General features: G+C 60.0%; 46 protein-coding genes and 4 pseudogenes (2 of these 50 cut by a window edge). 28 read left to right on the top strand and 22 right to left on the bottom strand.

The features are described from left to right. The 7 genes from pip to ACZZ0D_RS22285 form a co-directional block, all read left to right on the top strand. On the top strand, window positions 1-339 hold the 3' portion of the coding sequence (gene pip, locus ACZZ0D_RS22315) for a prolyl aminopeptidase (RefSeq protein ID WP_053116622.1). It extends 633 nt beyond the left edge of the window; the window shows 339 of its 972 coding nt (coding positions 634-972); its start codon lies beyond the left edge, outside the window; it ends in the stop codon at window positions 337-339. Then, entirely contained in the window at window positions 336-773 is a 438-nt protein-coding gene (gene dtd, locus ACZZ0D_RS22310) for a D-aminoacyl-tRNA deacylase (RefSeq protein ID WP_400755657.1), read from the top strand. The genes pip and dtd overlap by 4 nt, the downstream gene beginning before the upstream one ends. 366 nt (window positions 774-1,139) lie before the next feature. After that, window positions 1,140-2,918 carry a glucan biosynthesis protein G gene (locus tag ACZZ0D_RS22305; protein ID WP_178124148.1) on the top strand — a complete coding sequence of 593 codons (1,779 nt, stop codon included), beginning with the start codon at window positions 1,140-1,142 and terminating at the stop codon, window positions 2,916-2,918. Continuing rightward, window positions 2,911-5,481 carry a glucans biosynthesis glucosyltransferase MdoH gene (gene mdoH, locus ACZZ0D_RS22300; protein ID WP_463554310.1) on the top strand — a complete coding sequence of 857 codons (2,571 nt, stop codon included), beginning with the start codon at window positions 2,911-2,913 and terminating at the stop codon, window positions 5,479-5,481. Before ACZZ0D_RS22305 ends, mdoH begins: the two co-directional genes overlap by 8 nt. 520 nt (window positions 5,482-6,001) lie before the next feature. Beyond that, window positions 6,002-6,799 (top strand): transporter substrate-binding domain-containing protein, encoded by a 798-nt coding sequence (locus tag ACZZ0D_RS22295; protein WP_007909335.1) that lies wholly within the window; start codon window positions 6,002-6,004, stop codon window positions 6,797-6,799. Window positions 6,800-6,937: 138 nt separating this feature from the next. Then, the gene (locus tag ACZZ0D_RS22290) at window positions 6,938-7,897 is read left to right on the top strand and encodes an amino acid ABC transporter permease (protein WP_053116625.1); all 960 of its coding nucleotides are present in this window, start codon (window positions 6,938-6,940) and stop codon (window positions 7,895-7,897) included. Beyond that, on the top strand, window positions 7,890-8,624 hold the full coding sequence (locus tag ACZZ0D_RS22285; RefSeq protein ID WP_463554309.1) for an amino acid ABC transporter ATP-binding protein: 735 nt from the start codon (window positions 7,890-7,892) through the stop codon (window positions 8,622-8,624). Before ACZZ0D_RS22290 ends, ACZZ0D_RS22285 begins: the two co-directional genes overlap by 8 nt. 147 nt (window positions 8,625-8,771) lie before the next feature. Here ACZZ0D_RS22285 and ACZZ0D_RS22280 read toward each other — a convergent pair whose 3' ends face one another. The 11 genes and pseudogenes from ACZZ0D_RS22280 to ubiE form a co-directional block, all read right to left on the bottom strand. Further along, window positions 8,772-9,485, bottom strand: coding sequence for a methyl-accepting chemotaxis protein (locus tag ACZZ0D_RS22280; RefSeq protein ID WP_463554832.1), 714 nt, complete (start codon window positions 9,483-9,485; stop codon window positions 8,772-8,774). Between the two features lie 141 nt (window positions 9,486-9,626). After that, window positions 9,627-10,571: pseudogene (locus tag ACZZ0D_RS22275) on the bottom strand (methyl-accepting chemotaxis protein); the annotation flags it as partial. A gap of 410 nt (window positions 10,572-10,981) precedes the next feature. Next, a complete protein-coding gene (locus tag ACZZ0D_RS22270; protein WP_463554308.1) occupies window positions 10,982-11,689 on the bottom strand; it encodes a 16S rRNA (uracil(1498)-N(3))-methyltransferase in 708 nt (235 codons plus the stop codon). Next, window positions 11,686-12,477: a twin-arginine translocase subunit TatC gene (gene tatC / locus ACZZ0D_RS22265; RefSeq protein ID WP_463554307.1), complete on the bottom strand. Its 792-nt coding sequence runs from the start codon at window positions 12,475-12,477 to the stop codon at window positions 11,686-11,688. Before tatC ends, ACZZ0D_RS22270 begins: the two co-directional genes overlap by 4 nt. Next, window positions 12,474-12,941, bottom strand: a complete 468-nt coding sequence (gene tatB, locus ACZZ0D_RS22260) for a Sec-independent protein translocase protein TatB (protein ID WP_463554306.1) — start codon at window positions 12,939-12,941, stop codon at window positions 12,474-12,476. The genes tatC and tatB overlap by 4 nt, the downstream gene beginning before the upstream one ends. A gap of 10 nt (window positions 12,942-12,951) precedes the next feature. Continuing rightward, window positions 12,952-13,233: a twin-arginine translocase TatA/TatE family subunit gene (locus tag ACZZ0D_RS22255; protein ID WP_003220847.1), complete on the bottom strand. Its 282-nt coding sequence runs from the start codon at window positions 13,231-13,233 to the stop codon at window positions 12,952-12,954. Window positions 13,234-13,258: 25 nt separating this feature from the next. Continuing rightward, window positions 13,259-13,591 carry a phosphoribosyl-ATP diphosphatase gene (locus ACZZ0D_RS22250; protein ID WP_007909355.1) on the bottom strand — a complete coding sequence of 111 codons (333 nt, stop codon included), beginning with the start codon at window positions 13,589-13,591 and terminating at the stop codon, window positions 13,259-13,261. Beyond that, a complete protein-coding gene (gene hisI, locus ACZZ0D_RS22245; protein WP_007909357.1) occupies window positions 13,584-13,985 on the bottom strand; it encodes a phosphoribosyl-AMP cyclohydrolase in 402 nt (133 codons plus the stop codon). The genes ACZZ0D_RS22250 and hisI overlap by 8 nt, the downstream gene beginning before the upstream one ends. Before the next feature lie 121 nt (window positions 13,986-14,106). After that, window positions 14,107-15,711, bottom strand: coding sequence for a ubiquinone biosynthesis regulatory protein kinase UbiB (gene ubiB / locus ACZZ0D_RS22240; protein WP_159811612.1), 1,605 nt, complete (start codon window positions 15,709-15,711; stop codon window positions 14,107-14,109). Continuing rightward, complete coding sequence (locus ACZZ0D_RS22235) at window positions 15,708-16,331, bottom strand: ubiquinone biosynthesis accessory factor UbiJ (protein WP_064117077.1); 624 nt, start codon at window positions 16,329-16,331, stop codon at window positions 15,708-15,710. The genes ubiB and ACZZ0D_RS22235 overlap by 4 nt, the downstream gene beginning before the upstream one ends. Continuing rightward, window positions 16,331-17,101, bottom strand: coding sequence for a bifunctional demethylmenaquinone methyltransferase/2-methoxy-6-polyprenyl-1,4-benzoquinol methylase UbiE (gene ubiE / locus ACZZ0D_RS22230; protein WP_008080626.1), 771 nt, complete (start codon window positions 17,099-17,101; stop codon window positions 16,331-16,333). The genes ACZZ0D_RS22235 and ubiE overlap by 1 nt, the downstream gene beginning before the upstream one ends. Window positions 17,102-17,267: 166 nt before the next feature. On the opposite strand from ubiE, the gene ACZZ0D_RS22225 reads away from it, so the two are divergent. From ACZZ0D_RS22225 to ACZZ0D_RS22215, 3 genes are all read left to right on the top strand, one after another. After that, on the top strand, window positions 17,268-17,543 hold the full coding sequence (locus ACZZ0D_RS22225; RefSeq protein WP_038360037.1) for a polyhydroxyalkanoic acid system family protein: 276 nt from the start codon (window positions 17,268-17,270) through the stop codon (window positions 17,541-17,543). Between the two features lie 243 nt (window positions 17,544-17,786). Then, on the top strand, window positions 17,787-18,209 hold the full coding sequence (locus ACZZ0D_RS22220) for a phasin family protein (RefSeq protein ID WP_008080629.1): 423 nt from the start codon (window positions 17,787-17,789) through the stop codon (window positions 18,207-18,209). Window positions 18,210-18,219: 10 nt separating this feature from the next. Then, window positions 18,220-19,173, top strand: coding sequence for a phasin family protein (locus tag ACZZ0D_RS22215; protein ID WP_463554305.1), 954 nt, complete (start codon window positions 18,220-18,222; stop codon window positions 19,171-19,173). 207 nt (window positions 19,174-19,380) lie between these two features. Here ACZZ0D_RS22215 and ACZZ0D_RS22210 read toward each other — a convergent pair whose 3' ends face one another. From ACZZ0D_RS22210 to ACZZ0D_RS22165, 10 genes are all read right to left on the bottom strand, one after another. Continuing rightward, window positions 19,381-20,001: a TetR/AcrR family transcriptional regulator gene (locus tag ACZZ0D_RS22210; protein WP_038360043.1), complete on the bottom strand. Its 621-nt coding sequence runs from the start codon at window positions 19,999-20,001 to the stop codon at window positions 19,381-19,383. Between the two features lie 30 nt (window positions 20,002-20,031). Then, window positions 20,032-21,714: a class II poly(R)-hydroxyalkanoic acid synthase gene (gene phaC, locus ACZZ0D_RS22205; protein ID WP_053116635.1), complete on the bottom strand. Its 1,683-nt coding sequence runs from the start codon at window positions 21,712-21,714 to the stop codon at window positions 20,032-20,034. 138 nt (window positions 21,715-21,852) lie between these two features. Then, complete coding sequence (gene phaZ / locus ACZZ0D_RS22200; RefSeq protein ID WP_007909378.1) at window positions 21,853-22,707, bottom strand: poly(3-hydroxyalkanoate) depolymerase; 855 nt, start codon at window positions 22,705-22,707, stop codon at window positions 21,853-21,855. A gap of 94 nt (window positions 22,708-22,801) precedes the next feature. Continuing rightward, window positions 22,802-24,481: a class II poly(R)-hydroxyalkanoic acid synthase gene (gene phaC / locus ACZZ0D_RS22195; RefSeq protein ID WP_159811616.1), complete on the bottom strand. Its 1,680-nt coding sequence runs from the start codon at window positions 24,479-24,481 to the stop codon at window positions 22,802-22,804. 258 nt (window positions 24,482-24,739) lie between these two features. Next, entirely contained in the window at window positions 24,740-25,111 is a 372-nt protein-coding gene (locus ACZZ0D_RS22190) for a gamma-butyrobetaine hydroxylase family protein (RefSeq protein WP_282354893.1), read from the bottom strand. A 76-nt stretch (window positions 25,112-25,187) separates the two neighbouring features. Then, the gene (gene hslU, locus ACZZ0D_RS22185) at window positions 25,188-26,525 is read right to left on the bottom strand and encodes an ATP-dependent protease ATPase subunit HslU (RefSeq protein ID WP_463554304.1); all 1,338 of its coding nucleotides are present in this window, start codon (window positions 26,523-26,525) and stop codon (window positions 25,188-25,190) included. Window positions 26,526-26,579: 54 nt separating this feature from the next. Beyond that, a complete protein-coding gene (hslV, locus tag ACZZ0D_RS22180) occupies window positions 26,580-27,110 on the bottom strand; it encodes an ATP-dependent protease subunit HslV (RefSeq protein ID WP_016984593.1) in 531 nt (176 codons plus the stop codon). A gap of 232 nt (window positions 27,111-27,342) precedes the next feature. Next, window positions 27,343-28,047: an SPOR domain-containing protein gene (locus ACZZ0D_RS22175; protein ID WP_159811618.1), complete on the bottom strand. Its 705-nt coding sequence runs from the start codon at window positions 28,045-28,047 to the stop codon at window positions 27,343-27,345. Between the two features lies 1 nt (window position 28,048). Beyond that, on the bottom strand, window positions 28,049-29,785 hold the full coding sequence (gene argS, locus ACZZ0D_RS22170) for an arginine--tRNA ligase (protein WP_463554303.1): 1,737 nt from the start codon (window positions 29,783-29,785) through the stop codon (window positions 28,049-28,051). A 213-nt stretch (window positions 29,786-29,998) separates the two neighbouring features. After that, complete coding sequence (locus tag ACZZ0D_RS22165) at window positions 29,999-32,218, bottom strand: primosomal protein N' (protein WP_401243519.1); 2,220 nt, start codon at window positions 32,216-32,218, stop codon at window positions 29,999-30,001. 283 nt (window positions 32,219-32,501) lie between these two features. Between ACZZ0D_RS22165 and rpmE the strand changes: the two genes are divergently transcribed. The 3 genes from rpmE to ACZZ0D_RS22150 all read left to right on the top strand — a co-directional run bounded on the left by rpmE (window position 32,502) and on the right by ACZZ0D_RS22150 (window position 34,996). After that, the gene (rpmE, locus tag ACZZ0D_RS22160; protein WP_053116643.1) at window positions 32,502-32,729 is read left to right on the top strand and encodes a 50S ribosomal protein L31; all 228 of its coding nucleotides are present in this window, start codon (window positions 32,502-32,504) and stop codon (window positions 32,727-32,729) included. Between the two features lie 14 nt (window positions 32,730-32,743). Then, on the top strand, window positions 32,744-33,544 hold the full coding sequence (locus ACZZ0D_RS22155; protein WP_463554302.1) for a thermonuclease family protein: 801 nt from the start codon (window positions 32,744-32,746) through the stop codon (window positions 33,542-33,544). A gap of 183 nt (window positions 33,545-33,727) precedes the next feature. Beyond that, the gene (locus ACZZ0D_RS22150) at window positions 33,728-34,996 is read left to right on the top strand and encodes a malic enzyme-like NAD(P)-binding protein (RefSeq protein ID WP_159811621.1); all 1,269 of its coding nucleotides are present in this window, start codon (window positions 33,728-33,730) and stop codon (window positions 34,994-34,996) included. A gap of 320 nt (window positions 34,997-35,316) precedes the next feature. Here ACZZ0D_RS22150 and ACZZ0D_RS22145 read toward each other — a convergent pair. Further along, window positions 35,317-37,756 (bottom strand): annotated as a pseudogene (locus ACZZ0D_RS22145) (penicillin-binding protein 1A). Window positions 37,757-37,974: 218 nt separating this feature from the next. Between ACZZ0D_RS22145 and ACZZ0D_RS22140 the strand changes: the two are divergent. From ACZZ0D_RS22140 to gspD, 15 genes and pseudogenes are all read left to right on the top strand, one after another. Then, window positions 37,975-39,039 carry a pilus assembly protein PilM gene (locus ACZZ0D_RS22140; RefSeq protein WP_053116647.1) on the top strand — a complete coding sequence of 355 codons (1,065 nt, stop codon included), beginning with the start codon at window positions 37,975-37,977 and terminating at the stop codon, window positions 39,037-39,039. Further along, a complete protein-coding gene (locus tag ACZZ0D_RS22135; RefSeq protein WP_053116648.1) occupies window positions 39,039-39,605 on the top strand; it encodes a PilN domain-containing protein in 567 nt (188 codons plus the stop codon). Before ACZZ0D_RS22140 ends, ACZZ0D_RS22135 begins: the two co-directional genes overlap by 1 nt. After that, window positions 39,602-40,225, top strand: coding sequence for a type 4a pilus biogenesis protein PilO (gene pilO / locus ACZZ0D_RS22130; RefSeq protein ID WP_426618607.1), 624 nt, complete (start codon window positions 39,602-39,604; stop codon window positions 40,223-40,225). The genes ACZZ0D_RS22135 and pilO overlap by 4 nt, the downstream gene beginning before the upstream one ends. Continuing rightward, window positions 40,222-40,749, top strand: coding sequence for a pilus assembly protein PilP (locus ACZZ0D_RS22125; RefSeq protein WP_212549926.1), 528 nt, complete (start codon window positions 40,222-40,224; stop codon window positions 40,747-40,749). The genes pilO and ACZZ0D_RS22125 overlap by 4 nt, the downstream gene beginning before the upstream one ends. Before the next feature lie 13 nt (window positions 40,750-40,762). Then, window positions 40,763-42,835 (top strand): type IV pilus secretin PilQ, encoded by a 2,073-nt coding sequence (gene pilQ / locus ACZZ0D_RS22120; protein ID WP_463554301.1) that lies wholly within the window; start codon window positions 40,763-40,765, stop codon window positions 42,833-42,835. Window positions 42,836-42,839: 4 nt separating this feature from the next. Continuing rightward, window positions 42,840-43,358: a shikimate kinase AroK gene (gene aroK / locus ACZZ0D_RS22115; protein ID WP_053116652.1), complete on the top strand. Its 519-nt coding sequence runs from the start codon at window positions 42,840-42,842 to the stop codon at window positions 43,356-43,358. A 152-nt stretch (window positions 43,359-43,510) separates the two neighbouring features. After that, a complete protein-coding gene (gene aroB, locus ACZZ0D_RS22110; protein WP_463554300.1) occupies window positions 43,511-44,611 on the top strand; it encodes a 3-dehydroquinate synthase in 1,101 nt (366 codons plus the stop codon). 10 nt (window positions 44,612-44,621) lie between these two features. Continuing rightward, on the top strand, window positions 44,622-46,214 hold the full coding sequence (locus tag ACZZ0D_RS22105) for an AAA family ATPase (RefSeq protein WP_463554299.1): 1,593 nt from the start codon (window positions 44,622-44,624) through the stop codon (window positions 46,212-46,214). A gap of 349 nt (window positions 46,215-46,563) precedes the next feature. After that, the gene (gltB, locus tag ACZZ0D_RS22100; RefSeq protein WP_463554298.1) at window positions 46,564-51,009 is read left to right on the top strand and encodes a glutamate synthase large subunit; all 4,446 of its coding nucleotides are present in this window, start codon (window positions 46,564-46,566) and stop codon (window positions 51,007-51,009) included. A gap of 33 nt (window positions 51,010-51,042) precedes the next feature. After that, on the top strand, window positions 51,043-52,461 hold the full coding sequence (locus ACZZ0D_RS22095) for an FAD-dependent oxidoreductase (RefSeq protein ID WP_007909438.1): 1,419 nt from the start codon (window positions 51,043-51,045) through the stop codon (window positions 52,459-52,461). Between the two features lie 497 nt (window positions 52,462-52,958). Further along, a pseudogene (hemE, locus tag ACZZ0D_RS22090) lies at window positions 52,959-54,027 on the top strand (uroporphyrinogen decarboxylase). A 340-nt stretch (window positions 54,028-54,367) separates the two neighbouring features. After that, a complete protein-coding gene (gene gbpA, locus ACZZ0D_RS22085; protein WP_463554297.1) occupies window positions 54,368-55,834 on the top strand; it encodes an N-acetylglucosamine-binding protein GbpA in 1,467 nt (488 codons plus the stop codon). Between the two features lie 74 nt (window positions 55,835-55,908). Further along, window positions 55,909-56,457: a cytochrome b/b6 domain-containing protein gene (locus tag ACZZ0D_RS22080; protein ID WP_463554296.1), complete on the top strand. Its 549-nt coding sequence runs from the start codon at window positions 55,909-55,911 to the stop codon at window positions 56,455-56,457. Window positions 56,458-56,464: 7 nt separating this feature from the next. Beyond that, window positions 56,465-56,965, top strand: coding sequence for a type II secretion system protein N (locus ACZZ0D_RS22075; protein ID WP_256671808.1), 501 nt, complete (start codon window positions 56,465-56,467; stop codon window positions 56,963-56,965). Between the two features lie 8 nt (window positions 56,966-56,973). After that, window positions 56,974-57,671, top strand: a pseudogene (gspD, locus tag ACZZ0D_RS22070) (type II secretion system secretin GspD) (it continues 1,191 nt past the right edge of the window).

The following is a 57,671-nucleotide window of genomic DNA, read 5'->3' as shown; positions in this document are numbered from 1 at the left end:
CTGGTGGTTGATCGTTTCTCCGAGCCGCAGCGCGCGCTGTCGATTGCACGGATCGAATGCCACTATTTCACCAACAACGCGTTCCTTGAACCGAACCAGTTGATTCGCGACATGGGCAAGATCGCGCATTTGCCGGGCGTGATCATTCACGGTCGTTATGACGTGATCTGCCCGCTCGACAATGCCTGGGAACTGCATCAAGCCTGGCCGAACAGTGAATTGCAGGTGATCCGCGACGCCGGCCACGCCGCCTCCGAACCGGGCATCACCGATGCACTGGTGCGCGCGGCCGGCAACATGGCGCGACGCCTGCTCGACCTGCCCCCCGAGGAAGCATGAAGGGCCTTTTGCAGCGCGTCAGTAACGCGCGGGTGGAAGTGGCGGGCGAGGTGGTAGGCGCGGTCGATCAAGGTTTGCTGGTGCTGGTGGCGGTCGAACCCGACGACACGCGTGCCAGCGCCGACAAACTTCTGCATAAGCTGCTTAACTATCGGGTATTCAGCGACGCCGAGGGCAAGATGAACTTGTCCCTGGCGGATGTTGGCGGCGGGTTGCTGCTGGTCTCTCAGTTCACCCTCGCAGCCGACACCAAGAGCGGGTTGCGCCCGGGTTTTTCCAGCGCAGCGCCTCCGGCCCTGGGCGAGGAATTGTTCGACTATCTATTAGGCAAAGCGAAACAGATGCATGGCACTGTGGCATCAGGTAGATTCGGCGCGGATATGCAGGTGCACCTGGTCAATGATGGCCCGGTAACCTTCCTGTTACAGACCTGAAAGCGCTTGAAACATCTTTTTAAGGGCATTTCGACTGAAAACAGGCATTTTTCGCGATAAATACTTGGTTACCCCCGATGCTTTGTCATGCGGGCTACTAGATAATCGCGCGCTACGGGGATCAGCGTTCGTTGGTCCGTTTTGACTTAGGTAGAGACTTGTCCGGAGCCGATTGGGGAATCATTTTGCCCCAGCGGAGTCGGAACAATGCTCGCCAACTTGGCAAGAGTGTTCTGGAAGGTCGGTTTTTCACTGCCGAAAACCCTACAGGCACTTCATCTGGCCGTTGGTTTATTGATCTGTTTTCGGCGAGGGTTGCTCGTGATTGTTAGTCCCTGTAATGCAGCAAAATTGTCTGCCAAACGCATGCGAAGTGCTCTGGTAGCGGGCTCGGCGCTCCTGTGCCTGCTCAGCGCCGGTCAGCTTTGGGCGTTCAATCTTGACGATGTATCGGCCAAGGCAAAAGAGCTGGCCGGGCAGAAGTTCGAAGCCCCGCGCAGCAACCTGCCGAACGAGTTCCGCGACATGAAGTTCGCGGACTATCAAAAAATTCGCTTCCTCACCGAAAAGGCTGAGTGGGCTGATCAGAAGACCCCGTTCAAGTTGTCCTTCTATCACCAGGGCATGCACTTCGACACGCCGGTCAAAATCAACGAAATCACGGCGAACACCGTCGAAGAGATCAAATACGATCCGACCCGCTTCGATTTCGGCGACCTGAAATTCGATCCTAAGGCCACTGAGCAACTGGGTTATGCCGGTTTCCGTGTGCTGTACCCGATCAACAAGGCCGACAAGCAAGACGAAATCATGACCATGCTTGGCGCGAGCTACTTCCGCGTCGTTGGCAAGGGTCATACCTACGGTCTGTCGGCCCGTGGTCTGGCGATCGATACCGCGCTGCCGTCTGGCGAAGAATTCCCGCGTTTCCGCGAGTTCTGGATTCAGCAGCCGAAGCCGGGCGACAAGCATCTGGTGATCTTCGCCTTGCTCGATTCGCCACGCGCCACCGGTGCCTATCGTCTGATCCTGCGTCCGGGCAGCGACACCATTGTCGACGTCAAAGCGCAGATGTTCCTGCGTGACAAGGTCGGCAAACTGGGCATCGCACCGCTGACCAGCATGTTCCTGTTCGGCGCCAATCAGCCGTCGAAAGTCCTCAACTACCGTCGTGAACTGCACGACTCCAGCGGTCTGTCGATCCATGCCGGCAACGGCGAGTGGATCTGGCGTCCGCTGAACAATCCGAAACACCTGGCCGTGAGCAACTTCAGCGTCGAAAACCTGCGTGGTTTCGGTCTGCTGCAGCGTGGTCGCGACTTCAGCCACTACGAAGACCTCGACGATCGCTACGACAAGCGTCCAAGCGCCTGGATCGAGCCGAAGGGTGACTGGGGCAAAGGCACCGTTGATCTGGTAGAAATTCCGACCGCTGACGAAACCAACGACAACATCGTTGCGTTCTGGAGCCCGGAAAAAATGCCGGAGCCGGGCCAGCCGCTGGACTTCGCTTACCGCATGCACTGGACGATGGACGAAGCGGCGATTCACGCGCCGGACAGCGCCTGGGTTTCGCAGACTCTGCGTTCGACCGGTGACGTCAAGCAATCGAACCTGATCCGTCAGCCGGATGGCAGCGTTGCTTATCTGGTCGATTTCGAAGGTCCATCGCTGGCGGCCCTGGCCCCGGACGCTGACGTTCGCAGTCAGGTCAGCGTCGGCGACAACGCCGAACTGGTCGAGAACAGCGTGCGCTACAACCCGGAAACCAAGGGCTGGCGCTTGACCCTGCGGATGAAAATCAAAGACGCAGGCAAGTCGACCGAGATGCGTGCCGCACTGGTTCAGCCGGTGGTAACGGCTGATCTGGCCAAGTCGTCGGTACCGGCGTCCAACTCGTCCGTGGCCAAGGCCGACAAGGTTGCCGCCAAGCAACAAGAGAAAGAAGACAAGGAAGCCAAGGCAGCCGAGGCCAAACAGGCTCAACAGGCCGATGCCAAGCCCGCTGCAGATGCCAAGGACAAGGCCAACAAAGACGCCAAGCAGCCTGTAGCTGCGGACGCGGCCCCAGCCACACCGGAATCGGCGCCGACTGAAGAAGTCATCACCGAGACCTGGAGCTATCAGTTGCCTGCCGATGAGTAACTCTCAAGTACAGCCAGAGACTCTGTCCGAGTATCTGGCGCATCTGCCGATGACCGACGAGCAGCGCGCGGAACTCGCGGGCTGCTCGTCGTTCAGCGAGTTGCATGAACGCCTGTCGTCTTCGACGTTCGACGCCCCTGCCGAAGCCGCCCAGGCTTCGGTGGGCAAGCGCCTGACCCTGAGCACGGCTGAAGAGCTGGAAGAAGCGGAAATGCTGGTGCTCGACGCCAGCGGTCGGGTCAGCCTCAAGGCTACCCCGCCGATCCGCCGTACCAAGGTGGTTCCGGAGCCGTGGCGCACCAATATTCTGGTGCGTGGCTGGCGCCGTCTGACCGGTCGCACCAACCCGCCACAGCCGCCGAAGGACGAAAACGTTCTGCCGGCGGCGCGCTGGCGCACCGTTGGTTCGATCCGTCGTTACATTCTGTTGGTATTGATGCTCGGCCAGACCATTGTCGCTGGCTGGTACATGAAAGGCATCATGCCGTACCAGGGCTGGTCGTTCGTCGATCTCGACGAAGTCCTGCACCAGCCGCTGCTGCAAACCGCCACGCAAGTGCTGCCGTATGCGCTGCAAACCAGCATCCTGATTCTCTTCGGGATTCTGTTCTGCTGGGTGTCGGCCGGTTTCTGGACGGCGCTGATGGGCTTCCTCGAGTTGCTCACCGGTCACGATAAATACCGTATCTCCGGCAAAAGCGCCGGCAACGAGCCGATTGCCAAAGACGCGCGTACCGCGTTGGTAATGCCGATCTGCAACGAAGACGTACCGCGCGTATTCGCCGGTCTGCGTGCTACGTTCGAATCGGTCGCGGCTACCGGTGATCTGGATCGCTTCGACTTCTTCGTCCTCAGCGACAGTAACGACACCGATATCTGTGTTGCCGAGCAACAGGCCTGGCTGGACGTCTGCCGCGAGGCCAAAGGCTTCGGCAAGATCTTCTACCGTCGTCGTCGCCGTCGGGTGAAGCGCAAGAGCGGCAACCTCGACGACTTCTGCCGTCGTTGGGGCGGTGACTACAAGTACATGGTCGTGCTCGACGCCGACTCGGTGATGAGTGGCGAGTGCCTGACCAGTCTGGTGCGCTTGATGGAAGCCACGCCGGATGCCGGGATCATCCAGACCGCGCCGCGTGCGTCGGGCATGGACACCCTGTATGCGCGCATGCAGCAGTTCGCGACCCGTGTGTACGGCCCGCTGTTTACCGCTGGTCTGCACTTCTGGCAGTTGGGTGAATCCCACTACTGGGGTCACAACGCGATCATCCGCATGAAGCCGTTTATCGACCACTGCGCCTTGGCGCCGTTGCCAGGTAAAGGGGCGTTCTCCGGTGCGATCCTGTCTCACGACTTCGTTGAAGCGGCGCTGATGCGCCGTGCCGGTTGGGGCGTGTGGATTGCCTACGACTTGCCGGGCAGCTACGAAGAACTGCCGCCGAACCTGCTCGACGAACTCAAGCGTGACCGTCGCTGGTGCCACGGCAACCTGATGAACTTCCGTCTGTTCCTGGTCAAAGGCATGCACCCGGTGCACCGCGCGGTGTTCCTCACCGGCGTGATGTCGTACCTGTCGGCGCCGTTGTGGTTCTTCTTCCTCGTGTTGTCGACCGCACTGTTGGCGGTGAACACGCTGATGGAACCGCAGTACTTCCTCGAACCGCGTCAGCTCTATCCGCTGTGGCCACAATGGCACCCGGACAAGGCGATCGCGCTGTTCTCGACGACCATCGTGCTGCTGTTCCTGCCGAAACTGTTGAGCATCATCCTGATCTGGGCCAAAGGCGCGAAAGAGTTCGGCGGCAAGTTCAAGGTGACCCTGTCGATGCTGCTGGAGATGTTGTTCTCCATGCTGCTGGCGCCGGTGCGGATGATTTTCCACACGCGTTTCGTTCTGGCCGCGTTCCTCGGCTGGGCCGCGACCTGGAATTCACCGCAACGTGACGACGACTCGACGCCTTGGAGCGAGGCGGTCAAACGCCACGGCCCGCAAACCCTGCTGGGTTTCTGCTGGGCGCTGCTGGTGATCTGGCTGAACCCGAGCTTCCTCTGGTGGCTGGTGCCAATCGTCGGTTCGCTGATGCTGTCGATCCCGGTGTCGGTGATCTCCAGCCGTGTCGGTCTGGGCCTGAAGTCCCGTGACGAGAGCCTGTTCCTCATCCCTGAGGAATACAATCCGCCACAGGCGCTGCTGGCGACCGATCAGTACACCCACGAAAACCGTTACCACGCGCTCAACGACGGCTTCGTCCGCGCGGTGGTCGATCCGCAGCAGAACGCTTTGGCGTGCTCGCTGGCGACTTCCCGCCACGGTCAGGCCGAACCGATCGAATGGCTGCGTCAGGAGCGTGTGCGTCACGCGCTGAAGGTTGGCCCTGCGGGGTTGAACAACCATGATCGTCTGCAGCTGCTGAGCGACCCTGTTGCCTTGGCACGTTTGCATGAGCAGGTCTGGGCGGAAGGTCACGCTGAGTGGCTGGATGCATGGCGCGCTTCGGTGAAAGCCGATCCGCATGCGCCGTTGCTGCCGTTGCAACCGGTGGGCTTGCAGGCGCAACCGGCCTGATGAAGAAACCCCGCGATGTTGCGGGGTTTTTTTTGGCCTGCTGAAAAGCCCCTCACCCTAGCCCTCTCCCGGAGGGAGAGGAACCGACCGAGTTGAATATTCGAGATACGCCGACCTGATCTTTCTGCGTTGAATTCATAATCGACTCGGTTTTTCAGGTCGACGTATAGCTTGAGACACCTCGGTCGGCCCCCTCTCCCTCCGGGAGAGGGCTGGGGTGAGGGGACTGATTGGAAGATGCTTCAGAAGTACGCCGACCGATCTTGCTGTGCTGAATCCATAATCGACTCGATCTTTCAGGTCGGCGTATAGCTCGAGACACCTCGGTCGGCTCCCTCTCCCTCCGGGAGAGGGCTGGGGTGAGGGGGAGCGATCTTGATTGTTAAACAAATCGTCCATTAAACCTTGTGCAAAAAAACGAGTGCGTTAGCATCCGTCCCCGAATTGGCGCGCCCGGGCTTTTTTGCCCGTTTCTGTCGGTTTTTCGCGCCGCACACGCAATGGTTTTGGGGACTTGAAGATGAAGAAGTATCTGTCGATGCTGCTGGTCGGCGTCACGGCACTGGTTGCAGTCAATGCGGCGCAGGCTGGCGCAATCGATGACGCGGTCAAGCGCGGCACGTTGAAAGTCGGTATGGATCCGACCTACATGCCGTTCGAAATGACCAACAAGCGCGGCGAAATCATCGGCTTCGAAGTCGACATTCTCAAAGCCATGTCCAAAGCCATGGGCGTCAAACTGGAACTGGTTTCGACCGGCTACGACGGCATCATCCCGGCGCTGATGACCGACAAGTTCGACATGATCGGCAGCGGCATGACCCTGACCCAGGAACGCAACCTGCGCCTGAACTTCAGCGAACCGTTCATCGTCGTCGGCCAGACCCTGCTGATCCGCAAAGAGCTGGAAGGCACTATCAAGTCCTACAAAGACCTGAACACCGCTGACTACCGCATCACTTCCAAGCTCGGCACCACCGGCGAGATGGTTGCCAAGAAGCTGATCTCCAAAGCCAAGTACCACGGCTACGACAACGAGCAAGAAGCCGTGCTCGACGTGGTCAACGGCAAGGCTGACGCCTTCATCTACGACGCCCCGTACAACGTGGTCGCGGTGACCAAGGTCGGCGCCGGCAAACTGGTGTTCCTCGACAAGCCGTTCACCTACGAGCCATTGGCGTTTGGTCTGAAGAAGGGCGATTACGACAGCATCAACTTCATCAACAACTTCCTGCACCAGATCCACGAAGACGGCACTTACGATCGCATCCATGACAAGTGGTTCAAGAGCACCGAGTGGCTCAAGGACATGGAATAACGCGCATCCGCAGATCGTTCCCACGCTCTGCGTGGGAACGCATCCTGTGACGCTCCGCGTCACGATCAGGCAGGGACGCAGAGCGTCCCGAGCGGCATTCCCACGCAGAGCGTGGGAACGATCATCCGAGAACCTGCAATGAAACAGAAAAAAGCCCAATGGCCCTGGCACGTCCTCACCGTGCTGGTGCTGGTCGGCCTGGCCGGCGCGTTGTATTACGCGACGTCGCTGATGTCCTACGAATGGCGCTGGAACCGTGTGCCGCAGTACTTCGCCTATCAGGCTGAAGAAACCCAGCGCGCCGCTGACATTTCCACGGTCACCGAACTCGTGCGCAAGGGCAGCAGCGCGCAGGTCACCCTGCGCAACGACGCTGGTGACGAGCAACACCTGACTGTCGACGAGAACAGCCTGCAATTCGCTCAGGGCGACGATGTGGCTGAAGGTGACGTCGTGGGTGTCACTCGCCATTGGGCGGCAGGGCCGCTGTTGTGGGGGCTGTGGACGACGCTTTGGCTGTCGGTAGTGTCCGGGATTCTAGGGTTGCTCATTGGTCTGGTCACCGGCCTGTGCCGGCTGTCGAACAACCCGACCTTGCGCGACCTCTCGACCATCTACGTCGAACTGGTACGCGGCACGCCGCTGTTGGTGCAGATTTTCATTTTCTACTTCTTCATCGGCACGGTGATGAACCTGTCCCGCGAATTCGCCGGGATCGCTGCGCTGTCGCTGTTCACCGGCGCCTACGTGGCCGAGATCATTCGTTCTGGCGTGCAATCGATCGCCCGTGGCCAGAACGAAGCGGCGCGCTCCCTCGGTCTAAGTGCCGGTCAGTCGATGCGCCACGTGGTGCTGCCGCAAGCGCTGAAACGCGTGCTGCCACCGCTGGCCGGGCAGTTCATCAGTCTGGTCAAGGACACCTCGCTGGTGTCGGTGATCGCCATCACCGAACTGCTGAAAAGTGGCCGTGAAGTCATCACCACCTCGTTCTCGCCGTTCGAAATTCTGTTCTGCGTCGCCGGCCTGTACCTGTTGATCAACCTGCCGCTGTCGAAAATCGCCAGCCGGCTTGAGCGGAGGCTCGCGCAAAGTGATTGAAGTCCGCGAACTGGTAAAAGTCTTCGACACCCGTGGGCAAGTGGTGCGCGCGGTGGATAACGTCAGCACCACGGTCGCCAAGGGCGAAGTGCTGGTGGTGATCGGTCCGTCGGGTTCCGGCAAGTCGACCTTCCTGCGTTGCCTCAATGGCCTGGAGGAATTTAACTCGGGCTCGGTGAGCATCGACGGCCTGCAACTGGCCGACTCGAAAACCGACGTCAACGCCTACCGCCGCGAAGTCGGCATGGTCTTCCAGCATTTCAATCTGTTCCCGCACATGACCGTGCTGGAAAACCTTTGTCTGGCGCAGAAAGTCGTGCGCAAGCGCGGCAAGAAAGAGCGCGAAGCCAAGGCGATGGAGTTGCTGCAAAAGGTCGGCATCGCACAGAAGGCCAACGAGTTTCCGTCACGCCTGTCCGGCGGTCAGCAACAGCGCGTGGCGATTGCCCGGGCGCTGGCGATGGAGCCGAAGGTAATGTTGTTCGATGAACCGACTTCGGCGCTTGATCCGGAAATGGTTGGCGAAGTGCTGGATGTGATGAAGAACCTGGCCGTGGAAGGCATGACCATGGTCTGTGTGACCCACGAGATGGGTTTTGCTCGGGAAGTAGCGGATCGCGTGTTGTTCTTCGATCACGGCAAACTGCTGGAAGATGCAGCGCCGGCGGAGTTCTTTGATGCGCCGAAGGATCCGCGCGCCCAGGCCTTTCTGCGTCAGGTTTTGTAATTTCAGCGCCTCCCAGGACGCCTTCGCGAGCAGGCTCGCTCCCACAGTTGACCGCGTGGTCCAAGCGGACGCGATCCAATGTGGGAGCGAGCCTGCTCGCGAATGACATCACCTCGGTTTTGAGTGAACCGAGGTAGGCCAATCACCTCAAACCTTAAAGCGCCCCACCAGCATCTGTAGATGCGTCCCCAACCGCGCCAGCTCAACGCTGGACGCCGCGGTCTCTTCACTCGCCGCTGACGTCTGATCCGACACGTCCCGCACATTCAGCACGCTACGGTTGATCTCTTCCGCCACCGCGCTCTGCTGCTCGGCAGCCGCCGCAATCTGCTGGTTCATCGCCTGAATCGCCGACACCGTGCGCGTAATGCTTTCCAGCGAACCACCGGCACGACGGGTCAGCTCGACGCTGCTGTCGGTCAGGGTGCGGCTGTTGTCCATGATCGTCGCCACTTGCTGAGTGCCGTTTTGCAGGCCGACGATCAGCTCTTCAATTTCTTCGGTGGACTTCTGCGTGCGCTGCGCCAGGCTGCGCACTTCATCGGCAACCACGGCAAAACCACGTCCGGCTTCACCGGCACGCGCTGCTTCGATGGCCGCGTTAAGGGCCAGCAGGTTGGTTTGCTGGGCCACGGATTTGATCACGTCGAGGACGCTGCCAATCTTGTCGCTTTCGCGCTTGAGCTCGCCCATGGCGGTGGTGGAGTGACCGACTTCAACCGCCAGACGCTCGATCTGTGCGATGGCTTCGCCAACGACTTTGTCGCCTTCGCGGGCCTGTTGGTCAGCGGCGACGGCGGCTTCGGAGGCTTCCTCGGCGTTGCGCGCGACTTCCTGCACGGTGGCGGCCATTTCGTTCATGGCGGTGGCGACCTGGTCGGTCTCGATCTTCTGATTGTTGACCCCGGCGCTGGTTTGCTCGGTCACCGCCGAGAGTTCTTCAGCAGCGCTGGCGATCTGGGTGACGCCGTCGCTGATCCCGCCGATCAGCTCGCGCAGGCCTTGGGTCATGCTCTGCATCGAGCGTTGCAGTTGGCCGAGTTCGTCGCGGCGCTGCGAAACCAGGTTGTGGGTCAGATCGCCAGCGGCCACGCGCTCGGCGACTTTCAGGGTCTGGTTCAGCGGGATGATGATCTGGCGGGTGATCGCCCACGCGGCCAGCAAGCCGAACGCGATGGCGAGCAGGGTGGCGATGATCAGCATGTTTTTCGCGTGTGCGGCGTCGGTGTCACGCACCACGGTCTGGGAAATGGTCAGTTTTTTACTGGCATCGAGGAGGATATCGCCCTGGGCTGCCATGCGAGCAACGGCGCTCCCGCTGGCGGTTTGCGCGTCGCGGAACTGGCCGACGGCGGCGCGATAGGCCTTCATCGACTCGGCGGCTTGCTGCAGGTTGGCAGTGAACTGTTCCGGCAGTTTCGACGGCAGGCTCTCAAGGGATTTCAAAGCATTTTCGATCGCGTCGAGCGCGGGTTGCTCGGCATCGGCCTTGCCGCTGTAGGTGTAACCGCGCACTTGATAGCGCGCCTGTTGCAGCAGCTTGCTCAGGTCTACCACGCTGTTGAATTGCGCGATGCTGTCACCTTGCAGCAGGCCCTTTTCAACTTCCGAGACTTTGGCCACGGCGTTGTCGGCATTCGCGCCGAGTTTGCTGCGCGCGTCTTCGCGGTGCGTGGTCGCCTGGATCATGTCGGCGAAAGCACGTTTGTACTCGGCGACGGCAGCCAGTTGCTGGTCGACCAGGGCGATGTCGGCCGGTTGTTCGATCAGCGTGCGCGCGGTTTGCAGGCCGCTGTCGAGTTTGCCGAGCATGTCGTTGACCGCGCCCGGACCTTGTTCGCCACGGCGTGCATCGTAATCGACGCGGGCCAGACGCAGATCCTTGCTGTACTCATTGAGGCTGGAAATAAACCCGAGCTTGTCGCCCCGGCTGATGATGCCGCTCATGCCGGACCAGCCGGTGAAGGTAATCAACAGCGTCAGCAAAAGCACCAGACCGAAGCCGATACCCAGCTTGCGTTTGACGCTGACATTCCCAAGATTCTCGGCTAACCAACGGTACATGCGACAACTCCCCGACCACAAATTGGACTTATGGGGAGCGTATCGGCCGGGTGATGGCAATCTGTAACACCATTTGTCCGCCATGCCGAGGAAATGATGGGGTCAGGGGTTCGTGAGGAATTGGGTTTGTATTAGGTTTTTTGTGGCGAGGGGATTTATCCCCGATGGGTCGCGCAGCGGCCCCAAAGGCCACAATCGAGGAGTATCAGGCATTCCGCATGCAATGGGTTTGCGACTGCTTCGCAGCCGATCGGGGATAAATCCCCTCGCCACAGGGGTTGGGCATGCTGGGTTTAGAAGAGGCGGGCGAGGAGGGCGGTGACGGCGGTTTCTACGCGCAGGATGCGCTCGCCGAGTTGCACCGGTTGCAGGCCGGATTTGGCCAGCAGATCGATCTCATAGGGAATCCAGCCACCTTCAGGGCCGATGGCGAGGGTCACTGGTTCGCTGAGGGCGCGCGGGCACGGCGGATAATTGCCGGGATGGCCGACCAGACCGAGCGAGCCCTCAGTGATGGCGGGCAGGCGATCTTCAACGAACGGCTTGAAGCGTTTCTCGATGACGATTTCCGGCAATACCGTGTCGCGCGCCTGTTCGAGGCCGAGAATCAGTTGTTCACGGATAGCCGCAGGCTCAAGAAACGGCGTCTGCCAGAAGCTCTTCTCGACCCTATAGCTGTTGACGAGAATCACCTTCGCCACGCCCATGGTCGCCACGGTCTGAAACACCCGGCGGAGCATTTTCGGGCGCGGCAGCGCCAGCACGAGGGTTAGCGGCAATTTCGCCGGTGGCGGCTGATCGAGGGTAACGCGCAATTCAGCTTCACCTGCGTCCAGCCGCAGCAATTCAGCCGAGCCCATCAACCCGTCAATGCGCCCGACGCGCAGGCTGTCACCGACTTCCGAACGGTGAACTTCCTGCATGTGCGTAAGGCGTCGATCACGCAGCACCACACGGTCGGCCGCAATGAAATCGGCTTCTTCGAGCAACAGCAGGTTCATGCCTGGGTCGCTGGCGGCTGGTCGTTGTGGTCGTCGGCCGGGGTTTCTTCCGGACTTTCGCGCTTGCTGATCAAACCACCGAACAGAATGCCGATTTCAAACAGCATCCACATCGGCACGGCCAGCAAGGTCTGCGAGAAGATGTCCGGCGGCGTCAGGATCATGCCGACCACGAAGCAGCCGATGATCACGTACGGGCGGATTTTCTTCAGGTATTTGACGTCGACCACGCCGATCCACACCAGCAGCACCACGGCCACCGGAATCTCGAACGCCACGCCGAAGGCGAAGAACAGCGTCATGACGAAGTCGAGGTAACTGGCGATGTCGGTCATCATTTCCACGCCAGCCGGAGTGGCGGCGGCGAAGAACTTGAAGATCAGCGGGAACACGAAGTAATAGGCGAACGCCATGCCGGTGTAGAACAGCAGGATGCTCGACACCAGCAACGGCACCGCGATGCGCTTCTCATGCTTGTACAGGCCCGGCGCGATAAAGCCCCAGATCTGATGCAGGATCACCGGGATCGCGAGGAACAGCGAGACCATCATCGTCAGTTTCAGCGGCGTCAGGAACGGCGACGACACGTCAGTGGCGATCATCGTCGCGCCGACCGGCAGGTACTGACGCAGCGGCGTCGAGACGAAGGTGTAGATCTGCTGGGTGAAGGCGAACAGCCCGGCGAAGATGATGAAGATCGCCGCCACACAACGCAGCAGGCGGGTGCGCAACTCGGTGAGGTGCGAAACCAGCGGCATGTGCTGGTCGTTTTCGGGGAGATCGCTCATGGGGCTCGCGGCGGCAGAGTAGGGTCGTGAGGCGCTGGTGTGATCGGCGCGGCGGTTGGGGATACGTGTTCAACCGAGGTTTCTGCAGGCGCGGGCAGCGGTTCTGTCGGCGCTACGACGGCAGCAGGTGCAGGTGTCGGAGCAGGTGCAGCAGCGGGTGCCGTCGGCGCATGAATCGTCTGCTGACCCACATGCTCAACAGTCGTCGGCTCTTGCTGAACCGGCGAGAAAATCTTCCGCGCCTCTTGCTCCAGCGACAGAATGTGCTCGTTGTGCAGTTGCCGACGGATCTCGTCGGCACCGATTTCACGTTCAACTTCCTGTTTGATCGCGTTGAAGCTGCGCTTCAGCCGTCCGACCCACAGGCCAGCGGTGCGCGCAGCGCCCGGCAGACGCTCGGGGCCCAGCACCAGCAGGGCGACGAGGCCGACGAGCAGCAGTTCAGAGAAGCTGATACCAAACATTAGTCAGTGCTCACACGTCTTTGCGGATCGGCTCTTCGACTTTCTGCGCCTGCACGTCGATGGTGTGCGGCGGGTTGGCCTGAGCGGTGGCTTGCGGCTGCACCGGTGGTACCGGTTGCGCAGGTGTCACGGTTGGATCAGCGGCAGGTTTTTCGTCGTCGTTCATGGCTTTGCGGAAGCCTTTGATCGACTCGCCAACGTCAGTGCCGAGGTTTTTCAGTTTCTTGGTGCCGAACACCAACACCACGACTACCAGAATGACGATCCAGTGTTTCCAGTCAAAAATGCCCATGTTGCTGTTCCTCTCAAAAAATTGTTCAGGCGGACGGACGCGAGGCTTTCTCGACGTGTCCGGACAGACCGAAGCGACGATCCAGTTCATCGAGCACAGCCTGCGGATGCTGCCCCAGTTGGGCGAGCATGACCATGCTGTGGAACCACAGGTCGGCGGTCTCGTAGATCACATCGCTGCAGTCGCCGCTGATGGCGGCGTCTTTGGCGGCAATAATGGTTTCGACCGACTCTTCGCCGACTTTCTCCAGAATTTTGTTCAAACCCTTGTGGTACAGACTAGCTACATATGAGCTGTCGGCAGCTGCGCCTTTGCGCTCTTCGAGCACTTCGGCCAAGCGGGTCAGGGTGTCACTCATGTTTGTGTCCTGCGGAATAGATGGCGTGCGGGTCTTTGAGAACCGGATCGACGGTTTTCCAGTCGCCGTTTTCGAAGACACGATAAAAACAGCTTTGACGGCCGGTATGGCAAGCGATGTCGCCGATCTGTTCAACCATCAGGATGATCACGTCGGCGTCACAGTCCAGACGCATTTCATGCAGGGTCTGCACATGGCCGGACTCTTCGCCCTTGCGCCACAGCTTGCCACGGGAGCGTGACCAGTAGATGGCACGGTTTTCCGCGGCGGTCAGTTCGAGCGCTTCGCGGTTCATCCAGGCCATCATCAATACACGTCCGGTCTTGTGATCCTGGGCAATCGCCGGCACCAGGCCATCAGCGTCCCATTTGATCTCGTCCAGCCAGTTTTTCATCTTCAATTCCTGACAGAAGCAGCTTCGAGTTGCGAGCTTCACGCTGCAAGTAAAAGCAGTTGCGGTGTGCTTGTAGCTTCAAGCTTGCAGCTCGCAGCTTATAACTTGCAGCTGATTCGTGCTATCGGCGAACGACCAGATACAAGCCGACTGCCACCATGATTCCCGCCGGCCAATGCCCCAATTCGTTTAGCGGGCCACCGATGGCGAGGATCACCCCGCCGGCCAGATGCGCGCAACCGAGCAGGCGCAGGAACCAGTCGTCCTTGCGTTTATGCCACGGTGGCGGCGGGTCGTAGGCGTGCGGTTGGGACATGCGTTCGAGCAGATCGCGGGCCATATTCGCCAGATGCGGCAACTGTTCGAACTGGCTCTGCACGTTGCCGAGCAAGGCTTTCGGGCTGACGCGCTCGCGCATCCAACGCTCGAGGAATGGCTGCGCGGTGTTCCACAGATCCAGATCCGGATACAACTGACGGCCGAGGCCTTCGATGTTCAGCAGGGTCTTTTGCAGCAGTACCAGTTGCGGCTGCACTTCCATATTGAAACGGCGTGCGGTCTGGAACAGGCGCATCAGCACCTGGCCAAATGAAATATCTTTTAACGGTTTTTCGAAGATCGGTTCGCACACGGTACGGATCGCCGCTTCGAATTCGTTGAGTTTGGTCTCCGCCGGCACCCAGCCCGAATCGATGTGCAATTGCGCCACACGCCGGTAGTCACGCTTGAAGAACGCGAACAGGTTGCGCGCCAGATAATCCTGGTCTTCCGGGGTCAGGCTGCCGACGATGCCGCAGTCGATCGCGATGTACTGCGGGCTCCACGGATTGACGGTGCTGACAAAAATGTTGCCCGGGTGCATGTCGGCGTGGAAAAAGCTGTCGCGGAACACCTGGGTGAAGAAGATCTCCACGCCGCGTTCGGCGAGCATTTTCATGTCGGTGCGCTGATCGGCGAGGGTCGCCAGATCCGTCACCTGAATGCCGTAGATGCGCTCCATCACCAGCACTTTCGGCCGGCACCAGTCCCAATAGACTTGCGGCACGTAGAGCAGCGGCGAACCTTCGAAGTTGCGTTTCAACTGGCTGGCGTTGGCCGCCTCGCGCAGCAGGTCGAGTTCGTCATAAATGGTTTTTTCGTAGTCCTGCACCACGTCGACCGGGTGCAGCAGACGCGCGTCGGCCGAGAGCTTTTCAGCGGCGCGGGCGAGGATGAACAGCCACGCCAGATCCTGCGCAATGATCGGTCTCAGGCCCGGGCGGATAACCTTGACCACCACTTCTTCGCCGGTTTTCAACTGCGCGGCATGCACCTGCGCCACCGAAGCCGAGGCCAGTGGCTCAACGTCGAAACGGCTGAACACGTCGCTGATCTTCTTGCCGAGCTGTTCTTCGATCAACTTGATCGACAGCTGTGAATCGAACGGCGGTACGCGATCCTGCAAGCGCATCAGCTCATCGGCGATGTCTTCCGGCAGCAGGTCGCGGCGGGTCGAGAGAATCTGCCCGAACTTGATGAAAATCGGCCCGAGATCCTGCAACGCCAGACGCAAACGCGCGCCCCGGCTCAGATCCAGCGGCTTGCGCGGGAACCAGCGCCACGGCAGCACATAGCGCAGCGCCAGGAGGAACCAGGGCAGCGGCAGATCGAACAGCAGGTCATCGAGACGGTAGCGGATCACGACGCGCTGGATGCGCAACAGACGGCGGACGGCAAGCAGCTTCATGCGTTATCGCTTGGGTCGAGGGATCGGGAAAGGCGCTCGAAACGCGCCTCGAGACGTTCCAGATCAAGTTTGATCCGGTCCAGTTCACTGAACCGCGCTTCGGCTTCGCGCTGCCCGACGAGGGTGCGCGATTCTTCAGCGAGGTATTCGGCGAGGTTCTGGTTGAGGCTGGCAAATCCTTGTTGATACCAGCGCGCGCGGCTGCGCAAGTGACCGCCAATCAGTTGCGTGGCGACCGGGCCGAGCCAGCGCGAGAGTTCGTACTCCCAGTCCAGCTCAAGGTCTTGCAGCACGCCGGCCAGCTCCAGCAGCACGCCGCTGTCGCCATCGAGCTCGACTTCCGGGGCGTGCAGCACCGCGGTCTTGTCTTTGCTCACGGCCAGTTTGATCAGGCTCGAAGCCGGCGCACGCAGGGTGCAGTCGACACCGGTTTCCCAGTGCGAGGCCAGCATCAGACCTTCGTCGCTCGGCAAAATGAACAGTTGCAGCGCCGGGCTGCGGCAGTCGACGGCAATCACTTTGCCGGTCAAATGCGCCAGCCGCGGCAGCGCCGTGCTGTCGAGACGCAGCACCCGGTTGAGGCCGAGTTCAACGCTGGCGAGCAGCCCGGTAAGTAACATCAGGGCTTGATGCCACGGTGCAGGGCGACGATCCCTGCGGTCATGTTGTGATAGGTCACGCGGTCGAAACCGGCGTCGACCATCATCGACTTCAACGTTTCCTGATTCGGGTGCATGCGGATCGATTCGGCCAGGTAGCGATAGCTTTCCGAGTCATTGGTGATCAGCTTGCCCATCAGCGGCATGAAGGCGAACGAGTAGGCGTCGTAGGCTTTCGACATCAGCGCGTTGGTCGGCTTGGAGAATTCCAGCACCAACAGGCGACCGCCAGGCTTGAGCACGCGCAGCATCGAACGCAGCGCGTCTTCTTTGTGCGTCACGTTGCGCAGGCCGAAGGCGATGGTCACGCAGTCGAAATGGTTGTCCGGGAACGGCAGTTTTTCGGCGTCCGCCTGAACGAATTCGACGTTGCCGGCGACACCCAGATCCAGCAGGCGGTCACGACCGACCTTGAGCATGGATTCGTTGATGTCGGCCAAAACCACCTGACCGGTCGGGCCGACCAGGTGCGAGAACTTTTTGGTCAGGTCGCCGGTACCGCCGGCGATGTCCAGCACGCGGTTACCGCTGCGCACGCCCGACAGTTCGATCGCGAAACGCTTCCACAAACGGTGCATGCCGCCCGACAGAAGGTCGTTCATCAGGTCGTACTTGGCGGCTACCGAGTGGAAAACCTCAGCGACTTTTTCCGCTTTCTGGCTTTCCGGAACGTTTTTGAAGCCGAAGTGAGTGGTGGGTTCGGCATCGCTGCCTTTGCGCTGATCAGTCATATCGCTGTCACCAAAAGAGAATGCGCGACATTCTAATCCCCAAGCCATGCTTTGTCTTGGAATGGCTAAAGGTAAGATGGGCAACCTTCGGGACGATTTGCCGCAGCGGCGGTCAAGATTTACCGACACACATTTTTCGCCCCATTCAAAAAGCAGGAGTCAATCAATGGCCAAAATCACTGTTGAGCGTGCCCACAACCTGGGTAAGGAAGCCGCCCGCGAGAAGGCCGACAAGCTGGCGCAAAAACTCTCCGATCAATATGGCCTGGAGCCGCAATGGTCGGGTGACACCCTGAACCTCAAACGCTCGGGCGTGAAAGGCGCGGTGCATGTGGCGGACGATTCGATCAAGGTCGACGTCGAGCTGGGCCTGATGATGTCGGCCATGAGCGGCATGATCAAAGCCGAAATCGAAAAAGCCCTCGATAAAGCCCTGGTCTGATTTTCGCCTGAAATACGATCCCCTGTAGGAGTGAGCCTGCTCGCGATAGCGGTCTGTCAGTCGACATCATTTTTGACTGAAACACCGCTATCGCGAGCAGGCTCACTCCTACATTTGTTTTGTGGTGCTCCCTCTGTTTATGTCAGTTGTTAGGGTGCCGTTTCTAATTTTTCTACCTACTTTGTGCCTGAGCCCGACACTTTCGCGGGCAGTTCCTCAAACCTTCTGCGCGTGAGGTGCACCATGGCCAAAGTAATTTTGAAGAAAAAAATCGACGCTTCGACAACTGCTCTGAGCGACGTCAAATCCTATGCCCGCAAGATCTGGCTGGCAGGCCTGGGTGCCTACGCCAAGGTCGGCCAAGAGGGCAGCGACTACTTTCAAGAGCTGATCAAAGCTGGTCAAACTGTTGAAAAGAAAGGCAAAAAAGCCGTCACCGAAAAACTCGAAGCGGCCAACGCCGAGATCGATGAAGCCAAGGGTGAAGTGAGTTCTTTCAAAGGTCGCGTCGAAGTTCAGCTCGACAAGGTCGAGAAGGCGTTCGACTCCCGTGTAGCAAGCGCCTTGAATCGTATCGGCATTCCGTCTAAACATGACGTTGAGACACTCTCTGCTAAGCTCGATGAGCTGACGGCATTGCTCGAACGCGTCGCGCGTAAATCTTAAGGAGAACGGGATGGCTGGTAAAAAGAACACCGATAAAGAAGGCAGCTCGTGGATCGGGAAAGTCGAAGACTACTCCCGCAAAATCTGGCTGGCTGGTTTAGGCGTGTACTCGAAGATCGACACTGACGGCAGCAAGCTCTTCGATACATTGGTCAAAGACGGCGAGAAAGCCGAGAAGCTCACCAAGTCTGCAGTCGGCAAAAAAGTCGATGCCGCCAAGGATTCCGCTTCGTCGGCCAAGTCGCGCATCAGCGGCGTGAAAGATCGCGCACTGGGCAAGTGGGACGAGCTGGAAGGGGCTTTCGACAAGCGCCTGAACAGCGCGATTTCGCGCCTGGGCGTACCGAGCCGCAATGAAGTCAAAGCGCTCAACAGCAAGGTCGACACACTGACCAAGCAGATCGAAAAACTCACCGGTCTGAAAGCTCAGCCTGTGGCGGCGAAAACGGCTGCGGCGAAACCTGCTGCTAAAACGGCAGCGGCCAAACCTGCTGCTAAAACCGCGGCCAAGCCACTGGTAAAAGCCGCGGCTAAACCTGCAGCAAAAGCAGCGGCCAAGCCGGCAGCGAAAGCCAAAGCCGCCGTTAAACCGGCTGCAAAAACTGCCGCCGCCAAGCCTGCCGCTAAAGCAGCTGCCAAACCGGTTGCCGCTAAGGCCGCTGCGAAACCAGCCGCTAAACCTGCGACAAAAGCAGCAGCCAAACCGGCCGCCAAGCCAGCAGCGAAAACCGCTGCCGCTAAACCGGCTGCCAAGCCTGCGGCCAAACCCGCAGCAGCGAAGAAACCCGCAGTGAAAAAACCGGCCGCGCCGAAAGCCGCAGCGCCGAAGCCAGCAGCACCTGCTGCAGCCAAACCTGTCACCCCGGCAGCTCCGGTAAGCGCGTCGAACTCCGCCGCCGCACCGACTCCAGTGGCAACCCCGACTGCTGCATCGACCCCGTCGACGCCAACCAGTCAGTCCTGATTTTTTCAGGACAAAATAAAACGCCCGGCCTGTGAAGGTCGGGCGTTTTTGTTTGTGTAGATAATCTCAAATCCACTGCATATCCCCTGTGGGAGCGGGCTTGCTCGCGAAGGCGTCGTGTCAGTCACTATTTGATTCGACTGATATACCGCTTTCGCGAGCAAGCCCGCTCCCACAGGGGGATTTGCATCCGCAGAGATAGCTCGGTCAGTCATGGTCTTCAAGGTATTGCAGGGCCATCCGTTCGGTGGCGACCTTCACCGGCGGCAGCAGGTGCGGTGCCACCAACATCATGATCTGGTACACGACCAAACGAACTTCGCCCTCACGATCCAGAATCCGCTGATAATCGAGCGAAAACAGCAGCGTCATGGTGATCTGTTCCACCAACTGCCCCAACGCCTGGGTATCACTGACCAACTGCCCCGCTGCCTTCAACCGCGCCAGCAACGACGCCAGCGTGCGCTTCAGCGCGTTGAGCAGATGACGAATCCCCTTGGCCAGTTTCGGCAACCGTCCGGCCAGGTTCGACAAGTCCTGAAACAGGAACCGATATTGCGCCAACCGCTCCACAATCAAATGCAAAAACAGCCAGTAATCCTCCGGCGCCAGTTCCACATCCGAGGGCGGATCAAGCAGCGGCGCCAGTTCATTCTGGAAGCGTTCGAACAGCCCGAGAATCAGCGGTTCCTTGCCGTGGAAGTGGTAGTAGAGGTTGCCCGGGCTGATGCCCATTTCGTTGGCAACTTCCATGGTGGAGACGTTCGGCTCGCCCTTTTCGTTGAACAGTTGCAAAGCACATTCGAGAATCCGGTCGCGGGTTTTCATCCAGTCTTCTTAGAAAAGTTCGGTTAAGCGTCAGCGCACGCGCACGTAGGTACCGGGCGCTGCCTCCATCGGTGGATAGTTCGGGTTGCCGAGGGTGAACGAGGTTTCGTGCTGCGCGCCGGAGCGTTGCTGTATCCATTCCAGCCATTGCGGCCACCAGCTGCCGTCGACGTGTTTGGCGTCGTAGTACCAGGCGCGCGGGTCGCTGCTCATCTTGGCGTTCTCGACGTACGCGGCTTTCGGGTTGCTCGGCGGGTTGAGAATGCTCTGCACATGGCCGCTGTTGGACAGCACAAAGCGTCGGTCACCACCGAGCAGCAAGGTCGAGCGATACACCGCATCCCACGGCGTGATGTGGTCGTTCATGCCGGCGACGCTGAAGCTGTCGACGGTGACTTTCTGTAAGTCGATCGGCGTGCCGCACACCTCAAGTCCGCCTGGATGGGTCAGTGGGTTGTGCTTGAAGAAGTCCAGCAAGTCACCGTGAAACGCGGCAGGCAGGCGGGTGTTGTCGTTGTTCCAGTAGAGAATGTCGAAGGCCGGCGGCTCCTTGCCCAACAGGTAGTTGTTGACGAAGTAGCTCCAGATCAAATCGTTGGGGCGCATCCACGCGAAGACTTTGGCCATGTCGCGACCGTCGAGCACGCCTTTCTGATAGGAACGACGCTTGGCCGCTTCGAGGGTTTGTTCATCGGCAAACAGCGTGGCCGAGGTTTCGATTTCGCTGTCGAGCAGGCTGACCAGATAGGTCGCACTGGAGACCCGGCGCAGCTGCCGCTTGGCCTGCAAATGTCCTTGCAGGGCGGCGATGGTCAGCCCGCCAGCGCAAGCGCCCATCAGATTGACTTCGCGGGCGCCGGTGATCGCCCGGCAAATATTCATCGCCTCTTCCACGGCTTCGACGTAGGTCGACAGGCCCCATTCGCGATGGCGCACGTCAGGGTTGCGCCAGCTGATCATGAAGGTCTGCAAACCGTTTTTCAGCGCGTACTGGACGAAACTGTTCTGCGGGCTCAGGTCGAAAATGTAGTACTTGTTGATCTGCGGCGGCACCACCAATAGCGGCTTGGCGTACTGCTTTTCGCTCATCGGTTTGTACTGGATCAGCTCGAGCATCTCGTTGCGAAACACCACCGAGCCGGTAGTGGTCGCGACGGTTTTGCCGACTTCAAAAGCCTGCTTGGTCACTTGCCGTGGCAAGCCGTCGTTGTGCAATAAGTCATCGAACAAATGACTGAGACCGCGCACCAGACTGTGGCCGCCGGAGTTGAACAGCTCCTTCACAGCCAGCGGATTGAGCAAGGTGTTCGATGGCGCCACGGCGTCGTTGAGCAGGGTGAAGGCGAAGTGCGCGCGGGCGCGGTCTTCCGGGTTCATGTCGCTTTCGTCGATCCAGCTTTTGACCTGTTTCTGCCAGGCCAGATACGCCTGCAGACTACGCCGGTAAAACGGATTGAGGCTCCACGCCGGGTCAGCGAAACGGCTGTCGTTCGGATTGGTCGGGTGCAGGGTTTCACCGAGCAGGACGCGGCCCAACTGGCCGCCGAGCTTCAAGGCGTGTTTCGCGCTGTGCACCGGGTTACGCAAACCGTGGGCGGCCACGCTGCGCAGGGTCGAGAGCAAGTCGCGACCGCGCAATCCGGTGATCGCACTCTGTGCGTTGATGAACACGGCGGGGCTGGGCACCACGCCCGTCGCTGGTTTGTCGCGCATGACTCAACACTCCTTCGTCTTCAGGCCAAAAACACACTCACCGAACCAGAACACCATAGACGCTGTTACGGGTTGCTGCTTGCGTGGCGTCCTGCCACGAATTGCGGGTAAAGCCCTGCATAAAGCCTGCCGTTGACCTTAGCCGCCGAGCGGTGTCGGGTGCGGGTGCATCACCGCGCGCTGCCGTTCCTCCTGGAGGAATTTCATGATGATCGGCGCCACGGCTTCGGCGCGGGTGATCAGGAACAGGTGGCCGTCATCGATGATGTGCAACTGCGCGTTGGGGATGCGCCAGGCGAGCATGCGCATGTTGATCAACGGGATCAGCGGATCGTCGTCGCCGGCCAGCACCAGCGTCGGCTGATGGATCTTGTGCAGCCAGTGAATGCTCGTCCAGCCGAGGCCGGCGAACAGTTGCCAGTAGTAACCGAGCTTGCCCGCCGAACGCACTTTCGCTGCGTGGCTGGCGGCCAGGGTCGGGTCGCGACGGAACGAGCCGCCATAGATCAGCGGTGCGATGCGAATCACGTGCGAGGGCTGAATGTAGCGCCGTGGGCTGGCCATCATCCACAACACTTTCGGTTTGCCCGGCACCATCACCGCACCGGCAGCGGTCGCCGCCAGCACCAGTTTCTTGCAGCGCTCGGGGTAGTCATAGGCGAACTGTTGCGCGAGCGCACCGCCCCACGACACGCCGATGACGTTGACCTGCCCGTAGTCGAGGTAATCGAGCATCCGCGCCGTCAGTTTGGCCAGACCGGGAAAACGATATGGCCGATTAGGCGTCGAGGAGCCGCCGACACCGGGGACGTCGAAAGCGATCACTTCCAGATCCGGATCCAGCGCCGCGACAAACGGAAACACCAGCTCCAGGTTGGCGCCGATGCCGTTGAAAATCAGCAAGGGCGTCAAGTGAGGCTTGCCGGGGCGTACCGCCGTGCGGAGGGTCTGGCCATCCAGATCGACGGTACGGAATATGAACGGTTGCGGCATGCGTCAGGCCCTTCGGGTTAGAGTGGAGCAGCGACAAGCCGCAAGCTTCAAGCAGAACCTGCTCAGCTTGCGGCTTGTCGCTTGTGGCTTGCCGCTATCTTTCATGTACGTATGTGCCCGGCGAGGCTTCGCCCGCCGGATGTGCCTTGTTGCCCAGTTTCAGCGGGGCCTTTTTCAGGTTGCCCGAGCGCTCGGCCTGCCAGGCCTGCCAGTGCAGCCACCAGGAATCGGTGTGCTTGGTCGAGTTCTCTTGCCAGTCATCGGCATTCGCGGCCATTTCTTCGCCGGTCATGTAGCGCGATTTCGGGTTACCCGGCGGGTTCAGAATGCTCTGGATATGCCCGCTGCTCGACAACACGAACTCCACCTTGCCACCGAACAATTGCGCCGACTTGTAGCAGGACTTCCACGGTGTGATGTGGTCGTTGGTGCCGGCCAGCGAGAAGATATCGGCGGTGACCTGCTTGAGGTCGATCGGCGTGCCGCACACTTCCAGTGCATTCGGGCGGATCAGTGGGTTGTTTTTGAACATCTCGATCAGGTCGCCGTGGAAAGCTGCCGGCAACCTTGTGGTGTCGTTGTTCCAGAACAGGATGTCGAACACCGGCGGCTCGTTGCCGAGCAGGTAGTTGTTGACCCAGTAGTTCCAGATCAGGTCGTTCGGGCGCATCCACGCAAAGACCTTGGCCATGTCTTTACCTTCGAGCACGCCGGCCTGATACGAATGACGCTTGGCGGTCTCCAGGGTCTGCTCGTCGACAAACAGGGCGACGTCGCTGTCCAGCGTCGTGTCGAGCACGCTCACCAGTAGCGTGAGGGAGTTGACCTTCTTCTCGCCGATCGCCGCGTAGTGACCGAGCAGGGCCGTGCAGGTGATGCCGCCGGAGCAGGCGCCGAGCATGTTGATGTCTTTGCTGCCGGTGATTGCGGTGACCACGTCGACCGCTTCTTTCAGCGCATCGATGTACGTCGACAGGCCCCACTCGCGCTGCGCCTTGGTCGGGTTGCGCCAGCTGACGATAAACGTCTGCACGTTATTGCGCAGGCAGAACCGCGCCAGACTCTTGTCCGGGCTGAGGTCGAATACGTAAAACTTGTTGATCTGTGGCGGCACCACCAGCAATGGACGCTCGTGGACTTGCTCGGTGATCGGCTTGTACTGGATCAGCTCCAGCACGTCGTTGCGAAACACCACCGCGCCTTCGGTGACGCCGAGGCTCTTGCCGACCTCGAATGCGCCCATGTTGACCTGGCTCGGCATGCCGCCGTTGTGTACCAGATCCTTGGCCAGATGCGAGAGGCCGTCGAGCAGGCTCTTGCCACCGGTTTCGAAGAAACGTTTGACCGCTGCGGGGTTGGCCGCCGAGTTGGTCGGGGCCATGGCTTCGGTCATCAAGTTGATCACGAAGTGGCCGCGCGCGATGTCTTTCGGTGAGAGGTTGCTGTCATCAATCCAGGAGTGGAGTTCCTTGCGCCACGCCAGATAGGTTTGCAGATAACGTTTGTAGAGCGGGTTCTGGCTCCACGCAGGATCGGCGAAGCGACGGTCATCGCCGGCCGGTTGCAGTTCGGATTTGCCGAACAACACGTTCTTCAGCTCAAGGCCGAAATGGGTGACGTGCTTGACGCTATGGATCGGTTGTTTGATGGCCTGTTTCAGCACCATACGAGCAGAGGCGAGCAGATCCTTTCCACGTAGCCCAACGACAGGATTAAGCCCCAAGGTGTTTTCCGAGGCTTGGTACTTCAAGTCATCGTTATTCTTGTTACTCATCTACGACGCTCCATTGTCCTGAGACGAGTACCCGGTTTTCTGCTGTGCAGTTCCACAGCCAATGCCAGGTACTACTGCTCGGGTGACCGTTAATTCTGCATAGCTGTTTTACAGTCGTAGTGCACTGCAGGGAACTTGCCAGCTCCATTGGTTACCCGAGTTTAATTTTTTTCGCAAGCGGGCCGATCCTCGGCCTCACAGCGGAGCATTCAAACAGATGAAGTTAGAAAATGCCCTCTAAAGAGCGCGAGGCTCGGACTAGAGCATCAGCTTGACGATCGACTCGTCGGGATCGCGGGTTTTTCCGGCAGCTTTGAGCTCGGCGAGATAATCGGCCCAGAGTGCGTCAAATCGTCGCCCCAGCTCGTAGAGGTATTCCCAGGTGAACAGACCGCTGTCGTGACCGTCGTCGAAGGTCAGTTTCAGTGCGTACTGACCGGCCGGTTCTACTTTGCTCAGACCGACGTGAATCTTGCCGAATTGCAGGATTGGATTGCCGTGGCCTTGAACCTCGGCGGAGGGAGAATGCACGCGCAAAAATTCGGCGGGCAGGGTGTATTCCTCGCCGGACGCGTATTTGAGCGTCAGGGTTTTCGAGGCTTTGTGCAGTTTGATGTCGGTAGGAATCATAAAAACAGCCTTGAGCTGCAAGCAACAAGCGGCAAGCTTAACTCAGCTTGCCGCATGTAGCTCGGAGCTTGCCGCTTTACAGAATATAACGGGACAGGTCTTCATTCTCCGCCAATTCGCCGAGGTGGCTGTTGACGTATTCGGCGTCGATCAGAATCGGCTTCTCATCGTGGGTGCTGGCCATGTCGCCGGCGCTGAACGACACCTCTTCGAGCAGACGCTCAAGCAGGGTGTGCAGGCGACGGGCACCGATGTTCTCGGTTTTCTCGTTGACCTGCCAGGCGATCTCGGCGATGCGCTTGATGCCTTCTGGCTGGAACTGAATATTCAGGCCTTCGGTTTTCAGCAGCGCACAGTATTGCTCGGTGAGCGAAGCGTGCGGTTCGCTGAGGATGCGTTCGAAGTCCGACGGGCTCAGCGCTTTCAGTTCAACGCGGATCGGCAGACGACCTTGCAGCTCAGGCACCAGATCGCTCGGCTTGCTCAGGTGGAACGCACCGGACGCGATGAACAGGATGTGGTCGGTTTTGACCATGCCCAGTTTGGTGTTGACGGTGCAGCCTTCGATCAGCGGCAGCAAGTCGCGCTGCACGCCTTCACGGGAGACGTCGGCGCCGCCGACATTGCCACGCTTGGCGACTTTGTCGATTTCGTCGATGAACACGATGCCGTGCTGCTCAACCGCTTCCAGCGCTTTGGCTTTCAGCTCTTCTTCGTTGACCAGACGCCCGGCTTCTTCGTCACACACCAGCTTCAGCGCTTCTTTGACCTTGAGCTTGCGCGACTTCTTCTTGCCCTTGCCCATGTTGGCGAACAACGACTGCAACTGGTTGGTCATTTCTTCCATGCCCGGTGGCGCGGAGATATCGACGCCGGCCACTTCGGCGACTTCAATTTCGATCTCTTTGTCATCCAGCTGACCTTCGCGCAGGCGCTTGCGGAACAGTTGACGGGTGTTGGAATCGGAACTTGGCGCTTCTTCATTGCTGAAGCCCATGCGTGCCGGCGGCAGCAGCGCGTCGAGGATACGATCCTCGGCAGCGTCTTCGGCGCGGTGGCGAACGCGGGTCATTTCCTGCTCGCGGAGCAACTTGAGCGCCGCGTCGGCCAGATCCCGGATGATCGATTCGACGTCACGGCCGACGTAGCCGACTTCGGTGAACTTGGTCGCTTCGACTTTGATGAACGGCGCGTTGGCGAGTTTCGCCAGACGACGGGCGATCTCGGTTTTACCGACACCGGTCGGGCCGATCATCAGGATGTTCTTCGGGGTCACTTCAACGCGCAGCTCTTCAGGCAGCTGCATGCGGCGCCAGCGGTTGCGCAGGGCAATCGCGACGGCGCGCTTGGCATCGTCCTGGCCGATGATGTGGCGGTTGAGTTCGTGGACGATTTCGCGGGGAGTCATGGACATAGTAGTTGACGGTCGTCAAGCAAAAACAAGCCGTGGCACAGGGCCGCGTCAGGCTTATTCAGCGAGATCCTGCTCCTCAATGGTCTGAGTGTGGTTGGTGAATACACAGATGTCGCCGGCGATACCGAGGGCGGTTTCGACGATTTCGCGAGCCGACAGGTCGGTCTTTTTCAGCAGGGCGCTGGCCGCAGCCTGCGCGTAGCCGCCGCCGGAACCCATGGCGATCAGGCCGTCTTCGGGTTCGACCACGTCACCGTTGCCGGTGATGATCAGGGAAGCGTCTTTGTTGGCAACCGCGAGCATCGCTTCGAGGCGGCTCAGGGAGCGGTCGGTGCGCCATTCTTTGGCGAGTTCGACCGCGGCGCGCACCAGGTGGCCCTGATGTTTTTCAAGCTGGCCTTCGAAACGTTCGAAGAGGGTAAAGGCGTCGGCGGTGGCACCGGCAAAACCGGCGATGACCTGGCCGTGGTACAGACGACGAACTTTTTTCGCGTTGCCTTTCATCACGGTATTGCCGAGAGAAACCTGGCCGTCGCCGCCCATGACGACTTTGCCGTGACGGCGGACTGAAACGATGGTGGTCAAGGGAAGAGTCTCCACACAGCGGGGCGAAAGTGCCTTATGCCCATTCATATGGGGGTGCTGGAGAGGATTTCAAGCATAGCGCGGGAGAGGAGACGAGCGGTGACCAATTGTAGGAGCTGCCGAAGGCTGCGATCTTTTGATCCTGATCTGAAAGCAAAATCAAAAGATCGCAGCCTTCGGCAGCTCCTACAGGAGGTTTGCCTCGCCTGTGGGAGCGGTTTTCTACGGAGGGTCAGCGGCTCTGGCGTTGTTGTAACAACAGATTGCTAAAACCGCTGCCCGCCAGTTGTTTCTGCGCTGTGGTCAGTTGTTCGCGGTTGCTGAACGGGCCGACCAGCACGCGGTACCAGGTTTCATCTTTCACCGTGCCCGATTCAACCGCGACCGCCTGGCCGAGCAGGATGATCTGCGCACGCACTTTGTCCGCGTCCGCCTCTTTGCGGAACGAACCGGCCTGGAGGAAGAACTTGGTCACGGGCGCCGCTTTCACCGGTGGTGCCGGTGGCGGGGTGATCCCGGCCAGCGCCGCCTGAGCACGCGCAGTGTCGATTTTCGCCGCTTCCGCCGGGGTCACCGGAGTGGTCGGCACTTGTGGCGTCGGCAGGGTTTTCTCCGGCACGGCGTCGGGCGGCACGATCACTTCCGATTCCGGCAGCAGGGTGTAGAAGTCGTACTTCGGCTTCACAGGCTGGGTCGGGCTCGGCGGGGTCTTGTTGGCCTCGGCGATCTTCGACGCTTTCTGCTGTTGCGCCTGTTCGACCTTCTCACGCTTGACCGTGTCGCTGCCCTTGCCCGGCTCCAGCTTCATCAGAAACACGATGAACGCGCCGACCGTCAGGCCGATGGCCATCCACAGCCAACCCGGAATCGGTTGCTTCGCAGGAGCTTGGTAACGGCTGGCGCCACGCTTGGGTGCAGGTTTTTTCTTGGCAGCCAACTTACATACGCTCCAGAGTTTCCAGACCCAACAGCTCCAGGCCTTGCTTGAGGGTGCGACCGGTCAGTGCGGCCAGACGCAGACGGCTCTGCATCTGGGCCGGCGTTTCGGCGGCGAGGATCGGGCAGTTCTCGTAGAAGCTGGAGAACAGACCGGCAACGTCATACAGATAAGTGCAGAGAATGTGCGGCGTGCCTTTGTCGGACACGTTGTTCAGCACTTCGCCGAACTGCGCCAGTTTCGCCGCCAGCTCGAGTTCGTGCTCGGCTTCGAGAACGATCTGTCCGTCGACTTCGCTGAAGTCCTTGCCCAGCTTGCGGAACACACCGGCGACGCGGGTGTAAGCGTAAAGCAGGTACGGCGCGGTGTTGCCTTCGAAGTTCAGCATCAGGTCGAAGTTGAAGCTGTAGTCGCTGGTGCGGTGCTTCGACAGGTCGGCGTATTTCACCGCGCCGATGCCGACGACTTTGGCGATGTTGCGCAGTTCGTCCTCGGCCAGTGTCGGGTTCTTCTCTTTAACCAGGTTGTAGGCACGTTCCTGCGCTTCGGTCAGCAGGTCGATCAGCTTCACGGTGCCGCCGTCACGGGTCTTGAACGGACGGCCATCGGCGCCGTTCATGGTGCCAAAGCCCATGTGTTCCATCTCCATCGGATGGGTTACAAAACCGGCCTTGCGCGCCACGGCGAACACTTGCTGGAAGTGCAGGGCCTGACGCTGATCGACGAAGTACAGCGCGCGATCGGCTTTCAGTTTGCCACTGCGATAGCGCACGGCCGCCAAGTCAGTGGTGGCATAGAGGTAACCGCCGTCAGCCTTGACGATGATCACCGGCAGCGGGTCGCCGTCGGCGTTCTTGAACTCGTCGAGGAACACGCACTGGGCGCCGTTGCTCTCGACCAGCATGCCAGCGGCTTTCAAGTCGTTGACCACGTTGATCAGGTCGTCGTTGTAGGCGCTTTCGCCCATCACGTCGGCCATGGTCAGTTTGACGTTGAGCAGTTCGTAGATTTTCTGGCAATGCGACAGCGAGATGTCCTTGAACTTCGTCCACAGCGCCAGGCAATCAGCATCGCCGGCCTGCAGCTTGACCACCAGGCCACGGGCGCGGTCGGCGAATTCTTCGGATTCATCGAAACGTTGTTTGGCGGCGCGGTAGAAGTTTTCCAGATCCGACAGCTCGTCGCTGGTGATCGGGTTTTCCTGCAGATACGCCATCAGCATGCCGAACTGGGTGCCCCAGTCGCCGACGTGGTTCTGACGGATCACTTCGTCGCCGAGGAATTCGAGGACGCGGGCCACGCCGTCGCCGATGATGGTCGAGCGCAAGTGGCCGACGTGCATCTCTTTGGCCAGGTTCGGTGCCGACAGGTCGACCACGGTGCGTTGTGCCGGGCCGGCCTTGCGCACGCCAACTTGGGCATCGGCGAGCGCGGCGTCGAGACGCGAGGCCAAAGCCTGGGTGTTCTGGAAGAAGTTGATGAAGCCCGGGCCAGCGATTTCGGCTTTGGTGACGTTTTCGTCAGCCGGCAGCGCGGCGATGATTTTTTCCGCCAGATCGCGCGGCTTCATGCCCGCAGGCTTGGCCAGCATCATCGCGATGTTGCTAGCGAAATCGCCGTGGGTCTTGTCACGGGCGTTCTCCACCTGAATCGCCGGCGACAGGCCTTCAGGCAACACACCTTCGTTGACGAGTTGGGTGAGGGCTTGTTGGATCAGCTGGCGAATGGTGTCTTTCATGGTCTTCTCTTTCGACCGCAAGCGCGGCGGCGCATCGATGCGCGGGTGGAAAAACTGGGCATTATCCGTTGCGAAGACGGGCTTGCCAACCTTAGCAGGCAGGATGTGGATATGTGGTGACATTAAAAGCAAAAGATCGCAGCCTGCGGCAGCTCCTACACGGGGATCTGGGTTTTCCTGTAGGAGCTGCCGAAGGCTGCGATCTTTAGATCTTCAATACAAATCGACAGGATCGACATCCAAGGACCAGCGCACCGCCCGTCCACTCGGCATCTGCTCCAGCGCCAACAGCCAACTGGTCAGCAACCGATGCAGCGGCGCCCGCGCGTTCGCCTGCAGCAACAGCTGCGCACGATAACGCCCGGCCCGTCGCTCCATCGGCGCCGGCACTGGCCCGAGCAATTCAATCCCGCTCAGATTCTGCTCCGCCAGCAAGCGCTCCGCCTCGCTGCACGCCTCATCGAGAAACCCTTCCGCCTGCCCCGGTTTGTGCGCCTCAGCGCGCAACAGCGCCAGATGTGCAAACGGCGGCAGCCCGGCCGCCCGGCGCTCGCTCAAAGCCTGCTCGGCAAAGGCGAAATAACCCTGCTCGGTGAGTTGCACCAATAAAGGATGATCGGCCAGATGCGTCTGAATAATCACCTTGCCCGGCTCTTCCGCTCGCCCGGCGCGCCCGGCCACTTGAACAATCAACTGCGCCATGCGCTCGCTGGCGCGGAAGTCGCCGGAGAACAGCCCGCCGTCGGCATCGAGGATCGACACCAGCGTCACCCGTGGAAAGTGGTGACCCTTGGCGAGCATCTGTGTGCCGACCAGAATGCACGGCTGGCCCTTCTGAATCGTCGCGAACAGCTGATTCATCGCGTCCTTGCGCGAGGTGCTGTCGCGGTCGACGCGCAGCACCGGATAGTCGGGAAACAGAATCGCCAGCCGTTCCTCGGCGCGCTCGGTGCCGGCGCCCACCGGACGCAAATCGACCTTGTTGCACTTCGGACACTGGCGCGGCGTGCGCTCGACGTAGCCGCAATGGTGGCAGCGCAACTCGCCATAACGCTGATGCACGGTCATCCGTGCATCACAACGCGAACACTCGGACATCCAGCCGCAATCGTGGCACAGCAATGTTGGGGCAAAGCCGCGACGGTTGAGGAACACCAGCACCTGTTGGCCGTTGGCGAGTGTCTGGCCGATCGCTTGTTGCATCGGCCCGGAAATCCCGCTGTCGAGTGGACGGCTTTTTACATCCAGGCGTAGGAAACGTGGCTGCTTGGCGCCACCGGCGCGCTCATTCAGGCGTAGGAGGCCGTAACGTCCGGTGTAGGCGTTGTGCAGACTTTCCAGCGAAGGCGTGGCGGAGCCGAGCACGATCGGGATGTTTTCCTGCCGCGCACGCACCAGCGCCAGATCGCGGGCGTGGTAGCGCAAACCTTCCTGCTGTTTATAAGAGCCGTCGTGCTCCTCGTCGATGATGATCAGGCCGGGATTTTTCATCGGCGTGAACAGCGCCGAACGGGTGCCGATAATAATGTCGGCCTCGCCATCACGGGCGGCGAGCCAGGCTTCGAGACGCTCGCGATCATTGACCGCCGAGTGCAACAGGGCGATGCGCGCGTTGAAGCGTTGCTCGAAGCGCGCCAGGGTCTGCGGGCCGAGGTTGATCTCCGGGATCAGCACCAGTGCCTGCTTGCCGGCTTCGAGGGTTTCGCGAATCAACTGTAAATAGACTTCGGTCTTGCCGCTGCCGGTGACGCCGGCCAGCAGAAAGGCGTGATAACTGTCGAAACCGGCGCGAATCGCTTCGTACGCGGCGCGTTGCTCGCTGTTCAGCGGCAGCTCCGGTTGCGCCAGCCAGTGTTCATGGCGCAAGCCCGGTGCATGACGGCGGATCTCGACTTGCACCAGACCTTTGGCCAGCAGCAGGTCGAGGCTGTCTTTGCTCAGCATCAGTTTGCTCAGCAACTGATGGGCGACGCCGTGCGGGTGCTGGGCCAATGTGGCGAGCGCTTCACGCTGACGCGGCGCGCGGGCGATACGCGGATCATCAAGGCTGGCACCGGGGGCGGCTGACCAGAAACGTTCCTGACGCGCCTCGGCCAGTTCGCCCTGACGCAACAGCACCGGCAGCGCCCAGCTCAAGGTGTCGCCGAGGCTGTGCTGATAATACTGCGACGTCCACAGGCACAGCTTGAACAGCGCTGGCGGTAGCGGCGGCGTCGTGTCGAGCAGGGCCAGCGCCGGTTTGAGTTTCTCCACCGGCACTTCGCTGGTGTCGGTGACTTCGACCAGAATGCCGATCATCTCGCGTCGGCCAAACGGCACGCGCAAACGCATGCCCGGCTGCAATTGCTCGCGCAGCACGCCGGCCGGCGCTCGATAATCGAACAGGCGGCGCAGGGGCGAAGGCAAGGCGAGGCGCAGAATGGCGTCGGGCACGCGGGGGGATCTCTATCAACACAAGGGCTAGGCACATAACCCTGTAGGAGTGAGCCTGCTCGCGATCGCGGGGTATCAGACGACATAAATGTTGAATGACACACCGCGATCGCGAGCAGGCTCACTCCTACAAGGGAATCGCGTATTGGGTCGGGAGCCTAGCAGACGGTCGGTCTCGGTGACAGCTTGCGTGATTTAAAAGGTCTGGTAGAATCCGCGGCCTAATTACGTGCGGTATTCAACAATAGTGTTGGATGGCGGCACGCAGCCTGAGGAAGACATCATGAAAGCTGATATTCATCCAACATACGAAGTCACCGCAGTTACCTGCAGCTGTGGCAACAAGTTCGAAACTCGTTCGAACCTGGCCAAGCCTCTGGCGATCGACGTTTGCAACGAATGCCACCCGTTCTACACCGGTAAGCAAAAGACTCTGGACACTGGCGGCCGCGTTCAGCGCTTCGCAGACCGTTTCGGTGCTTTCGGCAAGAAGCCTGCTGCTGCAGAGTAAAGTTGAAAGGCCCGATGGGCTTTTCCTCATTGCTGAAAAAGGCGTCCCTTGTGGGCGCCTTTTTTGTGTCTGCGATTTGGCTGTCCGCCGCGCAGGCGTTCTGCCCCACGCCCATAGGGCTGACCCGCGTCACGGTGCAGCGCGTGGTCGATGGCGACACCGTGCGCCTGAGCGACGGGCGCAGTGTGCGGATGATCGGCCTCAATACACCTGAGCTGGGCAAGCAGGGCCGCAGTGACGAGCCGTTCGCGGTGGCGGCGCGCAAACGTCTGGAATCATTGGTGGTCGACAGCAATGGACAGCTCGGTTTGCGTCTCGGCAAGCAGACGAAAGACCACTACGGCCGCACGCTCGCGCACCTCTACAGCGCCAGCGGCGCCAATCTTGAAGCGCAGATGCTCGCCGATGGCCTCGGCTTTCAGGTCGCGGTCGCGCCCAATATCGATTTAGTCACGTGTCAGCACGCCGCCGAGCGCAGTGCGCGACAGGCTGGCCGGGGTCTCTGGCGGCAGTCGCCGGTGCTGAAAGCGGCGCAGATCCAGCGTTCCGGTTTCGCCGTGGTCAGTGGCCGTGTGAGCAAGGTTCAGCGCAATCGTGGCGGAACCTGGATCGAGTTGCAGGGTGCGCTTGTATTGCGCGTTGCACCCAATCTGGTCGGACAATTCGACAATGCCCGATTGCAGGCGTTGAAGGGCAAGCAGATCGAGGCGCGCGGCTGGATTGTCGATCGATCACGGCGCGGCGGTTTGAAACAAGGTCAGCCACGTTGGCTACTTCCGCTGACAGATCCTGCAATGTTGCAAAGCGCTCGCTGAAATAAAATTGTAGACATTTTTTCTGTCGATTGTGAACAGTCCAGCCCTTGTGCGCCGTGGCTCTTGGCCCAAAGTCGTAGGGCAGGGCGCTTGACAGGGGTGACCGCTCAGTCTTGTGGGGACTTTGCGAGGCGCGTATCCTCGCTGACCAGTCTGTCCAACAGTAAAAAGCGGAATGCCAAAATGTCTGATCTGAAAACTGCCGCTCTCGAATATCATGCCAATCCTCGTCCAGGGAAGCTGAGTGTCGAGCTCACCAAGGCCACTGCTACCGCTCGCGACTTGTCGCTGGCTTATAGCCCCGGCGTAGCTGAACCAGTGCGTGAGATCGCTCGCGATCCTGAACTGGCCTACAAATACACCGGCAAGGGCAACCTGGTTGCAGTCATTTCCGATGGCACCGCGATTCTCGGCCTGGGTAACCTCGGCCCATTGGCGTCCAAGCCAGTGATGGAAGGTAAAGGCGTACTGTTCAAGCGCTTCGCCGGCATCGACGTTTTCGACATCGAAGTCGACTCCGAAAGCCCGCAAGCCTTCATCGACACCGTAAAACGCATCTCCATCACTTTCGGTGGCATCAACCTGGAAGACATCAAGGCACCAGAGTGCTTTGAGATCGAACGTGCTCTGATCGAGCAGTGCGACATTCCGGTATTCCACGATGACCAGCACGGCACCGCGATCGTGACCGCTGCCGGCATGATCAACGCCCTGGAAATCGCCGGCAAAACCCTGCCAGACGCCAAGATCGTCTGCCTGGGTGCCGGCGCTGCCGCCATCTCCTGCATGAAACTGCTGGTGAGCATGGGCGCTCGCATCGAAAACATCTTCATGGTTGACCGTACCGGCGTGATCCACTCCGGCCGTGACGACCTGAACCAGTACAAAGCAGTATTCGCTCACGCCACCGAGAAGCGCAGCCTGGCTGACGCTCTGCAAGGCGCTGACGTGTTCGTTGGCCTGTCCGGCCCGAACCTGCTGAGCCCTGAAGGCCTGCTGTCGATGGCGGCCAACCCGATCGTGTTCGCGTGCTCGAACCCGGATCCGGAAATCTCCCCGGAACTGGCACACGCCACCCGTAACGACGTGATCATGGCGACCGGTCGTTCGGACTACCCGAACCAGGTCAACAACGTATTGGGCTTCCCGTTCATCTTCCGTGGTGCCCTGGACGTTCGCGCCAAGCGCATCAACGAAGAAATGAAAGTGGCTGCGGCCAACGCCCTGCGTGAACTGGCCAAACTGCCTGTTCCACAGGACGTGTGCGATGCCTACGGCGGTGCTCCGCTGGAATTCGGTCGTGAGTACATCATTCCGAAGCCAATGGACAAGCGCCTGATCACCCTGATCTCCGACGCTGTGGCTAAAGCCGCGATCGAGACTGGTGTGGCAACCCTGCCGTATCCGAAGAACTACCCGCTGAAAAGCGTGGATGACGTGTTCAACGGCTAAGCCGTTTTAACGCCTCAACCGAAAGCCCTGGCTCGTGAGAGTCGGGGCTTTTTATTGTCTGGAGATCAAGAGCCCCTCACCCTAACCCTCTCCCGGAGGGAGAGGGGACTGACCGTGGAAGACTCGCGAGATACACCGACCTGAAAGTGACTTGGCGCCTATGGATTCAACACAGCATGTTCAGGTCGGCATCACTCACCAGCATCCCCCAATCAGTCCCCTCTCCCTCTGGGAGAGGGCTAGGGTGAGGAGCTCTTGATCTTCAGGCAATAAAAAGCCCCGCACTTCAACCGAAGGCGGGGCTTTTCAGTAGCTGCGGATCAGAACAAGTCGATCGGCGCTTGTTCATCCGCCGGCAGCGGGCTACCCGGCACTGCGCCGTTACCCAGCTCATTCACCGACGGCGGCGTATCCTCAGCCTTGAACAGCTCGAAGTACGCCCCCGGCGTGCTCGGCGTCGCCGCACGGCCACTCACCGGATCCACGCGCAGGCTCAACAAACCTTCCGGCTCGGGCTGCACGTGCGGTGGCTTGTCCTTCAGCGCCGCCGACATGTAGTTCATCCAGATTGGCAGTGCCACCGTGCCACCGAACTCGCGACGACCAAGGCTTTCCGGCTGGTCGAAGCCCGTCCAGACCGTGGTCACGTAATCGGCGTTGTAACCGGAGAACCAGGCATCCTTCGATTCGTTGGTGGTACCGGTTTTGCCGGCGATGTCGCTGCGACCCATGGCCAGCGCGCGACGGCCGGTGCCGAGCTTGATCACGTCCTGCAACATGCTGTTGAGGATGTACGTGGTGCGGCCATCAACGATGCGCTCGGCGACGGCAGGCGTTTGCGGTGCCGCCGCAGTGCCCGGTGCTTCACCCGGCGTAGCGTTGACCGTGATCGCGTCAGTGTGCGGCGCGGCAATGCCGTCCGTTGCCGCAGCGCCCTGCGGCACGGTCGGCGGGTTGGCGACGAACAGCGTGTCGCCGTTACGGCTTTCGATCTTGTCGATCACATAAGGCGTGATCTTGTAGCCGCCGTTGGCGAACGTGCTCCAACCGGTCGCGATCTCCATTGGCGTCAGCGTCGCAGTACCCAGTGCCAGCGAAAGGTTCGGCGGTAGATCCTGCTTGTTGAAGCCGAAGCGGCTGATGTAGTCGATGGTTTTGCTCACGCCCATCGCTTGCAGCAAGCGGATCGACACCAGGTTGCGCGATTTGTACAAACCTTCACGCAAGCGGATCGGGCCGAGGAAGGTGTTGGTATCGTTCTTCGGACGCCAGACCTTGTCCAGGTACTCGTCGACAAACACGATCGGCGCGTCGTTGACCAGCGTCGCGGCGGTGTAGCCGCTGTCCAGCGCAGCGCTGTATACGAATGGCTTGAAGCTCGAACCCGGCTGACGCTTGGCCTGCATGGCGCGGTTGTAGTTGCTCTGCTCGAAAGCGAAACCACCGACCAGCGAGCGGATTGCGCCGTTCTGCGGATCCAGCGAGACCAGCGCGCCTTGCGCCTGCGGGATCTGGCTGAATTTCAGCGAATTGTCTTTCTGACGCTGCACACGAACCAGATCGCCAACCTGCGCAACATCCGACGGCTGACGCGGATTCGGGCCCATGCTGTTGGTATTGAGGAACGGCCGCGCCCATTTCATGGTGTCCCAGGCCACGTGTTCTTCACCGGTGCGGGTCAGCACTTGCAGGCCGTTCTTGTCGATTTGCGTGACGATCGCCGGTTCGAGGCTGCTGATGGTGCGTTGTTTGGTCAGCTCGCTGGTCCAGGCTTCGCGGGTCTTGCCCGGCAGGCGCGATTCAGGGCCACGGTAGCCGTGACGCTGGTCGTAGGTCATCAAACCTTCGTGCAGCGCGGTGTTGGCCATTTCCTGCAGGTTGCTCGGCACCGTGGTGGTGACGCGGAAACCTTCGGTGTAGGCGTCGCTGCCATAACGGCCGACCATTTCGGCACGGGCCATTTCGGCGATGTACGGTGCGTTCACTTCCGGGGTCGGCACGTGATAGCTGGCGTTCAGCGGCTCGTTGATCGCAGCGGTGTAATCCGCTTCGGTGATCTTGCCGAGCTTGTACATGCGCCCGAGGATCCAGTCGCGGCGTTCTTTACTGCGCGTCGGGTTGGCCAGCGGGTTGAAGCGAGACGGGGCTTTCGGCAGGCCGGCGATCATCGCCATCTGCGCCAGGCTGATGTCGCGGATCGACTTGCCGTAATACACCTGCGCCGCCGCCTCGATGCCGTAGGCGCGGTTACCCAGATAGATCTTGTTCACGTACAGCTCAAGGATTTCGTCCTTGGTCAGCTGTCGCTCGATCTGCAGGGCCAGGAGGATTTCAGTGGTTTTGCGCGAGAAGCTGCGTTCGCTGGTCAGGAAGAAGTTCTTCGCCACCTGCATGGTGATGGTGCTGCCGCCGGACTGAATGTGGCCGCTTTTGACCAATTGCGTCGCGGCGCGCATCAGGCTGCTCGGATCGACGCCGTAGTGATTGGCGAAGTTGTCGTCTTCAGCACTTAGTAACGCATTAATGAAATTGGGCGGAATGTCGGCGAAACGGATCGGCGTCCGGCGCATTTCGCCAAATTCTGCGATCAACTTGTTGTCGCTGCTGTAGACCCGCAATGGAATCTGCAACTGAATGCTTCTCAGGGCCTCCACAGAAGGCAAACCCGGACTAAGGTAAAGATAGGCGCCGCTGAGACCTAAAAGCAGTCCGCAGAAAACGGCGACGATGGACCGAACCGAAAAATTTCAGCAGACGAATCAAGGCGTTTGGACATCCAGGGCAAAGAATGAATTTGGCGACGGGGTTCCGGCTACACACAGAACGCCCGCGCAGGCAGTAAAAAGCGGAAAAAATCGCTGGGCATTATAAGCACTTTTCCGCCGGAGGCGTCATTGGCGCGTCTGTCAAGGTGGGGTCAGGGAACGCAATGCGTATTACAGAGTCCGTAACTCACGGAAAGTCATAGGGAATTGGTAGTGCTAGGACTCTTCAATAAAAAGACCAATACGTTACTGGGGATCGACATCAGCTCCACCTCGGTAAAACTGCTGGAGCTGAGCCGTCAGGGCGATCGCTACCGGGTCGAGGCGTACGCGGTAGAGCCGTTGCCGGCGAATGCCGTGGTCGAAAAAAACATCGCCGAACTCGAAGGCGTGGGCCAAGCCCTCAGCCGGGTGCTGGTCAAGGCGCGCACCGGGCTCAAAAGCGTGGCGGTGGCGGTGGCCGGATCAGCGGTGATTACCAAAGTCATCGAAATGGACGCCGGACTTTCCGACGACGAACTGGAAAACCAGCTCAAAATCGAAGCCGACCAATACATTCCCTATCCCTTGGATGAAGTCGCCATCGATTTCGAAGTCCAGGGCGTATCGCCGCGCAACCCGGAACGGGTCAACGTGCTGCTGGCCGCCTGTCGCAAGGAAAACGTCGAAGTCCGCGAAGCGGCGCTGGCCCTCGCCGGGCTCACCGCGCGGGTGGTGGACGTCGAAGCCTATGCGCTGGAGCGCTCGTTTGGCCTGCTTTCCACGCAACTCGCCGCCTCGCAAGAGCGCCTCACCGTCGCCGTGGTTGACATCGGCGCGACCATGACCACCCTCAGTGTTCTGCACAACGGCAAAATCATTTATACCCGCGAGCAACTGTTCGGCGGCCGTCAGCTGACTGAGGAAATCCAGCGCCGTTACGGCCTGACCGTCGAACAGGCGGGACTGGCGAAAAAGCAGGGCGGCTTGCCCGACGACTATGTCAGCGAAGTCCTGCAACCGTTTCGCGAAGCGCTGGTGCAGCAAGTGTCGCGCTCGCTGCAGTTTTTCTTCGCCTCCGGGCAGTACAACGCCGTCGATCACATTCTGCTGGCCGGCGGCACGGCGTCGGTGCCGGGGCTCGATCGCCTCATCGAACAGCGCTTGAATACGCCGACGCAAGTGGCCAATCCGTTTTCCGACATGTCCCTGAGCAGCAAGGTCAACGCTGGCGCCCTGGCCAGTGATGCGCCGGCCCTGATGATTGCCTGCGGGCTCGCGCTCAGGAGTTTTGACTGATGGCGCGGATCAACCTTTTACCTTGGCGCGAGGAGCGCCGTGAAGAGCGGCGCAAACGCTTCCTGCTGGCGCTGACCGGCGTCATCGTCGGTTCGGTGGGCGCGGTGTTCATCGCCGATCAGGTGATCAGCGCGGCGATCGATCGACAAGTGGCGCGCAACGATTACATCGGCAAACAAATTGCTGTGGTCGACGAACGGATCAAACAGATCAGTGAGCTCAAGGCCCATCGCCAGCAACTGGTCGAACGCATGCGCATCATCCAGGACTTGCAGGGCAACCGGCAGGTCAGCGGGCGGATCTTCGATCAACTGGCGCGCACGCTCCCCGACGGCGTGTATTTCACCCAAGTGAAAATGCTCGGCAAAACCCTGTCCATCAGTGGCGCGGCGGAGTCGAACAACCGCGTTTCCGAGTTGATGCGCAACCTCGACGCCTCCGACTGGTTCGATGCGCCGAGCCTTAATGAAGTCAAAGCCACCTCCGCTGATCAAGTGGAACAGGCCAACGTCTTCCAGTTAACCGTTCGCCAGACTCAGCCGAAGACGACGGAGGACGAGCCATGAAGCCGTCCGAATGGCTGGAGAGCCTGCGCAACATCGACTTCAACGACCTCGACACCAGCAACATCGGCTCGTGGCCAGCGGCGGTAAAAGCCATGGCCGGCGCATTGCTGATGATTCTGGTGCTCGCGCTGGGCTACAACTTTTTCATCAGTGACATGGAAGATCAGCTCGCCCTCAAGCGCGAAGAGGAAGCCACGCTCAAGGAGCAGTTCGCCAGCAAAGCGCATGTCTCGGCCAATCTCGAGCTGTACACCCAACAGATGAAGGAGATGGAAAACTCGTTCGGTGTGCTGTTGCGGCAGTTGCCCAGCGACACCGAAGTGCCGGGCCTGCTCGAAGACATCACCCGCACCGGTCTGGGCAGCGGTCTGGAATTTGAAGAGATCAAATTGCTGCCGGAGGTCACCCAGCAGTTCTACATCGAACTGCCGATCCAGATCACCGTGACCGGCGCCTATCACGACCTCGCGACCTTCGTCAGCGGCGTCGCCGGGTTGCCGCGCATCGTCACCCTGCATGATTTCGAACTGGCGCCAGCCAATCCCGAAGGCGGGACGAAGCTGCGCATGAACATCCTCGCCAAGACGTACCGCTATAACGACAAGGGGCTGCAAAAATGAGCCCGCCACGCTATTTGGCCCTGTCGATGGCACTGCTCGCGCTCAATGGTTGTGGTGGCGGCAATGACTTCAGCGACCTCGATGCCTACATGAATGAAGTGCGTCTGCGTCCGCCGGGGAAAATTGAACCAACCCCGACATTCCGGTCTTACCCCACATTCACTTACAGCGCCGCCAACCTGCGCAGCCCGTTCTCGCGTCAGGTGCGCGTCGATCTGGCCGGGCAAAAACATGGCTCGCGCAACGTCAAACCCGACCCCAATCGGGTCAAGCAATACCTCGAAGGTTTCAACATCGAGCAGTTTGAAATGGTCGGCACCATCTCCAATGCCGGCGGCTCTTTCGCGCTGTTGCGCGGAGCCGGCGGCGTGCACCGGATGAAGGTCGGCGACTACCTGGGGCGCAATGACGGACGCATCGTTTCGATCAGCGCCACCCAGGTCGATGTGGTCGAGATCGTTCCCGACGGCGAAGGGGCCTGGCTGGAACGTCCGCGCACCATTCCTTTGAAAGAGCACTCATAGTGGAAGTCGAACAATGAACAGGATTTTCTCCACCCTCGGTTTTTCGCTATGGATAGCGTTGTTGTCACCGATGGTTATTGCGGCCAATCTGAAGACGCTGGACGTGGCGGCCTTGCCGGGTGACCGCGTCGAGCTGAAGCTGTCGTTCGACGGCCCGCCCCCACAGCCCAAGGGCTATACCACTGAATCGCCGGCGCGGATTGCTCTGGACTTGCCCGGGGTTGCCAGCCAATTGGCCAGCAAGAGTCTCGATCTAGGCAGCGGTAATGCGCGTACGGCGACGGTGGTTGAGGCCAAGGATCGCACGCGACTGATCGTCAGCCTCACGCAACTGGCGCCGTATGACACGCGGGTCGAGGGCAATAATCTGTTCGTGGTGGTGGGGCAAGGTGCTCCGGCCGCAGCACCGCGTCCCGTTGCCGTGCCGCGCATTACGCCTGTTGCGGTACCGATAAAACCTTATGTCGCAAAAACCAAAGCCATTCGCGGCGTCGACTTCCAACGCGGTACGGCGGGTGAAGGCAATGTGGTCATTGACCTGTCCGACCCGACCATCGCCCCGGATATTCAGGAGCATGACGGCAAAATCATCCTCAGCTTCGCCCGCACGCAGTTGCCGGAAAAGCTGCGCGTACGCCTCGACGTCAAGGATTTCGCCACCCCGGTGCAGTTCGTCAATTCCAGCGTCAGCGGTGATCGCGCGATCATCACCGTCGAGCCCGGCGGCACTTACGACTATTCAACTTTCCAGACCGATAACAAACTGACCGTCAGCGTCCGGCCGATGACCGTCGACGATCTGCAAAAGCGCAACGCTGATCGCCAGGCTTACGTCGGTGAAAAGCTCTCGCTGAATTTCCAGGACATCGATGTGCGCTCGGTGCTGCAACTGATCGCCGATTTCACCAACCTCAATCTGGTCGCCAGTGACACGGTGCAGGGCGGCATTACCTTGCGCCTGCAAAACGTGCCGTGGGATCAGGCGCTGGATCTGGTGCTGAAAACCAAAGGGCTGGATAAACGCAAAATCGGCAACGTGCTGCTGGTCGCGCCAGCCGATGAAATCGCCGCCCGTGAACGCCAGGAGCTGGAGTCGCAGAAGCAGATCGCCGAACTGGCGCCGCTGCGTCGTGAATTGCTGCAAGTGAATTACGCCAAGGCAGCAGATATCGCCAAGCTGTTCCAGTCGGTGACCAGCGCCGAGGCGAAAATCGACGAGCGCGGTTCGATCACCGTCGATGAGCGCACCAACAACATCATTGCCTACCAGACCCAGGATCGCCTCGACGAACTGCGACGGATCGTGGCGCAACTGGATATTCCGGTGCGTCAGGTGATGATCGAAGCCCGAATCGTTGAGGCCAACGTCGATTACGACAAAAGCCTCGGCGTGCGCTGGGGCGGTTCAATCCAGAACAAGGGCAACTGGAACGCCTCCGGGGTTAACGGTTCATCGACCACCATCGGCACGCCGGGCAGCACCAGTACCAACTCGCCGTTCGTCGATATGGGCACGGTCGGCAATACCTCGGGGATCGGCATCGCCTTTATTACTGACAACGTCTTGCTCGATCTAGAACTGACGGCGATGGAAAAGACCGGCAACGGTGAAATCGTTTCGCAACCGAAGGTTGTTACTTCCGACAAGGAAACCGCGAAGATCCTCAAAGGCACCGAGATTCCGTATCAGGAAGCCAGCTCCAGCGGCGCGACTTCGGTGTCGTTCAAAGAGGCTTCTTTGTCGCTGGAAGTGACGCCACAGATCACCCCGGACAACCGCATCATCATGGAGGTCAAGGTCACCAAGGATGAGCCGGACTACCTGAACAAAGTGCAGGATGTGCCGCCGATCAAGAAAAACGAGGTCAACGCCAAGGTGCTGGTCAACGACGGCGAAACCATCGTGATTGGTGGTGTTTTCTCAAATACTCAAAGCAAGGTCGTAGATAAGGTGCCATTTCTTGGCGATGTGCCGTATCTTGGCCGCCTTTTCCGGCGTGATGTGGTTTCGGAGAAAAAATCCGAGCTGCTGGTATTTCTCACTCCGCGTATCATGAATAACCAGGCGATTGCTGTGAGTCGTTGATTCTGTGCGAAATTTGATTCTTGTAGGACCGATGGGCGCTGGTAAAAGCACCATCGGCCGGTTGCTGGCCAAAGAGCTGCGCCTGCCGTTCAAAGATTCCGACAAGGAAATTGAACTGCGCACGGGCGCCAATATCCCGTGGATCTTCGATAAGGAAGGCGAGCCCGGCTTTCGTGACCGTGAGCAGGCGATGATCGCCGAGCTGTGCGAGTTCGATGGTGTGGTGCTGGCGACCGGCGGCGGCGCGGTAATGCGTGATGCCAATCGCAAGGCTCTGCATGAGGGCGGGCGCGTGGTCTATTTGCACGCCTCCGTTGAACAGCAGGTCGGCCGCACCTCGCGCGATCGCAATCGGCCGTTGCTGCGCACCGCCAATCCCGAGAAAACCCTGCGTGATTTGCTGGCGATCCGTGATCCGCTGTATCGGGAAATCGCCGATCTGGTGGTGGAAACCGACGAACGGCCGCCGCGCATGGTAGTGCTCGACATTCTCGAGCGTCTGGCGCAGCTTCCTCCCCGTTAAAGCATCGCTCGAAATGCGCTATCCTCGGCGTCCTGTCACAACCCGTCGCGGTTGTGGCGGCTGGCGGGCGAGGGGCGTCATACCCGCTATAGGCCGCAGATAACCAATAATTCAGGGCAGGATGCCTGCTTCCATCTTCACTGTGGGGACACATGCAGACACTCAAGGTCGATCTAGGCGAGCGCAGCTACCCGATTCATATTGGCGAAGGTTTGTTGGATCAGCCCGAGTTGCTGGCGCCGCATATCCATGGGCGGCAGGTGGCAATCATCTCCAACGAGACCGTTGCGCCGCTCTATCTCGAACGTCTGACCCGCAGCCTCGCGCAGTTCTCGGTGATCTCCGTGGTGCTGCCGGACGGCGAAGCCTTCAAGAACTGGGAAACCCTGCAACTGATCTTCGACGGTCTGCTGACCGCGCGTCATGACCGCCGCACCACCGTGATCGCCCTCGGCGGCGGTGTGATCGGCGACATGGCCGGTTTCGCCGCCGCCTGCTATCAGCGCGGCGTCGACTTCATTCAGATCCCGACGACGTTGCTGTCCCAGGTCGATTCGTCGGTGGGCGGCAAAACCGGTATCAACCATCCGCTGGGCAAGAACATGGTCGGCGCGTTCTATCAGCCGAACGTGGTGCTGATCGATACCGCCTCGCTGAAAACCCTGCCCGAGCGTGAACTGTCCGCCGGCCTGGCAGAGGTCATCAAGTACGGTCTGATCTGCGACGAGCCGTTCCTCGGTTGGCTCGAAGACAACGTCGACGCCCTGCGTGCGCTGGATCAAAAAGCCCTGACTTACGCCATCGAGCGTTCCTGCGCGGCCAAGGCTGCGGTGGTCGGCGCCGATGAGAAAGAAACCGGCGTGCGCGCCACCCTCAATCTCGGCCACACCTTCGGTCACGCCATCGAGACCCACATGGGCTATGGTGTCTGGTTGCATGGTGAGGCCGTCGCAGCTGGCACGGTGATGGCGCTGGAAATGTCCGCGCGTCTGGGCTGGATCAGCGAAGCGGAACGTGATCGCGGCATTCGTTTGTTCCAGCGCGCCGGTCTGCCGGTGGTGCCGCCGACAGAAATGGCCGAAGCCGATTTTCTTGAACACATGGCAATCGACAAAAAAGTGATCGACGGTCGTCTGCGCCTGGTGCTGCTGCGCCGGATGGGCGAAGCGGTAGTGACCGCCGATTATCCGAAAGAGGTTCTACAGGCCACGCTGGGAGCGGATTACCGCGCCCTGGCTCAGCTTAAAGGTTGAAAAGATTCCAATGACTAGTTTGCATGCCGACGAGGCGTTCCTCGGCCATTTCCAGTTAAGCCACGACCCCTTCGCGCCACGAGTGCCGGGTTTTAAATTCTTCCCGGCCCAGCGCAAACCAGTGCTGGGTCAGCTGCATCATCTGGCGCGTTACAGCCAGTTGCTGCTGGTCGTGACTGGCCCGCAAGGCAGCGGCAAGACCTTGCTGCGTCAGGCACTGGTCGCCAGCACCAATAAGCAATCGGTGCAGAGCGTGGTGGTTTCCGCCCGTAGCGCCGGCGATGCGGCCGGTGTGCTGCGTCAGGTTGCCCAGGCGCTGAACGTCGCTCAGGCCGAAGTGGGCGCGATTCTGGATCAGGTGGTGCAACTCGCGCTGACGGGGCAGGAAGTCTATCTGCTGGTGGATGACGCCGAACAACTCGACGAATCCGCCCTCGAAGCGCTGATGGCGCTGGGTGCCGGCGCACCGGAAGGTCGCCCGCACGTATTCCTGTTTGGTGAGTCGTCGCTGATCGCGCAACTCGAGGCTTTGCACCTTGAGGAAGAGCGTTTCCACGTCATCGAATTGCAGCCGTACACCGAAGAAGAGACCCGCGAGTATCTCGACCAACGGCTCGAAGGTGCAGGCCGTGGTGTCGAACTTTTCACCGCGGATCAGATCTCTGATATTCACGAAAGCGCCGAGGGTTGGCCAGGCAACATCAACCAGGTCGCTCGCGATGCACTGATCGAAGTCATGATTGCCAGCCGCTCTGCGGTCAAGCGTCCAAGTATGGGGTTCAACATGCCGAAGAAACACGTATTGGCGATTTCTGCCGTCGTTGTGGTTGCGGTCGCCGCCGCCTGGCTGATGCCGGGTCGCAACAAGACACCAACTACCGGCGCTCCTGCCAATGAACAGGCGCAGTTGCCATTGGGTCAGGGCGGGGCGAACGGGGCTAATCCTTCCGTCGAGTTCGCCGGCAATACCCAACCGATGCCGCTGCCGCTGGTCGGCAACTCGCAACCGGTCATGCGTGGCCCGTTGGCGGAAGCCGCCGGTGGCATCACCGAAGGCGACGACGGCGTGCCGGTCGAAGGCTCCAGCGCCACACCGCCGACCGTCACCACTTCCGCACCTCCGGCAGGCGTTCCGGCTGGCCCTGCGCCAACACCGGCTCCAGCCCCGGCCGCGAAGCCGACGCCAGCGCCAACCCAAATTGCTACCGCCAAGCCTGCTCCGGCAGCGCCTGCAGCGAAACCGGCTCCAGCGCCGGCCAAGCCAGCCGCTGCTGCCAAGCCTGCCGAGAAGCCGGTTACCGTGGCCAAAGCCGCTGGTGGCAGCTGGTACGCCGGTCAGCCGACCGGTAACTACGTGGTGCAGATCCTCGGCACCAGCTCGGAAACTGCCGCGCAAAACTTCGTCAAGGAGCAGGGCGGCGAGTACCGTTATTTCAAGAAAGTCCTCAACGGCAAGCCGCTTTACGTGATCACTTATGGCAACTTCGCCAATCGTGACGCGGCCGTTTCTGCCATCAAGGCCTTGCCAGCGAAGGTTCAGGCTGGTAAACCTTGGCCTCGCACTGTCGCCAGCGTCCAACAAGAACTGGCAACAACTCGCTGAAGATTCGGCGGCCTTACCCAGGCCGCCTCTCCAAGCACCTCAAAATTTCTGCAAGTGCGCGCTTCCTTCCAGGTCGCGTGCCTTGTGGTGTCTGCGTCATAGTAGTCTTTGAGTCGTTGCAGTCAGAATTAAAAAAGTTTTGACTAGCACAGCAGATCGCTTTAAACCTTTCACAAATGCGACATGAATTTGCGACATTTCGTCGTCAAATTTGTGAGCCTCTGTGTCGCTGTGTACAATGACCACCCTTTTGCCCCCGCTAAGCCGGCGTACGTTCGGCGCGGATCGCAAGTGGTTGAATTGAAAAGAAATTTGCCTCGACAAGAGGCAGCCTGGTGAGAAAGTGTCTATGAAAGCAGGTCTGTACCAACCAGATGAATTCAAGGATAACTGCGGTTTCGGCCTGATAGCCCATATGCAGGGCGAGCCCAGTCATACCCTTTTGCAAACGGCCATTGAGGCCCTGACCTGCATGACCCACCGCGGTGGGATTAATGCCGACGGCAAGACCGGTGACGGTTGCGGTCTGCTGATTCAGAAGCCTGACGCGTTCCTGCGAGCCATTGCCCAGGAAACCTTCAGCGTCGAGCTGCCCAAGCAATATGCGGTGGGCATGGTCTTCTTCAACCAGGATCCGGCCAAGGCCGAAGCCGCTCGCGAAAACATGAACCGCGAGATCCTCGCTGAAGGCCTGCAGCTGATCGGCTGGCGCAAAGTGCCCATCGACACCAGCGTCCTCGGCCGCCTGGCCCTTGAGCGCCTGCCGCAAATCGAGCAGGTGTACATCGGCGGCGAAGGCCTGAGCGATCAGGACATGGCCGTGAAGCTGTTCAGTGCGCGTCGTCGTTCGTCGGTGTCCAACGCCGTCGACTCCGACCACTACATCTGCAGCTTTTCGCACAAAACCATCATCTATAAAGGCCTGATGATGCCGGCCGATCTGGCCGCGTTTTATCCAGACCTGAGTGACGAGCGCCTGCAAACCGCGATCTGCGTGTTCCACCAGCGCTTCTCCACCAACACCCTGCCGAAATGGCCGCTGGCTCAGCCATTCCGCTTCCTCGCCCACAACGGCGAGATCAACACCATCACCGGTAACCGCAACTGGGCGCAGGCCCGGCGCACCAAGTTCAGCAACGATCTGATGGATCTGGAAGAGCTCGGCCCGCTGGTTAACCGTGTCGGTTCCGACTCCTCGAGCATGGACAACATGCTCGAACTGATGGTCACCGGTGGCATCGACCTGTTCCGTGGCGTGCGAATGATTATTCCGCCAGCGTGGCAGAACGTTGAAACCATGAACCCGGATCTGCGTGCGTTCTACGAGTACAACTCGATGCACATGGAGCCGTGGGACGGCCCGGCCGGCGTGGTAATGACCGACGGTCGTTACGCGGTGTGCCTGCTCGACCGTAACGGTCTGCGCCCGGCGCGTTGGGTCACCACCACCAACGGTTTCATCACCCTCGCGTCGGAAATCGGCGTGTGGGACTACAAGCCTGAAGATGTGATTGCCAAGGGCCGTGTCGGCCCTGGCCAGATCTTCGCCGTGGACACCGAAACCGGGCAGATCCTCGACACCGACGCGATCGACAACCGTCTGAAGTCCCGTCATCCGTACAAGCAATGGCTGCGCAAGAACGCTCTGCGCATCCAGGCGACCATGGAAGACAACGATCACGGTTCGGCGTTTTACGACGTCGATCAGCTCAAGCAATACATGAAGATGTATCAGGTCACGTTCGAAGAGCGCGATCAGGTTCTGCGTCCGCTCGGCGAGCAAGGCTACGAAGCCGTGGGCTCGATGGGCGACGACACGCCGATGGCCGTGCTCTCGCAGCGCGTGCGCACGCCGTACGACTATTTCCGTCAGCAGTTCGCGCAGGTTACCAACCCGCCGATCGACCCGCTGCGTGAAGCGATCGTGATGTCGCTGGAAATCTGCCTCGGTGCCGAGCGCAACATTTTCCAGGAGTCGCCGGAACACGCCTCGCGCGTGATCCTCAGCTCGCCAGTGATCTCGCCGGCCAAGTGGCGCTCGTTGATGAACCTCGACCGTCCGGGTTTCGAACGGGCGATCATCGACCTCAACTACGACGAAAGCGTTGGCCTCGAAGCGGCGATCCGCAACGTTGCCGATCAGGCTGAAGAAGCCGTGCGCGCCGGTCGTACCCAGATCGTCCTGAGCGACCGCCATATCGCCCCGGGCAAGCTGCCGATCCATGCTTCGCTGGCGACCGGTGCGGTGCACCACCGCCTGACCGAAAAAGGCCTGCGTTGCGATTCCAACATCCTCGTTGAAACCGCGACCGCCCGTGACCCGCATCACTTTGCGGTGCTGATCGGTTTCGGCGCCTCGGCGGTCTATCCGTTCCTCGCGTACGAAGTGCTGGGCGACCTGATCCGTACCGGTGAAGTGCTGGGCGACCTCTATGAGGTGTTCAAGAACTACCGCAAAGGCATCACCAAAGGTCTGCTGAAGATCCTCTCGAAGATGGGTATCTCGACCATCGCCTCCTACCGCGGAGCACAATTGTTCGAAGCGATCGGCCTGTCCGAAGAAGTTTGCGACCTGAGCTTCCGTGGCGTGCCGAGCCGCATCAAGGGTGCGCGTTTTGTCGACATCGAAGCCGAGCAGAAAGCACTCGCTACTGAAGCCTGGAGTCCGCGCAAGCCGATCCAGCAGGGCGGTCTGCTGAAGTTCGTCCACGGTGGCGAATATCACGCTTACAACCCGGACGTGGTCAACACCCTGCAAGCTGCCGTGCAACAGGGTGACTACACCAAGTTCAAGGAATACACCTCGCTGGTGGACAACCGTCCGGTGTCGATGATCCGCGACCTGTTCAAGGTCAAGACCCTCGACACGCCGCTGGACATCAGTGAAATCGAGCCGCTGGAATCGGTGCTCAAGCGCTTCGACTCCGCCGGTATCTCGCTGGGCGCCTTGTCGCCGGAAGCTCACGAAGCCTTGGCCGAAGCCATGAACCGCCTCGGTGCGCGTTCCAACTCCGGCGAAGGTGGTGAAGACCCGGCGCGTTACGGCACCATCAAGAGCTCGAAAATCAAGCAGGTTGCGACTGGCCGTTTCGGCGTAACCCCGGAATACCTGGTCAACGCCGAAGTGCTGCAGATCAAGGTCGCCCAAGGCGCCAAGCCGGGCGAAGGCGGGCAACTGCCGGGCGGTAAAGTGAACGGGCTGATCGCCAAGCTGCGTTATGCAGTGCCGGGCGTGACCTTGATTTCGCCGCCGCCGCACCACGACATCTACTCGATCGAAGACTTGTCGCAGCTGATTTTCGACCTCAAGCAAGTCAACCCGAAGGCACTGGTTTCGGTGAAGCTGGTAGCGGAAGCAGGCGTCGGCACCATCGCCGCCGGTGTGGCCAAGGCCTATGCGGACTTGATCACCATCTCCGGCTACGACGGCGGCACCGGTGCTTCGCCGCTGACTTCGATCAAATACGCCGGCGCACCGTGGGAACTCGGCCTCGCCGAAACCCACCAGACTCTGCGCGGCAACGACCTGCGCGGCAAAGTCCGGGTGCAGACCGACGGCGGCCTGAAAACCGGCCTCGACGTGATCAAGGCCGCAATCCTCGGCGCTGAAAGCTTCGGCTTCGGTACCGCGCCAATGATCGCGCTGGGTTGCAAATACCTGCGCATCTGCCACTTGAACAACTGCGCCACCGGCGTCGCCACTCAGAACGAGAAGCTGCGCAAAGACCACTACATCGGCACCGTCGACATGGTGGTGAATTTCTTCACCTACGTCGCCGAAGAAACCCGTGAGTGGCTGGCCAAGCTCGGCGTGCGCTCCCTCGAAGAGCTAATCGGTCGTACCGATCTGCTGGAAATCCTCGAAGGCCAGACCGCCAAGCAGAACCACCTGAACCTGACGCCGCTGTTGGGCAGCGATCACATCCCGGCGGACAAACCTCAGTTCTGCGGCGTTGAGCGCAACCCGCCGTTCGACAAAGGCTTGCTGGCCGAGAAAATGGTCGAGATGGCCTCGTCGGCGATCAACGACATGAGCGGCGCCGAATTTGATCTGGATATCTGCAACTGCGACCGTTCGATCGGCGCGCGGATCTCCGGCGAAATCGCGCGCAAGCACGGCAACCAGGGCATGGCGAAAGCGCCAATCACCTTCCGCTTCAAGGGCACTGCCGGTCAGAGCTTCGGTGTGTGGAACGCCGGCGGTCTGAACATGTACCTCGAAGGCGACGCCAACGACTACGTCGGCAAAGGCATGACCGGTGGCAAACTGACCATCGTGCCGCCGAAGGGCAGCGTTTATAAGACTCAGGACAGCGCCATCATCGGCAACACCTGCCTGTACGGCGCGACGGGCGGCAAGCTGTTCGCCGCCGGCACCGCAGGCGAGCGTTTCGCCGTGCGTAACTCCGGTGCCCACACGGTTGTGGAAGGCACTGGCGATCACTGCTGTGAGTACATGACCGGTGGTTTTGTTTGCGTTCTGGGCAAGACCGGTTACAACTTCGGCTCTGGCATGACCGGCGGTTTCGCCTATGTGCTCGATCAGGACAACGCCTTCGTTGACCGGGTCAACCACGAACTGGTGGAAATCCAGCGGATCAGCGGCGAGGCGATGGAAGCCTATCGCAGCCACCTGCAAAACGTGCTGAACGAGTACGTCGCGGAAACCGACAGCGAGTGGGGTCGTGAACTCGCCGAAAACCTCGATGACTATCTGCGCCGTTTCTGGCTGGTCAAGCCAAAGGCTGCCAACCTGAAATCGTTGCTTTCCAGCACTCGTGCCAACCCGCAGTGATATGCGCCTGAAGAGTTTGATGAGGTTTTAACAATGGCTGAACGTCTGAATAACGACTTCCAGTTCATCGATGTCGGGCGCAAAGATCCGAAGAAGAAACTGTTGCGTCAACGCAAGAAAGAGTTCGTCGAAATCTACGAACCGTTCAAACCCCAGCAGTCGGCCGATCAGGCCCACCGCTGCCTGGGTTGCGGCAACCCGTATTGCGAATGGAAGTGCCCGGTGCACAACTTCATTCCGAACTGGCTGAAGCTGGTGGCCGAGGGCAACATCCTTCAGGCCGCCGAGCTGTCGCACCAGACCAACACCCTGCCGGAAGTCTGTGGCCGGGTGTGTCCGCAGGATCGTCTGTGCGAGGGTGCCTGCACCCTTAACGACGGCTTCGGTGCGGTGACCATCGGTTCGGTCGAGAAGTACATCACCGACACCGCGTTCGCCATGGGCTGGCGCCCGGACATGTCCAAGGTCAAACCGACCGGCAAACGTGTCGCGATCATCGGCGCGGGCCCGGCGGGTCTGGGTTGTGCCGACGTGCTGGTACGCGGTGGCGTGACCCCGGTGGTGTTCGACAAGAACCCGGAAATCGGTGGTTTGCTGACCTTCGGCATCCCCGAGTTCAAGCTGGAAAAGACCGTGCTGAGCAATCGTCGCGAAGTCTTCACCGGCATGGGCATCGAGTTCCGTCTGAACACCGAAGTCGGCAAAGACGTGACCATGGAACAACTGCTCGCCGAGTACGATGCGGTGTTCATGGGCATGGGCACTTACACCTACATGAAGGGCGGCTTTGCCGGTGAGGATCTGCCGGGCGTTTATGACGCGCTGGACTTCCTGATCGCCAACGTCAATCGCAACCTGGGCTTTGAAAAGTCGCCGGAAGATTTTGTCGACATGAAAGGCAAAAAGGTCGTGGTACTCGGCGGCGGCGACACGGCGATGGACTGCAACCGTACCTCGATCCGTCAGGGCGCCAAATCGGTGACCTGTGCTTATCGTCGTGACGAAGCGAACATGCCCGGCTCGCGCAAAGAGGTGAAAAACGCCAAGGAAGAAGGCGTGAAATTCCTCTACAACCGCCAGCCGATCGCCATCGTCGGTGAAGACAAGGTCGAAGGCGTTAAAGTGGTCGAGACCCGTCTCGGCGAACCGGACGCCCGTGGCCGTCGCAGCCCTGAACCGATCCCGGGTTCCGAAGAGATCATCCCGGCTGATGCTGTGGTCATCGCTTTCGGCTTCCGCCCGAGCCCGGCACCGTGGTTCGAACAGTTCGAAATCCAGACCGACAGCCAGGGCCGCGTCGTTGCGCCTGAGCAAGGTCAGTACAAGCACCAGACCAGCAACCCGAAAATCTTTGCCGGTGGCGACATGGTGCGCGGTTCCGACCTGGTGGTAACGGCGATCTTCGAAGGCCGCAACGCCGCCGAAGGGATCCTTGATTACCTGGGTGTCTGATTACATTTCAACCTGAAATGCGATCAAAAATGTGGGAGCGGGCTTGCTCGCGAATGCTTTGTATCAGTCAGCCGATGTGTTGACTGACACACCGCTTTCGCGAGCAAGCCCGCTCCCACAATTGTTTCGCGGTGTCGCTGATAAGGCATTTCCAAGGCAATAAATTGACCCGATAGACAAAAGGCTGCCCTGCATCCGTTCCTTTTTCGTCGCTTTTCGCAGTTCGCATTACCTGGGCGTCTGGTTACATTTCAACCTGAAATGCGATCAAAAATGTGGGAGCCGGCTTGCTCGCGAAGAGGGCGTGTCAGCCGGCGGATATGTTGACTGACACTCCGCTTTCGCGAGCAAGCCCGCTCCCACAATTGTTTCGCGGTGTCGCTGATAACGCATTTCCAAGGCAATAAATTGACCCGATAGACAAAAGGCTGACCTGCATCCGTGCCTTTTGCGTCGCGCTCTGAGAAAATGCCCGCACTTTTTTTCCGGATGCCGACATGACTGCCCTGAAGAACGACCGTTTCCTCCGCGCCCTGCTCAAGCAACCCGTAGACGTCACCCCTGTGTGGATGATGCGTCAGGCCGGTCGCTATTTGCCGGAATACCGTGCCAGCCGCGCTCAGGCCGGTGATTTCATGAGCCTGTGCATGAATCCGGAATTCGCCTGCGAAGTCACCATGCAACCGCTCGACCGCTATCCACAACTGGACGCGGCGATCCTGTTTTCCGACATCCTCACCATCCCCGATGCCATGGGCCAAGGCCTGTACTTCGAGACCGGTGAAGCGGCCGCGTTTCAAGAAAGTCGTCAGCACCCTCGCCGACATCGAAGCCCTGCCGATCCCTGATCCGCACAAAGACCTCGGCTACGTCATGGACGCGGTCAGCACCATCCGCCGCGAATTGAACGGCCGTGTGCCGCTGATCGGCTTCTCCGGCAGCCCGTGGACCCTGGCGACCTACATGGTTGAAGGCGGCTCGTCGAAAGACTTCCGCAAGACCAAAGCGATGCTCTACGACAACCCGCAAGCCATGCACCTGCTGCTGGATAAACTGGCGCAGTCGGTGACCTCGTACCTCAACGGCCAGATCATGGCCGGCGCGCAAGCGGTGCAGATCTTCGATACCTGGGGCGGCAACCTGTCGGCGGCGGCGTATCAGGAATTCTCGCTGGCCTACATGAAAAAAATCGTCAGCGGTCTGATCCGCGAAAACGACGGTCGCAAGGTACCGGTGATCCTCTTCACCAAAAATGGCGGCCTGTGGCTGGAAAGCATCGCCGACGCAGGTGCTGATGCACTGGGTCTGGACTGGACGTGCGACATCGGCAACGCCCGCGCCCGCGTTGGCGACAAGGTTGCGCTGCAAGGCAATATGGATCCGACCGTGCTTTACGCAAAACCGGAAGCGATCCGCACCGAAGTCGGACGTATTCTGGCCAGCTACGGCAAGGGCAGCGGTCACGTGTTCAATCTCGGCCATGGCATCACCCCGGAAGTCGATCCGGAACACGCCGGCGCTTTCCTGCGTGCGGTGCATGAGTTGTCGGCGCACTACCACGAATAACGCAGCAACGTCTGTACAAAAAAACCTGTCCCGTGTCATGCGGGGCAGGTTTTTTTATGCCGCGTAATGTCCCCCAATCATTTTCTGATCCCTTCGGAGGGGGCTAGGGTGAGGGCTCTGGAGGGTGAGGATGAATAGTTTCCTGTTGTAAGAATTCTTTCCTTAGTTGTCGGATTAGTTTCCGTGGCGACTATTCCTGCTACACCCGGTGATTACTCCTACATAGAAGTTTTCCCTGTCCACGTAAGGTTTCAGGCATGTGTTCGGCATGGCGTCGAGCACCGTATTAGAGCCTGGCGTTATGCCGGGCTCGCTTATTTGATATGAGCCTGGAATAACAATGAAAAAACCAATTTTTAAAAGGAGTGCGTTGGCAACGTGCACTTCTTCGTTGATTTTACTGTCGGCCATGCTGGGTTCTTCGGGCGCAGTAGCCCATGGTTATGTAGAGGTGCCGCCATCGCGCGCGTTGCTGTGCCAGAAGGGTGTAAACACCGGTTGTGGTGGTGCGCAATACGAACCACAAAGTGTTGGCGAAACCTTTCAGGGTTTTCCGGCCGGTGTGGGTGGTGGCACGGGCCAAGGGCCGGTTGATGGCAGGATCGCTAGCGGTGGCAATGAACTGTTCACTGCTCTGGACGTGCAGTCCGCCACACGCTGGCAGCTGACCGACATCAAAGAGCGCACGCTGGATTTCCAGTGGCATTACGAAGCGCCACACCCGGTGGAAAAACACCAATATTTCATTACCCGTAACGGCTGGAACCCGAATGAAGCGTTGAAACGCACTTCGTTCGAGAGCACGCCTTTTTGCGAGGTCGCGGGTGATTTTCAGATGCCTGTGCCAGGCACCAGGCATCGCTGCAGTATCCCGGAAGACAAAAACGGTCAGCACGTGATCCTCGCGATCTGGGGCGTCAGTGATACCAAAATGGCCTTCCACAATGTCCTCGACGTAAACATCATTGCCGAGCCGTCCCTGCCAGGTGGCTGGTCGTCCGTCGGCGTCATCGCGCCATCGACGCCGCTGCTGGCTGGTGACAAGGTCAAGGCCCGCGCCTTCACCGCGACGGGCGAAAGTGCTTCCTACAGCGTCGAAATCTCGATCGACAACGCCGAAGACGCCGAGCCACAAAACTGGTCGTTCAAACTCGCCGAGCAGATCAACAAGACCCACACCCTGATCCGCGCCGGCGTTCGTGATGAAAACGGCAACATCGAAGCGATTCGCGGCAGCAACACGCTGTACGCACAAAAAGACAGCGGCGTTGTCCGCTACGAAGTGCAACTGCTGATGAAAGAAGACGCCGCCGCGCGTCTGTCGGTGGCCTCGCAACAAGCCGAATACGTGCTCGACAAAGGCAAAACCAAAGTCGATTTCAGCCTGATGTCCAATCGCAAAATGAACGTCGAAGCCAACCTGTTCAACGAGCAGAACAAGCTGGTCGGCACCACCACCGCGCAAGCGGACAGCGGTGCAACCTGGCTGGCCATGGACATTCGCAGCAACCCCGGCCCGCACACGCTGACCCTGGTTGGCACCACGCTGGATGGCCGCACCACCCGTCAAGACACCCAGCCTGTCAACGTGACCGGTGAAGGCGCCGGTGCCGATTACGACTTCCTGTTCCCGGAAGGTCTCAGCGACTACACCGCCGGCACCAAGGTGCTGCAGCCGAAAACCAACGAGGTCTTCGAGTGCAAGCCGTTCCCGGCATCCGGCTATTGCAAGCAGTACAAGCCTGAGGCGAACGGTTTCGAACCGGGCGTCGGCGAGCACTCGCATGCGGCGTGGAACAAGCTCTAAGGCTCGTCCCGTGTAATTGCGTCAGACGACCACCGAGGTCGTCTGACCGCTGATGATTTTCAGGGGCGATTCGAATGACGCTTTCAATTTATTCCAAGCAACAAATGCTGCTGCACTGGGTGTCGGCCGCGGTAATTCTGTGGACGCTGGTCACCGGGTTTTATGTGGCCAACGTCAATGTGAGCAATGACACCAAACAGTGGGTGGCCGGGGTCAACGTGTCGCTGACCACGCTGTTCATCCCGGTGTTCTGCTGGCGGCTGGTGGTGTTTGTCAGCCACCTGCGACACGAGCGCATGGCGCAGTTTTCCTCGGCAAAAATGCTCGCGATGTTTGTCCATCGGCTGATCTATTTGCTGGTGGCAGTGGTGCTGGTGAGCGGCGTGCTGATGATGGATCGACCGATCCCTGTGTTCGGCCTGTTCGAATTCCCGCAGCCGCTGAGCGATGTGGCGCTGACGGACGGCTTTTTCGTGCTGCACATCTGGGCCTGCACCGCGTTGGCAGTGCTGGTAGCGATGCACATTGGCGCGGTGATTCTGCACGAGCTGCGCGGTTACCGCGTGCTGCGACGCATGTCGTGGCGCTCGCGCGTTCGCCAGACCTGTGGGCGTATCGGATGAACCGCCGGTGAGATTTTTTTTGCTGTTGGGACTGTGGGCGCTGCCGTTCGCCTGTGCAGCGTTTCTCGCTTGGCAGGAGTGGGCGTTTCGCAGTGCGCAACGTCTTCCAGCACCGGTCGCTGTGCCGATGCCCACGGCACCTGCACCTTTGAACACCGCCGCAGTGGCAACGGTGTTCGGGCTCGCCGCGCCCAGCGCACTTCGACCAAGCGCCGAATCGCTGACCCTGCAAGCGACGTTCGCCGTCGACAGTGGCCTGTCGAAAGCCCTGATAAGCGCTGCGCAAGGTGCGCGGTTATATCGGGTCGGCGACGACTTGCCGGGCGGCAGCGTATTGCGTCGAGTCGAGGCACAACACGTTGTGCTGTGGAACAAGGGGCGGGAGGAATCATTGCTTCTCGCGCCCTCTGCCAGCGTATTCCTCAAGCGCTCGCCCGCGTCCGTCGATGCACCCGCCGCTGACATTTCCGCACGTTTTCTACGCCCGCTGAACGGGCAGTCAGAGTGATCTCATTGATGAACAACTTGAACGGCGCGCACGCTCTGCGCACCTTGTTGGTTTGCGCCGTGCTGGCGACGCCGCTCCTCAATCGCCCTGCATACGCCGAGGAACAGCGCTGGCAGTTGGCGATGAATCAGGCCGAACTGCGCGACATCGTCGAAGAGATCTCGGCGATCCTCGGCACCACCGTCGTGCTCGACCCGCGTGTGTCGGGACGCGTCACCGTCATGTCCCGTCAGGCGCTGGATCGTGAGGGCGTGCGGCGCTTGTTCTACTCGGTGCTGGACGCGCACAACTTTACCGTGATCGATGAGGGCGACCGCATCCTCATCACTCCCGTGGCAGACGTGAAAACCCGCGCCGGTCAATCGGCCAGTGAGCGCGCCACCCCCGCGCAATTCATCACCCAAGTCATCGAACTGAACACCAGCAGCGCTGCCGATCTGTCTGCGCTGATTCGCCCGTTGGTGTCGGCCAACGGCTACCTCGGCCCGTCCGTTTCGGCCAATGCCTTGGTGATCACCGACACCGGCGCCAACGTCAAACGCATCGCCCAGGTGGTGCGCCAACTCGACGGCGGTCAGCAAGATCAGCACGCTGTGGTACCGCTGCGTTTTGCCCAGGCCAGCGACGTCGCCACGGTGATCGAATCCTCGCTGGGCAAGCGCAATGCCGACTCGCTGATTCAAGTGCTGGCCGACGTCAGAACCAA

This window comes from Pseudomonas sp. AC193 (assembly GCF_979258075.1).
The sequence above is the reverse complement of the archived record's forward strand: the minus strand, read 5'-3'. Positions and strand labels throughout refer to the sequence as shown.

What these genes read in the sequence shown, in the direction of transcription:
- dtd (WP_400755657.1), top strand. Translation starts at nt 336, where the DNA reads ATGAAGGGCCTTTTGCAGCGCGTCAGTAACGCGCGGGTGGAAGTGGCG.
- ACZZ0D_RS22305 (WP_178124148.1), top strand. Translation starts at nt 1,140, where the DNA reads ATGCGAAGTGCTCTGGTAGCGGGCTCGGCGCTCCTGTGCCTGCTCAGC.
- mdoH (WP_463554310.1), top strand. Translation starts at nt 2,911, where the DNA reads ATGAGTAACTCTCAAGTACAGCCAGAGACTCTGTCCGAGTATCTGGCG.
- ACZZ0D_RS22295 (WP_007909335.1), top strand. Translation starts at nt 6,002, where the DNA reads ATGAAGAAGTATCTGTCGATGCTGCTGGTCGGCGTCACGGCACTGGTT.
- ACZZ0D_RS22290 (WP_053116625.1), top strand. Translation starts at nt 6,938, where the DNA reads ATGAAACAGAAAAAAGCCCAATGGCCCTGGCACGTCCTCACCGTGCTG.
- ACZZ0D_RS22280 (WP_463554832.1), bottom strand. Translation starts at nt 9,485, where the DNA reads ATGAACGAAATGGCCGCCACCGTGCAGGAAGTCGCGCGCAACGCCGAG.
- ACZZ0D_RS22270 (WP_463554308.1), bottom strand. Translation starts at nt 11,689, where the DNA reads ATGAACCTGCTGTTGCTCGAAGAAGCCGATTTCATTGCGGCCGACCGT.
- tatC (WP_463554307.1), bottom strand. Translation starts at nt 12,477, where the DNA reads ATGAGCGATCTCCCCGAAAACGACCAGCACATGCCGCTGGTTTCGCAC.
- tatB (WP_463554306.1), bottom strand. Translation starts at nt 12,941, where the DNA reads ATGTTTGGTATCAGCTTCTCTGAACTGCTGCTCGTCGGCCTCGTCGCC.
- ACZZ0D_RS22255 (WP_003220847.1), bottom strand. Translation starts at nt 13,233, where the DNA reads ATGGGCATTTTTGACTGGAAACACTGGATCGTCATTCTGGTAGTCGTG.
- ACZZ0D_RS22250 (WP_007909355.1), bottom strand. Translation starts at nt 13,591, where the DNA reads ATGAGTGACACCCTGACCCGCTTGGCCGAAGTGCTCGAAGAGCGCAAA.
- hisI (WP_007909357.1), bottom strand. Translation starts at nt 13,985, where the DNA reads ATGAAAAACTGGCTGGACGAGATCAAATGGGACGCTGATGGCCTGGTG.
- ubiB (WP_159811612.1), bottom strand. Translation starts at nt 15,711, where the DNA reads ATGAAGCTGCTTGCCGTCCGCCGTCTGTTGCGCATCCAGCGCGTCGTG.
- ACZZ0D_RS22235 (WP_064117077.1), bottom strand. Translation starts at nt 16,331, where the DNA reads ATGTTACTTACCGGGCTGCTCGCCAGCGTTGAACTCGGCCTCAACCGG.
- ubiE (WP_008080626.1), bottom strand. Translation starts at nt 17,101, where the DNA reads ATGACTGATCAGCGCAAAGGCAGCGATGCCGAACCCACCACTCACTTC.
- ACZZ0D_RS22225 (WP_038360037.1), top strand. Translation starts at nt 17,268, where the DNA reads ATGGCCAAAATCACTGTTGAGCGTGCCCACAACCTGGGTAAGGAAGCC.
- ACZZ0D_RS22220 (WP_008080629.1), top strand. Translation starts at nt 17,787, where the DNA reads ATGGCCAAAGTAATTTTGAAGAAAAAAATCGACGCTTCGACAACTGCT.
- ACZZ0D_RS22215 (WP_463554305.1), top strand. Translation starts at nt 18,220, where the DNA reads ATGGCTGGTAAAAAGAACACCGATAAAGAAGGCAGCTCGTGGATCGGG.
- ACZZ0D_RS22210 (WP_038360043.1), bottom strand. Translation starts at nt 20,001, where the DNA reads ATGAAAACCCGCGACCGGATTCTCGAATGTGCTTTGCAACTGTTCAAC.
- phaC (WP_053116635.1), bottom strand. Translation starts at nt 21,714, where the DNA reads ATGCGCGACAAACCAGCGACGGGCGTGGTGCCCAGCCCCGCCGTGTTC.
- phaZ (WP_007909378.1), bottom strand. Translation starts at nt 22,707, where the DNA reads ATGCCGCAACCGTTCATATTCCGTACCGTCGATCTGGATGGCCAGACC.
- phaC (WP_159811616.1), bottom strand. Translation starts at nt 24,481, where the DNA reads ATGAGTAACAAGAATAACGATGACTTGAAGTACCAAGCCTCGGAAAAC.
- ACZZ0D_RS22190 (WP_282354893.1), bottom strand. Translation starts at nt 25,111, where the DNA reads ATGATTCCTACCGACATCAAACTGCACAAAGCCTCGAAAACCCTGACG.
- hslU (WP_463554304.1), bottom strand. Translation starts at nt 26,525, where the DNA reads ATGTCCATGACTCCCCGCGAAATCGTCCACGAACTCAACCGCCACATC.
- argS (WP_463554303.1), bottom strand. Translation starts at nt 29,785, where the DNA reads ATGAAAGACACCATTCGCCAGCTGATCCAACAAGCCCTCACCCAACTC.
- rpmE (WP_053116643.1), top strand. Translation starts at nt 32,502, where the DNA reads ATGAAAGCTGATATTCATCCAACATACGAAGTCACCGCAGTTACCTGC.
- ACZZ0D_RS22155 (WP_463554302.1), top strand. Translation starts at nt 32,744, where the DNA reads ATGGGCTTTTCCTCATTGCTGAAAAAGGCGTCCCTTGTGGGCGCCTTT.
- ACZZ0D_RS22150 (WP_159811621.1), top strand. Translation starts at nt 33,728, where the DNA reads ATGTCTGATCTGAAAACTGCCGCTCTCGAATATCATGCCAATCCTCGT.
- ACZZ0D_RS22135 (WP_053116648.1), top strand. Translation starts at nt 39,039, where the DNA reads ATGGCGCGGATCAACCTTTTACCTTGGCGCGAGGAGCGCCGTGAAGAG.
- pilO (WP_426618607.1), top strand. Translation starts at nt 39,602, where the DNA reads ATGAAGCCGTCCGAATGGCTGGAGAGCCTGCGCAACATCGACTTCAAC.
- ACZZ0D_RS22125 (WP_212549926.1), top strand. Translation starts at nt 40,222, where the DNA reads ATGAGCCCGCCACGCTATTTGGCCCTGTCGATGGCACTGCTCGCGCTC.
- pilQ (WP_463554301.1), top strand. Translation starts at nt 40,763, where the DNA reads ATGAACAGGATTTTCTCCACCCTCGGTTTTTCGCTATGGATAGCGTTG.
- aroB (WP_463554300.1), top strand. Translation starts at nt 43,511, where the DNA reads ATGCAGACACTCAAGGTCGATCTAGGCGAGCGCAGCTACCCGATTCAT.
- ACZZ0D_RS22105 (WP_463554299.1), top strand. Translation starts at nt 44,622, where the DNA reads ATGACTAGTTTGCATGCCGACGAGGCGTTCCTCGGCCATTTCCAGTTA.
- gltB (WP_463554298.1), top strand. Translation starts at nt 46,564, where the DNA reads ATGAAAGCAGGTCTGTACCAACCAGATGAATTCAAGGATAACTGCGGT.
- ACZZ0D_RS22095 (WP_007909438.1), top strand. Translation starts at nt 51,043, where the DNA reads ATGGCTGAACGTCTGAATAACGACTTCCAGTTCATCGATGTCGGGCGC.
- gbpA (WP_463554297.1), top strand. Translation starts at nt 54,368, where the DNA reads ATGAAAAAACCAATTTTTAAAAGGAGTGCGTTGGCAACGTGCACTTCT.
- ACZZ0D_RS22080 (WP_463554296.1), top strand. Translation starts at nt 55,909, where the DNA reads ATGACGCTTTCAATTTATTCCAAGCAACAAATGCTGCTGCACTGGGTG.